The sequence below is a fragment of the Nonomuraea sp. NPDC005730 genome (assembly GCF_040630865.1).
Classification (GTDB): domain Bacteria; phylum Actinomycetota; class Actinomycetes; order Streptosporangiales; family Streptosporangiaceae; genus Nonomuraea.
Map to the genome: position 1 here is coordinate 1 of NZ_JBEXYK010000080.1, position 41,629 is coordinate 41,629.

The following is a 41,629-nucleotide window of genomic DNA, read 5'->3' on the forward strand; positions in this document are numbered from 1 at the left end:
AGGTGGTGTCGATGCCCGCGATCAGCAGCAGCGCGATCGTGCCCGCCACGTGCCCGGCCTCCAGCTTGTGGCCGTACAGCTCGGCCTCGACCAGGTACGTCGTGAGGTCGTCGCGCGGGTGGGCCACGTGGTCGCGGATCTGGTCCAGCAGGTAGTCGAAGAGCCGTCCCATGTTGGCGGTCCGCTGCTCGGGCGGCAGGTTGACGCCTTCGAGGGCGTTCTCGATGAACTCGCGGAAGCGCGGGCCGTCCTCGGGCGGGAAGCCCAGCATGTCGGCGATCACCCGCATCGGGATGTGCTGGGCGTAGTCGCGGGCCGCGTCCACGACGTCCTGGCCCTCCAGGCCGTCGATCAGCTCGTGGCAGAGCGCCCGCGTCGACTCCTCCCGCCTGGCGACCGCCGTCTTGGTGAAGGCGGGCAGCAGCAGCTTGCGCGCGTCGTGGTGGAAGGGCGGGTCGGAGGAGATCGGCGGCGTGCCGCCCACGGGCGCGCTCTCCCGCGGCGGCCGGAAGTTGCTCATGATGATCGAGCGTGAGGAGAACCGCTCGGTGTCGTAGGCGACGGCCGCGACGTCCTCGTAGCGGGTGGGCAGCCAGCCGCCGCCGAACCGGTCGGTGTGCGCGATCGGGCAGCGCCGCCGCAGGTCGTCCTGGATCGGGTACGGGTCGGCGGCCCACTCCGGCTCCAGGTGGGAGAAGTCGGTGGCCCAGTCCGAGACCGGGCCGGTGACGATCTCGCTGCGGGTGCCGATCTCCTCGTCGTCGCCGGGCTCGCCGAAGCCCTTGACGAAGCGCTCGTCCACGCTCATGTCACGCCTCCCCGAGCAGGTCGATCGCCCGCTCCGGGCAGTTGGAGACGGCCAGCCGCGCCGTGCGCTCCTGGCCGGGCGGCACCTCGCCGTCGCGCAGGACCGTTCCGTAACCTTCGTCGTCCTCGCCGAACAGGTCGGGGGCGAGGTCGTAGCAGCGGCCATGTCCCTGGCAGCGCTCGGGGTCGATCTGTACTCTCACGGCGTTCCTTCGTGCGGTGGGGCGGGGGAGAGGGCGGCGACGACGCGGATGAGCAGCCTGGCCCACTCCTCCTCGTCCACCTGGTGGGGGTCCGGGGCGATGAGCGCGCTGCCCATCGCGAGCAGGAGGCAGAAATGGGCGATCGCCTCCGGTGACAGCGCGTGGTCCAGCTCGCCGCCGTCCTGGCCGGCGCGGACCAGGCCGGCCAGCCGGCGGGCGCGCTCGCCGACGTAGTCGCGCATGGGGAGGGCCACGTCCTCGTCGCGGCGGGCGGCGACCAGCGCCTCGACGATGAGGTCGCCGCCGGCGTCCAGGGGGCGGGGGAGCCGGCGGCCGACGGCGACGAGCAGGTCGGCGACCGGCCGATCGGGGTCGTCGGCGAACAGGCCGGCCAGCAGCCGCCGCCCGTGCGCGCCCAGCGCGGCCACGAGCAGGCCGGCCTTGGAACCGAAGTGGGCGTACAGGGCGCCGTTGCTCACCCCGGCGGCGGCGGCGATGTCGGCGACGCGGGTGCCGTCGTAGCCGCGCCTGGCGAAGACGTCCGCGGCGGCGCGCAGCAGGCGTTCCCGCGTCTCGGCGGCGGTGACGCCGGCGATACGTCCCATGGACGAATTAAAAGATCGTTCATTTCATACGTCAAGAGCGGCCCCTCATCCCGTGATCGGTGCCTTCACCACCAGCACCTCCTCTCCCGCCGCGCCGCTCAGCCGGACCGACAGCTCCCACACCCCGGCCATCGGGAACAGCTCGCCCTCGGCCAGATAACGGCCCGGCTGCCGCGGATCGGCGACGATCTCCGGGGTGGCGTGGCCCATGCCGGGCATCACCGTCGACAGCGCCACCGTGTGCGGGTCGCCGGCGGTCACCCGCACCTCGGCCGTGACGCGGCCCGTCGTCGGCCTCGGGATCAGGACCGTGACGGCGTACCGTTCGCCGGTGCTGGTGAGGGTGAGCGGGCCGGGCGCCGAGCCGCGCACGTACAGGAACACCGCCAGGGCCGCCGCGAGCAGGGCGGCGACGGCCAGGATCCGCCTCATCCGAGAGCCTCCGCGACCTCGACGGTAAAGGGCACGGTCACGATCCGGTCGCCGGCCGCGTACTGCGCCCAGGCCAGGTAGCGGCCCGGCGCCGGGAAGCTGAACGTGAAGCGCAGCCGCGGCGCGGGCGCGCCCATCTCGTGCACGTGGCCGAGGAACGCGCCGTCCTGGCTGCGCACGATCAGGTGCCCCGACATGCCCAGCCACTGCCGCGGCGTGACCCCGAGAGCCACCTCGATCGCCGCCGGACGCCCCGCGACCGGCACGGACGGCCGCACCACCGGCGTGCCCCCCGTCGCGGCCGGTACGGGCGGCGGGGCGGCCACCGCGTGCCCGGCGACCCGGAACTCGCCGTCGAGCAGCTGGCCGCCGGAGTCCTCGCGTTCGAGCTCCGCGTAGGCCAGGAACCGGCCCGGCCGGTCGGCGCGCAGCCGGACCTCCAGCCGTCCCGGCGCGGTGCGCAGCGGGTGCAGGTGCCGGAAGTAGGCGCCGTCCTCGCTGGTGACCACCAGGTGGGCGAGCGCCTCGTGGTGCAGGACGAGGTCGTCCACCGGATGCCCGGTCGAGCCGTCGGTGAGGTCGAGGCGCAGCGTGAACTCCTCGCCGGCCGCCGGACGGGCCGGGACGGTCGTCACCCGTCCCCGCGCGAAGGGCCGTCCGAGGGCCGGCGCGCTGACCGCCGGCGCGGCGCCGTCCGGCAGTGGAGGTGGGAGGGAAGGCTCGAACACCACGACCATCGCGGCCACCGTCACCGCGGCCGCCGCGCCCCCGGCCAGCAGCATCGCCGGGGTCCTGCGCGACAGCGCCCCGGTGAGCAGGCCGCCCACCAGCAGCAGCCCGGCGACCAGCAGGCCGCCGTAGATCAGGAACTCGCCCGCGGAGCCGCGGTCCACCAGGACGCGGAACGGCAGCACGGCGACCTGGTCCCCCGCCGTCAGCCTGAGCTCGTGCGGCCCGGTGCGCTCGACCGTGAGCTTGACGTACCGGGGAGTGGCGGACGGCTGCGCGGTGCCCGTCACCTTGTGGCCGTCCTCGACCGAGCGCACCTCCAGGCCGATCGGCGGCCCGGTCGCCGGCTCGTAGGCGATCACACCGATCAGCAGCGGCCCCGGCACCCGCGACGTGCCCTTGATCACGACCGTGAGCTCGGCGCCGGCGATGGTCTGGGCGAAGCGCAGGTCCGCACCGGCCGTGACGTTGTGGGCCGCGGCCGGGGCGGCGCCCGCGAGCAGGAGTACGGCGACGAGACAGAGGACCCGGAGCGGCCGGATCATGCCCGTCCGGCGTCGGCCGCGTCCGCGGGGAGCGCGTTCGGCAGGAACAGCGCCCCGAGCGCCAGGCCGATCAGCCCGGCCACCACCGGCGCGCCGGTCCACAGCTCGGGCACCGCGGGCAGGCCGCCCCCGGCCGCCGAGGCGACCCCGATGTAGAGCGACCAGGTGACGAAGGCCGACAGCCCGGCGAAGGCCCAGTAGGCGCCCCGCCGCGCGCCGGACGGACGCAGCAGGCGGATCAGCACGTCGCTGGCCAGGCCCGCGGCGACGAACGTGAGCAGGGTCGGCGCGTTCTCGAACGCCGTCTGCGCACCCGGCATCAGGACGGCGATCGTGTACATGACGGTCACCGCGCCGAACGGCAGGTTCCAGCGCCGGGCCACCAGCAGCACCGGGGCGAGCAGGACGACGTTGCTGATGACCATGGAGGTGGCCAGATGCTCGGCGCCCGGCCCGTCCACACTGGAGAACGCCTCGACGATGCGCGCGGACCGGTACTGCAGGGCGTCGCCGTACGACAGGAACAGCGAGACCAGCGTGGCCGCGAACGCGAGCCCGGCCAGCGCCGGGAACAGCCGCCGGAGCGAGGGCCGGACGCCCACGTCGGGGGCGTTCCAGGCCGACCGCAGCGGCGTGGTGATGATGAGCAGCATGGTCACGATCAGCCCCAGGTGCGACGGGCTGAACAGGATGTCGACGCTGGTCTCGATGCCGAGCACGGTGTGCCAGGTCATGTCGGCCAGCCCGAAGAGCGCGAACGCCGGGATGGCGACCAGCCCGGCCAGATAACCCTGGGGAACGGCCGCGACTCCCTGCCGGCCGAGCCGCACGTTGCGGAACACCTGCCAGATGATCCAGCCGGACACCGCCGCGAACCCGGAGTAGAACGCCGCGTGCCACGGCGTGAAGAACGTCTCCAGGTCGCTGCGATTGCTGTGCGCCCAGGCGTCGATCATCAGTCCGACGCCGAACCAGACCCCCAGCAGCGCCGTGACGAGATCCGCCCGGAGCGGGACCCATCCGCGCGGCTCCCCAGAGTCCGCAAGTAATCGCCGTACGCCCGCGTTGGCCTCTGCCACTTCGCGTCTCCCTTCTTCCATGATCGAATACTTCCAGAAGCCGCGAGGTGGCGGAAAGCCCAAGATCACCATCACCGAGCGGCCCGGGCCACCGCCCGTGGCCGCCAGTCTCGCCGACGGCCGCCGGATGTGCGCGACGGCCGGGGTCTCACGGAGAAGCCGGGCGCTGCCCGGCCACCACCAGGTGCAGCCCGTGGGGGAGCGGCTCGGTGCGGGCGACGTGCAGCCCAGCGGCCCCCAGCAGGCTCTCGACCTCGGTCAGCGTGCGTTCCTGGCCGCCGCTGAACAGCGTGAGCATCTTCATGTCCAGCGCGACCGCCGACGTGGGCGAGCGGTGCGGGTCGTCGTCGAGGACGGCGTCCACGATCCACAGCTCGGCGCGGCCGTCCATCAGGGCCGCGAGCCGCGCCAGCAGCTTGGCGGCCTGCTCGTCGGGGTAGTTGTGCAGGATGTTGCCCAGCAGGTACAGGCCCGCCCGGGGCAGCGGGTCGGTGAACATGTCGCCCTCGGCCACCGTGATGCCCGCCCGCCCGTCCAGGTGACGGCGGGCCTGGGCGGCCACCTCGGGCAGCTCGAACAGCACGCCGCGCAGCCGCGGGTGGGCCGCCAGGATCGTGGCCAGGACGATGCCGGTGCCGCCGCCGATGTCGGCGACCGCGTCCACGCCGGTCACGTCCTGCTCGGCGAGCGCGCGGGCCACGGTGACGCTGCGGGTGGCCATGAACTCGTTGAACAGGGCGCCGGCCGCGGGCCGGGCGCTCAGCCAGGCGTAGGGGGAGTCCACCTGGTGCAGCTCCAGCGCGGCGGGCTCGCCCCTGGTGATCGTCCGGTGCAGCAGGTCGGCCGAGTCGCGCCACAGCTCCTCGCCCCACATCAGCGCGGCGGGGGCCAGCGAGTCGTCCCGGCCGCTGGTGAGCAGGTCGCCCTCGCCGGTGAGCAGGTAGCGGCCGCGGGCGTCCCGCTCGACCAGCCGCAGGTGCTCCAGCGCCCGCAGCAGGCGGCCCAGCAGCAGCTCGTCGGGACGGCCGGTGCCGCCCGCGGAGATCTCGTCGGCCAGCTCGTGCACGGCGCACGGCCCGGCGGCCAGCAGGTCGAAGACCGACAGCCGCAGGGCGGCGCGGACGGCGGCGTACAGGATGAAGTCGTCGATCAGGCGCAGCACCCGCGCCCGCTCCGGCGTCTCGCTCATGGGTTCCCCTTCCCCGACTCCCAGGCCGGCCGGACGATCATGCTCTCGGCCCGCAGCGGCGCGGGCAGGTAACCGAACCTCACCATGGTGTCCACCACCGACTGCAGCCCCTCGGGCTCCAGCGCGGCGGGGAACGTGCCGAGCGTGATCGTCGGCAGCACCTCACGCGGGATCTTCGTGTACGTGCCCAGCACCCCGGTGACCAGCCTCCGGTCCCGCGCGTCGAGCTGGGCGTGCGCCATGGCCCGCTGGAACCCGGCGACGGCCCGGGGATGCGCGGCCGCGTACGAGGCGGTCGTGGCCCACCCCGCGATCGGCCACCCGGCGGGGACGTTCGCCATGGCGTCGCCCAGCGACCGGCCGCCCTGCCGGCGGTAGGCGGTGATGAACGGCTCGGTCATCCACGCCACGTCCACCGCGTGCGCGGCCAGCGCGGCCGGCATGTCGGGCAGGGGGATCTCCTTGAACGCGACGTCGTCCGCGGGCACCCCGGCCGCCGCGAGCACGGTCTCGGCGCTCAGCGTGCCGACCGAGCGCAGCGTGGCCACCGCGATACTCTTCTTCGCGCCGCCGGAGCGCCGCAGGTCGCGCGGGCTGCTGATCGGGCTGCCGGGCGCCACGAAGAGCTGGAACGCGCCCGGCGCGGCGTGGTAGGCGTCGGCGACCAGCTTCAGCCGCCCCGGCTCACGCCGCTGGTACAGGACCGCCGTCACGTAGTTGACCAGCCCGAACTCCAGGGCGCCGCCCCTCATCCGGTCGATCGCCGGGCCGCCGCCCTGCACGGTCACCGGCTCGGCCGACAACCCCTCGGCCGCGAAGTAGCCGCGGTCGCGGGCGAGGTAGACCAGCGCGCTGTCGGGGATCGGGATGACGCCGATCCTGATCTTCTCCGGCGGCGCGCCCGACCCGGTCGCCCGCGGGCCGCCGGGCGCGGCCCCGCCGCAGGCCGCGACCAGGGCGGCCAGGGCGGCGAGCAGGAACAGCAGCAGGGGACGTAATCGTCTCACGGTTCTCCCTTCGAGGTCCGCCGCCGGCCCTCGCTCCCGCTGGCGGCCTGAACACAGGTCGGAACCAACGTCCTTGAGTGCACCATCGGGAGGCCCGCCTTGCAACGCCCGGTCAGAACGGGATGGCCGCCGTGTCAGAAGCGCGCCCGGCTGTTGACCCCGGGTCCGGAACACCGTCCGGGAGAAATATTCGCCTCGCGCGGAGCGGCCTGGCCTGGCTGATCGTCTTCGAGGGTGTCAACGACATCGGCGTCGCCCGCGCCCCGGCGGCCCCCCGCAACCTGCTGCCCGCCTACGACGTGGGAGACCACCTGCACCTGAACCCGGCGGGGTACAAGGCGCTGGCCGAGGCCGTGCCGGCCGGGCCGCTGCGCCGGCCGGGGTGAGCGTCGTCTTCCGCGGTCCGGACGGATGAGAAGATCGAGAGTGCTCCGAATCGCAGAAGCAGTACTCGCGAGATTACCGGCGCCGCTGCAGGCGCTCGTGCTGAGGCACCGTGAACTGCTGAAGTTCGCGGTGGTCGGCGGAGCGACGTTCGTGGTGGACAACGCGGTGTTCTACGGGCTGAAGCTGACCGTCCTGGAACCGAAGCCGGTGACCGCGAAGATCATCGCGGTGCTCGTGGCGACGATCGTGTCCTACGTGCTCAACCGCGAGTGGTCGTTCCGGCTCAGGGGCGGTCGCGAGCGCCGTCATGAGGCGGGGCTGTTCTTCCTGGTCAGCGGCATCGGTCTGGTGCTCAGCTCGGCGCCGCTGTGGATCTCCCGGTACGTGTTCCGCCTGGAGGTCCCCGACGTGAGCGTGGCGGCCCAGGAGATCGCCGACTTCGTGAGCGCGCAGCTGGTCGGCACGCTGATCGCCATGGTGTTCCGCTTCTGGGCGCTGCGGAAGTGGGTCTTCCCCGACGAGAAGACCCACCCCGTCGGCGTGCGGCCGGCTGCCGTCCCCCGGTACCACGGACGGCGCACCCTGCCGGTGGCCAAGCGCAAGCCCCGCAGGTCCGGCGTCCGGCAGGGTCAGCGATAGGAAGGGTCAGCGGTAGGCGGCGGCCTGGAGGGTGTAGAGGTCGGCGTAGAGGCCGTTGAGCGCCATCAGCGCCTCATGGTCGCCCTGCTCGGTGACCTTGCCGTGGTCGAGGACGTAGATCCGGTCGGCGTACCGCACGCTGGCCAGGCGGTGGGTGATGAGCAGGACGGTGCGGCCCTCGGAGTGGTCGCGGATGCGCTCGAACAGGGCGTGCTCGGCGCGGGCGTCGAGTGCCGCCGTGGGCTCGTCGCAGATGAGCAGGTCGGCGTCGCGGTGGAAGCCCCGGGCCACCGCGATGCGCTGCCACTGGCCGCCGGACAGCTCGCAGCCGTCCTTGAAGCGGCGGTCGAGCAGCGTGCGGTAGCCGTGCGGCAGGCCCGCGACCACCTCGTCGGCGCCGGCGACCGAGGCGGCCGCGACCAGGGCGGGCTCGCCCTTGTCGGTGCCCATGGTGATGTTGTAGCGGGCGGTGAGCGGCCAGCGGGTGTGGTCCTGGGCGATGACGGCCGTGCGCAGGCGCAGGTCGTCGGGGGGCACGTCGGCCAGGTCGACGTCGTCCCATGAGACGGTGCCGGTGTCGGGCTCGTACAGGCCGGACAGGATCTTGGCCAGGGTGGTCTTGCCGGAGCCGTTCTCGCCCACGAACGCGATGACCTCGCCGCGCTTGATCTCGACCGTCACCCCGCGCAGCGCCGGCTGGTCGGCGCCCGGGTAGGTGAACGTCACGTCGTCGGCCACGATGCGCTCGAACCCCTCGGGCACGGCCGCGGAGCGGGAGCCGGGCACGCGGCGCTCGGCGTCGGCGCAGAACTGGAGGAAGTCGGTGAAGTAGAGGCCGTCCTCGTAGAGGCGGTTGGTGGCGTACAGGAGGTTGGCCAGCGAGGACTGGCCGGTCCTGATGGCCAGCACCGCGGTGCCCGCGACCGCGAGCGGGATGGCCGCCACGGCCAGCAGCACGCCCAGCGCGACGTAGACCAGCGCGGTGCCGAGGCCGCCCAGGGCCTCGCCGACCAGGCCGGCCAGGGTCTGGCGCCTGGCCAGGGTGAGCAGCACCTCCTGCTCGGCCCTGGCGACGGCGTCGTACATGCGCAGCAGGAAGCCGCGCATGGTGAACGAGCGCACCTCGGCGGCCGGCTCGCGGTCGGCCAGCAGCTCGGCGATGATCCACTTGCGCCGGCGGGCGGGGATGAGGGAGTACATCGTCGAGTAGCGCATACGGGCGCCGCGCACGGTGGCCCACGCGTCGGGCAGCACGGCCAGCAGCAGCAGCGGCAGCAGCACCGGGTGGAGCACGCCGAGCACACCGGCCGCCGCCGCGATGCCGACGGTCGCGGTGACGACGTTGATGGCCGAGCCGACCACCGCGCTCGCCACGCTGACGCCGCGGATGTTGGCGCGTTCGAGGCTGTCGTGGAACTCCGGGTCGTCGTAGGCGACCAGCTCCACCTGGCTGGTCAGGCCGTAGAGGCGTTCCTCGGTGTGGCGGGAGATCTGCGGGGTCAGGCGTGACTGCGCCCAGCCCGCGCCGGCCTGCACCACAGTGCGCAGCACGGCGGCCGCGCCGACCAGGACGAGGCTGGGCAGGGCGGCCAGCACGCGGTCGGGGGTCGGGCCCTCGCTGAACAGGGCGCTCAGCACGCCGGTGGTGGCCAGCAGGCCGAAGGCGGTGAAGACGCCGCCGAGGAGGTTGAGCGCGATGGTGGCCACGGTGTCGCGGGGGCCGGCCCGCCAGGACATGCGCATCGCCTGGGTCACGAGCGAAGGCAGGCGCCTGGCGATGGTCAGGAAGCCGACCTCGGCCATCTTGTCGTTGTGGGCGTACCAGTCGGAGACGGTGATCTCACCGAGTTCCAGAGGCTCATCGGGCATGCGCTGAGTGTGCGGGCGGGCACCGACGGTTTCCGCCGCTTCGCGCGGCCGAGTGACAGGACGGTGGCCCGTGCGCCACCCGCCTGTCCATGGCCCGCCAGGCAAAGACGCGCGGGCGGCGGCGTGTCCCGGTCGCCCCGGCGGGCGCGGGCACGATTTCATGTCCCCCGGTCACTCCACGTAACCAGAACGACACAGGGGACGGAATGCGAAGAATCACGGGGTTCGCGGTCGCGTGCGCGGTCGCCATGAGCGTCACCCAGCCCGCCTGGGCGGCCCCGCGGGAGGAGGTCCACATCACCCGGTACCTGGGGGAGCAGCGGCTGCCGTACCTGACGCAGTTCGACGGCACCACCGTCGGCGGGGTGTCGGGCATCGACCGCGACCCGCGCACCGGCGCCTGGTACCTGATCTCCGACGACCGCTGGCGCTACGGTCCCGCCCGCTTCTACACCGCCCGGCTGGACATCGACCGGGACTCGGGCGCGTTCACCGGCATCAGCCTGACCGGGGTGACCACGCTGACCAGGCGGGACGGCACCCCCTACCCCGGCTACGGCAAGCGCGGCTCGGCCGACCCCGAGGCCATCAGGTACGACCGCTGGTCCGGCCGCCTGCTGTGGGGCGACGAGGGCGACCGCCCGGACGCCGGCCACCCCGACCTGCCGCTGGCCGCCTCCGGCGTGCGCGCCGCCGACCTCCAGGGCCGGCACCTGGGCGACCTGCGCCTGCCGGGCAACCTGCGCCTGACCACCACCGAGCACGGCCCGCGGCGCAACGCCGGTTTCGAGGGCCTGGCCGTCACCGCCCGCCGGATCACCGCGATGACCGAGGGCCCGCGGTACGAGGACGGCGAGCCGTCCACGGTCGGGCACGGCGCGCCCGCCCGGCTCACCGTGTGGGACCGGCGCGGTGTCCCGCGCGGCCAGTACGTCTACCCCGTCGACGCGCTGCCGGCCGCGCCGGTGCCGCCCACCGGCGAGTCCGACAGCGGGGTCTCGGAGATCCTGCCCATCGACGACCACCGCTACCTGGCCCTGGAGCGCTCCTGGATCGAGGGCGTCGACTACAAGGTCAAGCTGTACGAGATCGACGTGACGGGCGCGACCAACGTGCTCAACCAGGACGACCTGAGCGCGGGGTACCGGCCGGTGAGCAAGCGGCTGGTCTACGACCTGGGCGACTTCCGGCCGCCGGTGCAGAACCTGGAGGCCATGTCGTGGGGGCCGCGCCTGGCCAGTGGGGAGTGCACGCTGGTGATCGGCTCGGACGACAACTTCAGCAGGAACGAGGTCAGCCAGTTCACGGCCTTCGCCGCCACGGGCTGCCCCTGACGCCCCGCCGCCGGTCCGGGACCGCGTAGGCGGGCCCGCCTCGCCGCCGGTCCGGCTCCGCGTGCGCGGGGCCGGGCCCGGACCGAGGGCGGCGGATATATACGAATTGGAATATTTTCCCGGGAAAGCATCATGACTACGCTCGACAGCCATGACTCTCCTGAAGCCCGCACGCCGGGCGGCCGCCGCTCTGGCGCTCGCGCTCGCCGCCGGCTTAACCGCGGCCGTCCCCGCGCACGCGCGCGAGGCGGCCCCGCCGTCCGCCGGCACCGTCCTGCGCGGGCTGGACCTCGACCGTGCCACCGTGCTCGACCTGCAACGCGCCATGGACCGCGGCCGCTTCGACGCGGTGACGCTGACCCGCTTCTACCTGGACCGCATCCGCGCGGTGGACCCGCTGCTGCACGCGGTCGTCCAGACCAACCCCGGCGCGCTGGGCGAGGCCGAGCGCAGCGACCGGCGTCGCCGCCGGGGCGCGCACGGGCCGCTGGAAGGCGTCCCGGTCCTGCTCAAGGACAACATCGACACCGCCGCGCCGCTCCGCACCACCGCCGGTTCGCAGGCGCTGCTCGGCGCCCGGCCGGCCGCGGAGGCGTTCCTCGTCCAGCGGTTGCGTGCGGCCGGCGCGGTGATCCTGGGCAAGGCCAACCTGTCGGAATGGGCGAACTTCCGCTCCAGCCCGTCCTCCAGCGGGTGGAGCGCGATCGGCGGACAGACCAACAACCCCTACGTCCTGGACCGCAACCCCTGCGGGTCGAGCAGCGGCTCGGCGGTCGCCGCCGCCGCCACCCTGGCCGCCGTCACCATCGGCACCGAGACCGACGGCTCGATCGTCTGCCCGGCCGGGATCAACGGCGTGGTCGGCATCAAGCCCACGCTCGGGCTGGTCAGCCGGGCCGGCGTGGTGCCGCTCTCGGCCCGGCAGGACACCGCCGGGCCGATCACCAGGAACCTCACCGACGCCGCCGCCGTGCTCTCGGTCATCCAGGGGCCGGACCCGCGCGACCCCGCGACCGTCCCGGGCGGCGACCGCGACTACCTCAAGGCCCTGCGTCCCGGCGCGCTGAACGGCGCCCGCGTCGGCGTGTGGCGCTCGGTCGCGGGCGACAACCAGGAGGTGCGCGCCGCCCTGGACGCCACCGTCGCCACCCTCCGGGCCCGCGGCGCGACCGTGGTGGACGTCGAGCTGGAGGGCATGGACCAGGCCGGCGAGGCCGAGTTCCCGGCGCTGCTGACCGAGTTCAAGCACGACCTGAACGCCTACCTGGCCGCCACCCCCGGACGGCACCCCGCCGACCTGGCCGGGCTGATCGACTTCAACCGGCGGCACGCCGGGACCGAGCTGCGGTACTTCGGCCAGGAGATCTTCGAGCAGGCCCAGGCCACCACCGGCGACCTGGACGACCCCGCCTACCGCGCCCTCCGCGACAAGGCCACCACGCTGGCCCGCCGCGCGATCGACTCGGCGATGGTCGACGGCCGCCTCGACGCGCTGCTCGCCCCCACCAACCACGCGGCCTGGCTGACCGACCTGACCAAGGGCGACGACTTCACCGGCTTCGTCTCCTCCTCCGCGCCCTCGGCGATCTCCGGCTACCCGGCGGTCACCGTCCCGGCCGGGTACGCCAGGGACGTCCTGCCGCTCGGCGTCACCTTCTTCGGCGGGCGTTTCTCCGAGCCGTCCCTGATCGCCCTCGGATACGCCTTCGAGCAGGCCGCTCAGGTCCGCAAACCGCCGCGGTACCTGCGCACCCTGCCCTGAGCGGCCCGGCGGCGGGCTACGGTAGGGGCGACGGTCACGACGGGAGGGAGGCGAGGTGCGCACCAGGCTGCCCGCCGCGCTGCTTCTCGTCCTGTCATGGCTGCTTCCGGTCACGGGCCACGCCCAGGTCGCCGCCCAGGCCGTCACACAGGTCGTCACACAGGTCACGGCGATCCAGGCGGCGGCCGACCGGCCCGCCGTCGCCAAGCTCGGCTCCACACCGCCGCCGCCTCCGCTCGCGCAGGTCAGGCAGGCGGGGCACGACCAGGCCGGGCCCGGCGGGCAGGCGTCGCCCGCCGCGGCCCCGGCCCGGCTGCTCCACGTCTGGTCGGCCGTCGTACGGCGGCCCGTCCTGCGCGCCGCCGCCGACCGCCCCAGGGGCGCGGCGGCGGCCCGCGCGCCTCCCTCCACGGTGCTCTGAAGATCCCTCTTCCGCACACCTGAGCCTGTGGAGGCCTCATGTCACGTGCGCCCATGTGGCGCGCGCTGGCGGCGTTCGCCGTCATCGCGACCTCGATCATCCTGTCCCTCACCGCCACGCCACGCCTCGGCCTCGACCTGCGCGGCGGTACCCAGCTCGTCTTCGAGGCCAGAGACTCCCCGACGGTCAAGGCCGACTCCTCGGCCACCGACCGCGCCCTCGACGTGCTCCGCCGCCGGGCGGACGCGCTGGGGGTCGTCGATCCCACCCTGGCCCGCTCCGGCGAGAAGCGGATCATCGTCGAGCTGCCCGGCGTGCTCGACCCGAGCAAGGCGGCCGAGGTCATCGGCCGCACCGCCCAGCTCGCCTTCCACCCGGTCACCGGCCCCGGCAAGGCCGGGGACGCCACCGCGCTGCCCGACGAGAGCGGGAGCCCGCTCGCGCTCGGCCCGGTGGCGATCAGCGGCGACGGCGTCAGCGACGCCACCGAGCGCAGCGACCCGCAGCGCGGGCCCGGCTGGTCGGTCACGGTCGACTTCCGCGACGCCGACGCCTGGCAGCGGATGACCGGCGCGGCCGCCTGCCAGCCGGCGGGCGACCCGAAGCGGCGCGTCGCCATCGTGCTCGACAAGAAGATCATCTCTTCGCCGCAGCTCGACCCGTCCGTGCCGTGCGGCGCCGGCATCCCCGGCGGCAACACCGAGATCACCGGGTCCTTCACCCACGAGGAGGCCCGCGACCTGGCCGTGCTGATCAAGGGCGGCGCGCTGCCCGTGCCGCTCGACCTGGTCGAGCAGCGGACGGTCGGCCCCACGCTGGGCGCCGACGCCATCGAGGCCAGCGTCAAGGCCGCGATCGCCGGGCTGGTGCTGACCGCCCTGTTCATCATCGTGATCTACCGCCTGTCCGGCCTGCTCGCCGCCATCGCGCTCACCTGCTACGGCCTGATCTCCTACGCCGCGCTGGTCGCGATGGGCGCGACGTTCACGCTGCCCGGACTGGCCGGGTTCGTGCTGGCCATCGGCATGGCGGTCGACGCCAACGTGCTCGTCTTCGAACGCGCCAGGGAGGAGTACGGCCTGGCTCCGGCCCGCGGGCTCGCCCCGGCCCTGAACCGGGGGTTCAAGAACGCCTGGAGCGCCATCGCCGACTCCAACGTCACCACGCTCATCGCCGCCGCGCTGCTGTTCGGGCTGGCCTCCGGGCCGGTCAAGGGGTTCGGCGTGACGCTGGCGATCGGCGTGCTGGCCTCGCTGGTGTCGGCCATGCTGATCACCCGCGTGCTGACCCAGGCCGTCATCGGCCGGATCGGGCCGCGCCTGTCGGGCCTGGGCTCACCGGGCGCCGTCCGGACGTGGCTGGCCCGCCGGAACCCCCAGCTCATGAAGGCCAGGAAGTTGTGGCTGGCGGTCGCGGGCGGCCTGGTCGTCGCGGCGCTGGCCGGGCTGTTCACCCGCGGCCTGGACTTCGGGGTCGAGTTCACCGGCGGCCGGCTCGTGGAGTTCGGCACCTCCAGGCCGGTCGAGGCCGACACGGCCAGGCGGCTCGTGAGCGAGGCCGGCTACCCGGGCGCGGTCGTGCAGACCGCCGCCGACGGCGTGACCGTGCGCGCCGGGCAGCTCGACCCGGCCAAGGTGCAGGCAGCGCTGGAGGGGCAGGGCGGCGAGGTGAGCAAGGTGCGCGACGAGTTCATCGGCCCCACGCTGGGCGAGGAGCTGCGCCGCAACGCCGTCATCGCGCTCGGCGTGGCCGTGGCGGCGCAGCTGCTCTACCTGGCGGTGCGCTTCTGGTGGACGTTCGGCACGGCGACCGTGCTGGCGCTGCTGGTGGACCTGGCCGTGGTGATCGGGCTGTTCGCCTGGTTCGGCAAGCCGGTGGACGGCGTGTTCCTCGCCGCGATGCTGACCGTGGTCGGCTACTCGGTCAACGACAAGGTGGTGGTGTTCGACCGGGTGCGCGAGTTGTGGGCCGCCCGCCGCACCGCGCCGCTGGCCGAGGCGGTGAACACGGCGATCCTGCAGACCGTGCCGCGGACCGTCAACACCGGGCTAGGCGCGCTGTTCGTGCTGGTCGCGCTGGCCGCCTTCGGCGGCGACTCGCTGCGTGACTTCGCGATCGCGCTGGTCACCGGCATCGTCGTGGGCACGCTGACGTCGTCGTTCGTGGCCGGCCCCGCGGCCATCGGCCTGGCCCGGTACGACCGCCGCCCGGCCCCCCAGCCGCCCGCGCCCAAGGCCGCCCGGCGGCCCCGCGAGGGCTCGGGAGCGGTGTTGTGACCGGCGCCGCGGGCCCGCCTCGCCACGGGCGGGCCCGCGGCGTCGCAGGTCAGAGCCGGGCGAGCCAGTCCAGGAGGATGGCGTTGACCTCGTCCGGGCGTTCCTGCTGGATCCAGTGGCCGCAGTCGTCCAGGAGGCGGGAGGAGACCAGGCCGGGCAGGGTGGTGGGGAAGGCGTCGATCGCGCCGGAGAGCCACCGGGTCGTGGCGTCCTGCGCGCCGCCGACGAACAGCGAGGGCTGGACGATCGGCGCGCCGTCGTGGGGCGCGAGGTCGGCCCAGTCGCGGTCCATGTTGCGGTAGCGGTTCAGCCCGCCGGTCAGGCCGGTGCGCTCGAACTCGGCGGCGTAGAAGTCGAGGTCGGCCTCGCTCAGCCAGCCGGGCAGCGTGCCGTGCGCCGGGAACCGGTCGCGCAGCCTGCCGCCCGGGGCCACGAACAGCGGGTGGGGCGCGTCCTCGCCCGGCATGGTGTCGGCGGACAGGGCCGCGTACGTGCCCGCCAGCCAGCCCCGGACGTCCGGCTCGATCTCGGCCTCGGCCCGGCCGGGCGTCTGGAAGTAGCTGACGTAGAACTCGTCCGTCCCGCCCATGGCGGCGAACGCCTCGGTGGGACGCGGCCCGCCGCGCGGCGTGTACGGCACGCTGAGCATGGCGACCGCGCGGAAGACGTCCGGCCGCAGCAGGGCGCTGTGGGCCGCGATCGAGGCGCCCCAGTCGTGGCCGACGATCATCGCGCTCCGCTCGCCCAGCGCCCGCACCACGGCCACGCCGTCCTCGACCAGCTCGGTCATCCGGTACGCGGCCACGTCCGCCGGCTTGGACGAGCGGCCGTAGCCGCGCACGTCGACCGCCACCGCCCGGTACCCGGCGGCGGCCAGCGCCGGGAGCTGGTGCCGCCAGGAGTACCAGGACTCGGGAAAGCCGTGCACCAGCAGCACCAGCGGCCCCTGCCCCGCCTCCACGAGATGCACGCGGCCGGCGGGGGAGGGCACCAGACGGTGGACGCCCTCGGCGACCGGGGTGGGCTGCGACATTGATCCTCCACGCACATGAGTCCGAACCTGTCACCAGGATCATGCGCGGCCCGTGCCGCCGCCCGCCAACTCCGTTGCCGTTTCGGCAAACCCTGCGCTAAAGGTCGGTGGCGATGATCTTCTCGATGTTCCGCTCGGCCAGCGCCGTGATGGTGACGAACGGGTTCACCGTGGTGTTGCCGGGGATCAGCGAGCCGTCGATGACGTACAGGCCGGGGTGGCCGGTCAGGCGGCCGTAGTTGTCGGTGGCCCTGTTCAGCACCGCGCCGCCGAGCGGGTGGTAGGTGAGGTGGTCGCCCCAGATCTTGTACACGCCGAACAGGTCGGTGCGGTAGATCGTCCCCTCCTTGGCGTTGATCTTGTCGAAGATCGTTTTCGCCATGTCGATGGACGTCTGCTTCCAGGCGGTCTGCCAGCTCAGGTCCACCTTGCCGGTCGCGGCGTTCCAGGAGAACTGGGCGCGGCGCGGGGTGTTGGTGATCGACAGGTAGAACGAGGCGTACGTCTCGATCCCGGTCGGCAGCGGCGCCACCTCGGCGAACGCGCCCCCGGCCGTCCAGTTGTCGATGCCCGCGCACGGGATGGCCGACTGCAGCTTGCCGGTCGGGTCCCACAGGTGGTTGGCCCGGCCGCACATGACGTTGCCGTTGTCGCCCCAGCCCTTGCCGATCTCGTCACCCAGCCCCGGCAGCGCGCCGGTGGCCTTCAGCCTGACCAGCAGCTTGCTCGTGCCGACGCTGCCCGCGGCGAAGAACACCCGGGCGGCCGTGACGGTCTTGGCGGCGGTGACCGAGCCGTCGGTGGCGAGCTGGTCGATCCGGACGGTGTAGCCGCCGCCCGCCGCCGGGGCGACCGAGGTGACCTGGTGCAGCGGCGAGATCGTCACCCTGCCGGTCGCGCGGGCCCGCGCCAGGTAGGTCTTCTGCAGGGACTTCTTGCCGTGGTTGTTGCCGTAGAGGATCTCGCCGGCCAGCGCCGACCGGGTGGCCGTGCCGGCCGCCTCCTGCTTCATGTAGTCCCAGTCGTACACGTCCGGGACGAAGGTGAACGGGAAGCCGGAGCGCTGGGCGTGCTTGCGGCCGACGCGGGCGTACTGGTAGCACGCGGTGGTGTCGAACCAGGCCGGGTCCACCAGGCCGACGCCGAGGCCGGAGTTGGCGCGCGGGTAGTAGACGCCGTACATCTCGTCGGCGTCCACCGACGGGAGCACGGCGGCGAAGTTCTCCCGCCTGGGCGTGACGGCCATGCCGCCGTTGACCAGCGAGCCGCCGCCGACGCCGCGGCCCTGGTAGACCGTGATGCCGGCGAACTCCTCGGCGTCCAGGATGCCGGTGTAGCGGGGGATGTCGCGGTCGATGGGGAAGCCGAGGAAGTAGTTGAGCGGCGCCTTGGTCCTGGTGCGCAGCCAGTACGAGCGATAGTCGGGCTCGCGCGTGTTGCAGAAGATCTTGCCGTCCGAGCCGGGCGTGTCCCAGGCCATGCCCATCTCGATCATGTGCACCTCGACGCCCGCCTGGGCCAGGCGCAGGGCGGCCACCGAGCCGCCGTACCCGGTGCCGATCACCAGGACGGGGACGCGGGCGCCGTCGGCGATCGGCCCGTCGGCGACGGCGGCAGTGGCGGCAGTGGCGGCGGCGGCGCGGCCGGGCAGTGCGGCGGCGCCCAGGAGGGAGGCGGTTCCGGCGATGAAGGTGCGGCGGCTGGTGTTCATGTCACGTGCCCTCGCTCGGTCGGTCTGACGCGGACTCGGTCGGTCTGACGGAGGGTGCCGGGCCGCCGGTCAGCATGCAGGCCGTGTCGAGGCCCAGCACGTGGTTGAGCCGGCCGAAGGCCCACCAGGAACCGATGCTCATGCTCAGTTCCACGATCTCGTTCTGGCTGTAGTGCTCGGTCATCCGGGACCAGAACTCCTCGTCGAGCCCGTGGTGGTCCAGGGCGTAGCGCTCGGCGTACTCGGCGGCGAGCCGGGTGCGCGCGTCGAAGGCGTCCGTGGCGCGCCAGTCCGCGACCGCGTCGGCGAAGCCGTCCTCGACCTTGACGCCGTCGCGCTCGGTGCGCCAGTCGAGGCAGAAGACGCATCCGTTGATCTGCGCGATCCGCAGCCGGGCCGCCTCGAACTCGCGCAGTCCCAGCGTGGTGTGGGCGTAGACGGCCATGGAGAACTTCGAGGCGGCGGTCCCGATGCCGGGGACCAGCTCGCCCCAGACGTACGCGATCGGGTCCTTGCCGCCGGGAACGTCGACGATCATGGGTGCTTCCTTCCGAGCCGGCCGGACGCGGGGCGCAGCGGGACGTCGAGCGCGTCGTACAGGCCGGGCGGGGCGGCGGCGAGCCAGTCGATGGCGTTCACCAGCCGGCCCGCCGCGGTGGCGTTCCCGCCCGCCGAACGGTTGCCGCCCTCGTCGGTGGCCTCGATCGTGACCTCGATCCGCGGGCGGCCCTCGACGATCACCCGGTGGGCGCCGTCGCCGCCGTCCGGGGGGAGCGGCCAGTCGGGGGCGCAGGCGGCGTGCACGCGGGTGACGTGCTCGATCACGATGCGCGGCTCGCCCTCGACGACGCCCTGCACCTCGAACCGCACCGCGCCCTGGGTGCCTGCCTCGAAGACGCCCATGCGGGCGGTGGTGACCGTACGGTCGAGCGCACGCCGCTCGACGACCTCGCGGATCTCCTCCAGGGTGACGCCGAGGGCCCGCGCCATCAGCCGTACCTGGCCGCCCCACACCATGGACGGGACCGTGGGCGCGATCATCGGCGGCTCGTAGTCCATGGGCTGGCCCATGCCGACCATGTACCGGACCGCGTCCGGGCGGTCGTAGCCGGAGTAGTCGAAGATCTCCTGGCAGCGGATGGCGTCCACGACCGAGCCGAGGCCGCTGAGCAGCAGGGGCAGCAGGTCGTTGCCCCAGCCGGGGTCGATGCCGGAGGCGAACAGGGAGCCGCCGCCCTCGGCGACGGCGGCCAGCACCTGCTCCCGCAGCTCGGGCGGTGCGCCGCGGTGGTCGTAGAGGGCGTACAGGGAGGGCGTGACGACGACGGCGCCGGCCCGGACGGCCCGCAGGACGTCGGCCAGGGCGTCGTCGGGACGCAGGTCGCCGGAGGCGGCGTACACGACGGCACGGGGACGCGCGGCCAGGACGGCGGCGGCGTCGTCCGTCGCGGTGACGCCGAGGTCGCGGCCGAGTCCGGCGAGCTCCCCGGCGTCGCGGCCGGCCTTGCCGGGGGAGTGCACGATGACGGCGGCGAGACTGAGGTCGGGATGGGCCTCCACGGCCCTGATGGCGGCGCGGCCGACGTTGCCGGTACCCCACACCACGGTGGACGTCATGGGCGGAGCGTAGCAAGCGCTTGGTTTGGTGTACAGGGCCCCGCGACCGGCCGGCCGCACGGACGTTCTCAGCCCTCGACGGCCTTGATGAACAGGTCTCAGGTGGCGGTCTTGACGAGGTCGGCCTTCCCGGTGGCGGGGTCGACGAGGGCCACGTCGGCGGCCCCCTGCATCGTGACCACGATCCGGCCCCCGCCGAACGCGATCCCCCGGTGCGCCGTGTCGGCGAGGTAGTCGCCCGTGAGCCGGCGGTCCCGCGCCGCGTCCCTCGGGGACAGCAGCAACGACGCCGGGTCGCCGTGGTCGCCGCCCAGGGCCGCCACCCGGCCGTCGGCGGAGGCGGCCAGCTCCGCGTCCCACGGCTCCCGCAGGTCCGTAACCGTGCGGATGGCCTTGAGGCCGAGGTCGTAGAACCGCAGCCGGCCGCATGGCGGCGAGAACACGGCCGGCCCGGTGCCCGGGACGTACACCAGGCCGTCGCCGAAGCCGGCGCAGGGTTCGCCGTCGTCGTCGCGCGGTCGTCGTTGACGTGGGCCATGGTCACCGACCAGCCGAAGCCCTTCATCCGGTTCCCCGGCGGGGTGGGGACGTGGATGACCCGGCCCGCCGACAGGACGTGCACCCGGCCGGTGGTGCCGAGACAGCCGAGGGCGACGTCGTCGCGGCCGTCGCCGTCGAAGTCGCGGGCGCCCCCACCAGCAGTACCACGAGCGGACGGCCCGGGACCGGCATACGACGACCTCCCCTTGTCGATCGCGACATCCTCGCCCGCCCTCCGGCTCCCGGCAACCGGGGGTCGGTCAGGCGGCGTCCAGGGCGATGCCGTAGAGGTGGTCCACCCGGATCCTGATGACCAGGCGGCGGCCCCTGGCCATCTCCTCCAGGAAGGCGGCCTCGTCCGCCGGGTCGGGGAAGCCGCCGGCCATCTCCAGCAGCTCGCGTCCGGTGGCGTCGCCCGGGGTGAGCGACGGCTCGGAGACCTCCGCCCGTCCTTCGGCGACGGCGTACGACAGGATGTCGTCGCCTTGCAGGTGCACCGTCGCCTGCGGGTCGGCGAGCAGGTGGCGCACCTTGATGCGGCCCTCGGCGGAGGAGATGCGCAGGACGCGTCCGGCGGCGTCCCAGCGCAGGGCCATCGAGGCAAGGTGGGGGCGGCCGTCGCGCTTGAGCGTCGCCAGCACGCCGAAGGGCTGGCGGTCGAGGATCCGCAGGAGTTCGTCCTCGGTGAGAGGGCGGGCGCCGGGGCCCTGCCCGGGGCCGTAAGTGTGCTCCGTCATGATGATCGGCTCCGTTTCGCGGTGAGAAGGGGTTCAGAGGGCGGCGGGCTGGTCGATCCGCGGCGCCTCGGCGGACGCGGCGGCGCGGGGACGGCGCAGGACGGCCAGGGCGACCACGACGGCCGTCGCGAGCAGACCGGCCGAGGTGGCGAAGGCCAGGTGGTAGCCGCCGGTCAGCGCCGCCGCCTCGGCCGCCCCGCCGGCGCGCAGCTCCTGCGTACGGGAGGCCGCCAGCGTGGTCAGGACGGCCACGCCCAGCGCCATGCCGATCTGCTGGGTGGTGTTGAACACCCCCGAGGCGAGACCGGCGTCGTCCGCGCGGGCGGCCGACATGCCGAGCGTGGTCAGCGCCGGCAGCGCCAGCCCGCCGCCCGCGATCAGCACCATGACCGGCAGCAGGTCGGTGACGTAGTCGGCGTCCACCGGCACCCGCGTGAGCCAGGCCATCGCGGCCAGCAGCAGCACCAGCCCGGCCAGCAGCACGGCGGGCGCGCCGAAGCGGGCGCTCAGCCGCGCCGACACGAACAGCGACACGCCGCCGATCGCCACGGCCGCCGGGAGCATCGCCAGCCCGGTGGCGAGGGCGCCGTACCCGAGCACCTTCTGCATGTAGAGCGCGACGATGATCTGGAAGGCGAACATCGCCGACAGCGCCAGCATCTGCACGACGTTGGCCCCGGCCACGTTGCGGGAGCGCAGCACGCGCAGCGGCATCAGCGGCGTGCGCGCGGTGGCCTGGCGCAGGAAGAACCCGGCGAGCAGGGCCAGCGACACCGCGCCGAACGCCAGGGTGTGGGTGGCGAGCCAGCCGTGCTCCTCGACCTTGACCACGGTGTAGATGCCCAGCATCAGGCCCGAGGTGACCAGCAGCGCGCCGGTCACGTCGGCGCCCCGCGCGAGGCCGAGGCCCCGGTCGGCGGGCAGCGCGGGCAGCGCCAGCACGATCGTCGCCAGCCCGATCGGCAGGTTGATGAAGAAGATCCAGTGCCAGCTCAGCGCGTCGGTGAGCACGCCGCCGAGCACCTGCCCGATCGACGCGCCGGCCGCGCCGGTGAAGCTGAAGACCGCGATCGCCCTGCCCCGCTCGCGCGGCTCGGTGAACAGGGTCACCAGGATGCCGAGCACGACGGCCGAGGCCATCGCGCTGCCGACGCCCTGCAGGAACCGGGCGGCGATCAGCAGGCCCTCGCTGTTCGCCACGCCGGCCAGCAGGGACGCGCCGGTGAACACCGCGTTCCCGGCCAGGAACATCGTCCTGCGGCCCACGAGGTCGCCGAGCCGTCCGGCGAGCAGCAGCAGCCCGCCGAACGCGAGCAGGTACGCGTTGACCACCCAGCTCAGCCCGGCGGGGGAGAACCCGAGGTCGCGCTGGATGGCGGGCATGGCCACGGTGACGATGCTGCCGTCGAGGATGGTCATCAAGGCGGACGTCGACAACACGGCCAGGGCGGTGTGCCGGGAGGTGAGGGACATGGTCGTCTCCTGTTCAAGGGGCGCAACAGGAGAGACCGTAGCAGATAGTTTCGTTACAGACGATATGTGACGGAACTATTCAGCCGCGCTCCCTGGCCCGCCGGACCGGCTGCGGAGCCTCGGCCGGGGTCTCCAGGTGGCCGGTGACCAGCCGGTTCAGGGCGCGTACCAGCACCTCCCGCTCGTCGCCCGGGATCGAGCCGAGGGCCGCGGCGTGCACGCCGTCCACGATCTCCTGGCTGCGCCGCGCCACCTGCGCGCCCTTCTCGGTCACGGCGATGATCCGGGCCCGCCGGTCGGTGCTCGACGGCCGCCGCTCGGCCAGCCCGGCCTTCTCCAGGGCGTCGACGGTCACCACCATCGTGGTCTTGTCCATGTCGCCGATCTCGGCGAGCTGGATCTGCGTGCGCTCCTCCTCCAGGGCGTGCACGAGCACGCAGTGCATGCGCGCGGTCAGCCCCAGCTCGCCCAGGGCCGCCGCCATCCGGGTGCGCAGCACGTGACTGGTGTGGTCGAGCAGGAACGACAGGTCGTGCTCGGTACGCGAGGGCGCCATCGAAGTCATGTCGTCGAGGCTACCAACTCATCCCGTAGCGGATTATCCGCTGAAGAACGTCCGCCCTGACGGTCTAGCGCAAGTTGATCTCACTAGGTATGTTCGGATCGAAGGAAAGTTTCGTCCATGGAGGCATGGTGGGCAAGAAGTTTCACGTTCTGGCGTTACCGATCGCCGTGGCCGCGCTGGCCGCAGTGGCGTCCCCCGCCCAGGCGGCGACGGGGTACGACCGCTGCCAGGAGGGCAACTACTGCCTGTTCTCCGGTCTCGACGGCACCGGCGACATCGTCCAGCTCCAGGCGAGCACGGCCAACCTGGCGGCCCTCGGCATGGGCGACCGCGCCAAGTCCGACTGGAACCGCACCGACACGCTCATCCATCTCTACTCCGAGGCCGACTACGGCGGCTGCTCGGCCGTCACCGGCCCGCGCGGCAAGGGCAACTTCTACATCACCTTCCGCGACTTCTTCGACTCCGTCCGCTTCGGCGGCCCGAACGGGCCCTCCTGCTCCATCGGCGGCGACGAGCTGACCATCAAGCGCGCCGCGACCACCGACTCCCACGGCTGACCTTCGAACCCTCCGGCCGGCCCCGCGATCCCGCGGCGGCCGGCCGTCGCCGTTCCCGGCCCGGGCGGGTGTCGCGATGATCGTTCCGCCCGTACGCTCCCTTCATGCCGGACGTCGTCCTTCTGATCTTCTACCTGGTGCTGATAGGCGTGCCCGTGACGCTGGCCGGCGGCGCGACCGTCTTCGCCGCCGAGACCGCCCCGCGCGGGCGGCACGGCCGGATGCGCTCGGGCCATCTGGTCGCCGGCGCCTGCGTGGCGTCTGCCGGGCTCACGCTGATGGCGCTGGTGGCCTGGTCGACGCACGAGGACGTGCACTATGACGACTTCGGATCCGCGCTCACCCTGCTGGCGGCCATCATGGGCGCCGCGACGTTCGTCCTCGGGCTCGGGCCCTTCGTCCCCTGGCTGCTGGGCGTGCTCGGGCGGGGCGGCGCCCGGGTTCCGGCGGCCCTGCGGCTCGCGGCCCGGCACCTGGCCGACCGGCGCGCGCGGACGGCCCCCGCGGTGGCCGCGACCATGACCGCCACGGCCTTCACCGTCGCGGTGGCGACCATGGCGGCGGCCGGGAATGCGCAGTCCAGGGCGCAGTACGTCCCGCAGGCGCGGCCGGGGGCGCTCGTCGTGCGGCTCGATCCCGGACGACCGGCGCTGGGGATCGCCGCCGTCCAGCAGGAGCTGCCCGGAACGGACGTCGCCCAGGGCGTGGCGCCGGTCGACCCGTTCAGCCTCACCGTGTGGTCCGCTGACTCCGCGACGTCCTTCAGCACCTACATCGGCGGCCAGGCGCTGCTGCGCTACCTCACGGGGGACCCCTCGTTCCCGTACGACGAGGGCAGGGCCGTGGCGGTCACGTCCGAGCAGGGCCGGCACGACACCGTCACGATCGAGTACCGCGCCCCCCAGGACCCGCCGGGCGAACCGAGAATCTCCAGGACGGTTCCCGCGACCGTCGCCGCCCCGGCCGCCACAGGCGTCGAGGCGGTCTTCCTGCCCGGGGAGCTGGTGCTCGGCATGGGCATCAAGCTGGAGCTGGAGGCGCTGATCGTCGATCCCGCCCTGCACCGGGTCACGGCGGCCGACCGGGACCGCGTCCAGGAGCGGCTGGGCGAGAGCGGGCAGGCGTACCTGGAGGAGGGCTTCCGGCCGTCGCCCTACTGGATGTTCTTCGCGGGGGCGGCCGTACCGGCCGCTCTCGCCGGGGCGCTCGCGGCCACGGTCAGGTCGCGCCGTCCGGACCGCCTCCTGCTCCGGGTCGGTGGTTCTCCGGCCGCGGCGCGCGGCCTCACCGCCTGCCGGGCGGCCCTGGCGGCGGCCTGCGGCGCGGTGCCGGGCGCCGCCGCCGGATGTGTCGCCGGGCTGCTGCCGGCCTGGCCCTTCACGGCCTCGGTGGACTGGGACCCGGTGCCGCGGGTGCCGTTCGAGACGCCGTGGAGCTCGATCGCCCTGGCGGCCGTCGCGCTCCCCGTGCTCGCGGCGGCGGTCGCGCTGCTGCTCAGGCCCGGCCGCCGCCGGTGAGCCGGGCGGTCAGGAGAAGGCGGCTTCCGAGGTCAGGTCGGCGGAGAGTCTCCACAGGCGGGCGGCGGCGTCGGGGTCGAGGGCCCAGGGTTTGACGCCGCCGATCAGCATGTCGTCGCCCGTCGCCGGCTCGGCGAGGTCGCAGTCCTGGCAGTAGGCGCCGCCGTGCCCGTCCAGCAGGGGTGACGTGGCCGCCCAGACCGCCGTCGCGGCGCCCTGTTCCGGGGTCTTGAAGCCGTCGGCCCGGCGTCCACCGGGCGTGATCCAGCCCTGGGCGACCTGCTCCTCGTGGGGGATGCGGCGCTGCAGCGGGGTGAGGATGCTGCCCGGGTGCACGGCGAAGGCGCGCAGGCCGTCGGCCGCGCCGAGGGCGTCGAGATGGACGGCGAACAGGGCGTTGGCCGTCTTGGACTGGCCGTAGGCCGTCCAGTGGTCGTAGCCGTGGCGGAAGTGCAGGTCGTCCCAGCGGATGTCGGAAAGGAAGTGCCCCGAGGAGGAGACCGACACCACCCGGGCCCCGGCGAGCGCCGGGCGCAGCCGGTTGACCAGCGCGAAGTGGCCGAGGTGGTTGATGGCGAGATGCGCCTCCCAGCCGGGGCCGACCGGCCGGTGGGGATGGGCCATGACGCCCGCGTTGCCGATGACGATGTCGAGGGTGCGGCCGGTCTCCAGGAACAGGTCGCCGAAGGCGCGGATGCTGCCGAGGTCGGCCAGGTCCAGCTCGCGCACCTCCGTGCGGGGGAGGTCGCGCAGCGCGTCCTTGGCCACGTCGGGACGGCGGGCGGGCACGACGACGTGGGCTCCCGCCCGTACCAGCGCGCGGGTGGCCGCCAGGCCGAGGCCCGAGTAGCCGCCGGTGATCAGGACGTTCCCGCCGGACAGGTCGATGCCGGCCAGGACGTCGTCGGCCGTGCTGTGCGCGCCGAAACCCGAGCCGATTCTGTGTTGTGTGCGTGCCATGCCCACGACCGTAGAATCTAGACTGCAATCTAGGTCAAACTATGGCGGGGTGCCATGAGCAGGGACGCGGACCGGCTGTCCATCGGGGATGTCGCGCGGGCCACCGGGCTCGGCGTCCACGCCCTGCGCTTCTTCGAGCGGGAGGAGCTGTTCCTGCGGCCGATCCCGCGTACGGCCGGCGGGCAGCGGGCCTACGACCGGGCCGACGTGGAGTGGCTGCTGCTGTGCAACCGGCTGCGGGAGTCCGGCATGCCGATCGCCACCCTGCGGAGGTTCGCCCACCTCGTCCGCTCGGGGCCGGGCAACGAGCCGGAGCGGCTCGCGCTGCTGGAGGAGCACGAGCGGGCCGTCCGCGACCGGATCGCCGACCTGACGGCGAGCCTGGAGATCATCCACGGCAAGGTCGTCACCTACCGCCGGCACGTCCGGGACGGGACCGCGGCCGGGGTCTGGTCGCCGACGCCGCCCCCGTTGCCTTCACCGTAGAGCGGAGGGGGCTGTCCTAGGATCAAGGACCCATGAGCCCGTCGCCCACGCTGTCCGCCACGGAGATCCGCGCCGAACGCCTGCTGCTGCGCAAGGCCCACGACGGGGACCGTGACGGTCTCGTCGAGCTGATGACCGACCCCGAGGTGCGCGAGCACCTGGGCGGCCCGCGGCCGCGGGACGACGTCGAACGTTTCCTCGACGCCGCCGGAACCGCCGCCGCGACGGCCGCCCCGGGCGCCTACGTCATCGCCGACCTCGTCACCGACCGGCTCCTCGGGACGCTGGCGCTCGACCGCCGCGCGGCCGGGCGTCCCGGGCACGTGACCGGCGACGGCGAGGAACTGGAGCTGTCCTACGTGCTGCGCCGCCCGGCGTGGGGGAACGGGCTCGCCCACGAGGCGGCCACGGCCGCGCTGCGCGCCGCGGCGGACGAGCTGCCCGACCAGCCGGTGCTGGTCGTCACCAGGACCGCGCACGAACGATCGCTGAGACTGGCCGCCCGCCTGGGCTTCCGGCAGGTCGCCGGCTTCGAGGAGTTCGGCGCCGAGCAGACCCTCTGCGCCGCCCGCCTGTCCTGGTTCGGGGGCTGACCCTCTTGGCCGGCCTCACCGCCGGCGGGCCGGCTCCTCCGGGGTGAGCAGGAGGGCCATGATGCGGTCGAGCGCGGCCAGGTCGCCGGGGTCCAGGGCCAGCAGGGAACGCGGCGGACGGGCCAGGATGCGCTCGGCCTCCTCGGCGGCGGCCGTCCCCGCCGGGGTCAGCGTGACGATCTTGCTGCGGCGGTCGTCGGGGGAGACGCTGCGGGTCACGTGGCCGCGCCGCTCCAGGTCGTCGACCATCAGGGTGGTGTACGGCTTGTCGGTGGACAGCTCGGCGGTCAGCTCCCGCATGGTCATCGGCCCGGCCAGCAGGCGACGCAGCGCCTTGACCCGGAAGAAGCTCATGCCGAGCGTCTCGGCCACCTCCTTGCGGCGGTCCTCCTGCCGCAGGACGAGGTCGTACATCGCGGCCCAGACGCGGGCCACGGCGTCGTGTCCGGAACTGCCGGGGGTGTCGGTCATCAAGCGTCCGCCGTTCTGTCGGGAGCGTGGGCGAGCCGTTCGGCGGTACGGGTGGCGCTGCGGCGGGCCCAGCCGGTCGTGGTCAGGATACCGAGCAGCAGGATGGCAAGCCCGCACCCGGCGACGATCCACCAGCCGACGTGGCTGGCCCGCGGGAACCCGGCGGCGAACGGGCCGGCCACCGCCGAGGTGACCAGCGAGCCGATGACCGCGACGCCGAGCGACTGGCCGATCTGGCGGCTGGTGGAGGCCACCGCCGCGGCCACGCCGGCCTGGGCGCGCGGCATGCCGGACACGGCGGTGTTGGTGATCGGCGCGTTCAGCATGCCGAACCCCACCCCGAACAGCACGTACGCGGCCATGAGCCGCCAGGTCGGCGTGTCCGCCGCCAGCCCGGTCATGATCAGGCCACTGGCCGCCATGGTGACCCCGGCCACCAGCAACGGGACGCGGGGGCCGGCGTTCCCGACGATCCGGCCCGACAGCGGCGCGCAGAGCACGGTGAGCCCGGCCATGGGCAGCGTGTAGAGGCCGGCGTGCAGGGCGGACAGGCCCAGCACGTCCTGGAGGTAGAGGGTGTTGACGAACAGGAACCCGCCCAGCGCGGCGAAGCCGCACACCGCGATGACCGTGGCCCCGGCGAACGGCGCGCTGCGGAAGAAGCGCAGGTCGATCAGCGGGTCGGTGCGGCGCAGCTCGTACGGCGCGAGGACGGCCAGCGCCAGCGCCGCGACCGCGAAGCAGCCCAGCGTGCGCGGCGATCCCCAGCCGGCCGCCGGCGCCTCGATGAAGCCGTACGTCAGGGTGGCCAGCAGCACGATGACCAGCGCCTGCCCGACCGGGTCCACCCGGCGCGGGCGCGGCGCGCGCGACTCGGGCACGAACAACGCGCACAGCGCGAACGCGGCCAGGCCCACCGGGATGTTGATCCAGAAGATCGCCTGCCAGCCGACCGAGTCCACCAGCGTGCCGCCGACCAGCGGGCCGAGCGCCATGCTGATGCCGATCACGCCGCCCCACACGCCGATCGCCCGCGCCCGCTCGCGCGGCTCGGTGAAGGTGTTCGTGATGATCGACATGGCGACCGGGTTGAGCATGGACCCGCCGACGGCCTGCAGCGCCCGCGCCGCGATCAGCCAGTCGAGGCCCGGCGCGAGCGAGCACATGAGCGAGCCGAGCGTGAACAGCGCCAGCCCCGTCTGGAACGTGCGCCGGCGGCCGACCCGGTCGCCGGTCGAGCCGGCCAGCATGAGCAGGCTCGCCAGCACCACCGTGTAGGCGTCGATGATCCACTGCAGGCCGGACATGGAGGCGTTCAGGTCGCGGCGGATGGCCGGCAGGGCGATGTTCACGATCGTGTTGTCCAGCCCGACGATGAACAGGCTCATGCAGCAGATGGCCAGCACGAGCATCCGCCGGCGGGGGCTGAGCGCGGGGGCGGGGGACAGGGGCGCTCTACTCGTTATAGGCATATAACGATTATATTCGCATAACTAAACACCTGTCACCCGCCCCCTGAACGCCGTACGGCCCCTGGCAGCCCGCAAGGGCGTCCAGGGGCCGTACGGCTGAGTCCAGGAAGGTCGCGGCGGTCACCGCGTACACCGACACCTCCTCCGGCAGCAGCCTCCGCCGCCCAAGTCAGAACCCGCCTGGCCGGCTGACCCGTACGCCATGGACGTTCGGACGGCTGCCCTGACGCGGCGAGCACGGCGATGGCCCCCGCTTTCCATCTGGACACTGCCACTTCGGTCGAGAAATCGGCGCTCGCGTCATCGAAGTCGACAGGACGGAGCCGAAGATCAACCGGCCTGGCGCGTGGTCATGGAGATCTGTGGTGCCCGGCTGTTCCGGACGTCGCGCGCCGCCCCCTCGCCGGGGGCAGTCGACTGTCAGCGCCTTCCCTGCAAGGAGTAGAAAGCGCCCTCCAGGTGCTCGAAATAGTGATCGACGTGGTCCTCCGCGAGTCGTTGCTGATCAGCACGCAGTCGTTGAGGACGGGCAGCGAACCCGCCCGCCGCGACAGGTGTTCGTCGTCGGGGAGACGCACGTCGTACGCGCGGCTGCGGCCCAGCGTCAGCGCCTGCCCGCGGGACACCGCCCATTTCTCGCCGTTGAACGTCACGAGCACCACGCCGGCCGGTTCGCCGGACTTTCCGGGCACCGTGTCGGTCATGTTCCAGCCGCCCTTCGGGCGCGACTGCCGGGCGTCCCGAACGACAGCGATCCGGACGCGATCGGTTAGGCAGATGAGGGGCGCGAGGGTGCGGGGGTGCACTGTCGTGCCGCCGGGACTCCCCGTTCACTTCTGAGCATCTGAGCGGTCGCCAGGGGCGTCCGCGGAAGTGGAGGAGTTCCATGTCAATGCCGAGACGGACGATCACGGCCCTCGTGGTGGTCGCGGCCGGCGGCACCGTCGCGATGTTCGCCGGGGCGGGTCCCGCGGCCGCCGCGCGCGCCACCGCGACCTGCGCGAACAACAACGGCGACGCCGCCGCCATCCAGTCGGTGATCGACAACTCGGCCGCCGGCGACGAGATCGTCATCGACGGGCCGTGCACGATCACCAGCACCATCACGTTGCGCGGCAACCGCACCTACCGCGGCGACAGCCCGTCGACCCTGCTCAAGGAGGCCGACGGCCGCAACCTCGCCGCGGTGCTGGCCTCCGACTCGTGGGCCGGCGACTTCGCCTACACCGGCGAGCCGATCGTCTTACGCGACCTCACGATCGACGGCAACGCGGCCAACAACCCCACGGGCGGCGACGGGGTCGTGATCCGCTCATGGCGCAGCACCGTCGAGGGTCTCTACATCCAGAACGCCAAGGCCAGCGGACTGCGGATCACCAACACCTCGCGTAACGGCACAACGCTGACCAACACCCTGGTCAACGGCACCGTACGCGGGCTCTTCGTGGAGGACTCCGGCCAGCACGGCATCTACGTCCAGGACAGCGGCAACGCCGTGACCGACTGGAACCTCACCGACAACTGGGTCGCGGCCAGCGGCGGCGACGCCATCAAGCTCGAGAACGCCGCCGGCTGGACCGTCGAGCGCAACCACGTCTACGGCGTCGGCGGCACCGGCATCAACGCCGGCCGGCTGTTCGCGAGCAGCGTCAGCGACAACTACGTCGAGGACTTCGCCGTCAACGGCATCGGCGTCACCGTCCAGGGCGACGCCGCGAGCACTCTCACGGGCAACCGCGTCTTCCAGTTCAGCGGCTCCGGTACCACCTACCTGGCCGTCAAGCAGGTCAACTACGGCACCGGCCACGTCGCCGTCACCGGCAACGTCGTACGCGGCAACGGCTCCGGCGTCGGCCTGTCCTACCAGCGTGGCGGCAACCAGCTCACCGTCGCCTCATCGGGCAACGCCGTCAGCGGCGTGACCACCCAGCGGGCCGTCGGCTCCGGCGTCAACCTGACCGCCGGGCTCTGACCGAGACCACCAGAAGGGCATGCCAATGAACCTCTCCCTACGCCGCGCCCTCGCCGCCGGCATCCTCGCCGCCGGGCTCCCGGCCGGGCTCGCCGTCACCGGTGTCGCGCAGGCCGCCGCGAACACGCCCGTGCTGGCCGCGGGCGAGACGCTGGCCGCCGGCCAGCGGCTCGTCTCGCCCGACGGACAGTACGTGCTCGTCATGCAGAACGACGGGAACCTCGTGCTGTACGCCCCCGGCAACCGGGCCGTGTGGGCCACCGGGACGCACGCCGGCGGTTCGGGCGCCGAGATGCAGCGCGACGGCAACCTCGTCGTCTACGCCCCCGGCCATGTGGCCGTCTGGGCCACGGGCACCGGCGGGCGCCTCCACCTTGAGCTGCAGAACGACGGCAACGCCGTGCTGTACACCGACGACGGTCACCTGGCCCGGTGGGCGTCGGCCGACATCGCCGACCGCAACAACACCGGCCAGGTGCGCTACCACGGCTACGTGCTCATGCGCGACAACGGGTGGGCCGACTCCGAGTGGCCGTCTCTGGACCTGCTGTGGACCGGCGAGAGCGGCTGGCGCTGGAACGCCAGCAACAGCACGTCGGGGGCTTACGGAGTTCCGCAGGCGCTGCCCGGCGTCAAGATGGCCACGGCTGGCGCCGACTGGCGGGACAATCCGGCGACCCAGATCAGGTGGGGCCTGAGCTACATCAGAAGCACGTACGGCTCGCCGAGGAACGCGTACACGCAGTGGTCCGCTCGCAACCCGCACTGGTACTAGAGGGACCAGCCATGCGATTTCGACCGCGAGGGGGGCTCAGAAGCGCCGCCACCGCTCTCGTCCTCACGTTGGCCGCGGCCGGTATCGCCCCGCGAGCTCAGGCCGCGACCGACGGGACCCTCTGGTGGCCGGCGGACGGCATCGTCTCGGGCGCCCGCGGGGAGCCGCGTGGCCATCCCAGTACTGGGGCGGCCGCCCGGCCGGGTTCAGCCGGGCCGTCGTCGCCATGTCCCCCACCCGTGACGGCCGGGGATACGCGCTGGTCAGCATGGCGCACGAGATCTACGCCTACGGGAACGCGCAGCACCTGGGCGGCTCGCCATCCGGCATTCCCGGCGAGATCCCCGACGTGAGTTACCGCACGGACGGAACCCCCGGTCACGTGATGATCTCCACCAGGGGCGCGCACTACGCCTACAACACGCCCTGGCTGGGCAACCCCGGCGGAATGACATCGCTCTTCTGACCACAGCCTGACTGGGCCGGTGGCCGGCGTCTCCTCCGCCGGCCACCGGCCCTCACCCTGTCGATGGCACGGTCACGCGCCGCCGTCCGCAGGTACGGATCCGGGTCGGCGCGGGCGGTCAGAACGCGAGCGCCCCCACTGGTACGCCCGCCGCCAGGACCGCCCGGATGACCGGCTCGGCCGCGTCCGGGGCGTCCACCCCGTACAGCTCGATGAGCTGCAGGCCGCCGGCCAGCTTGGCGGCCACCTCGGCGGCGGCGTCCAGCTCGGGGACGGCCACGAACGTGGTGGCGCCGCCGTCGTCCCGATGGCGGACCACGCGGTCGGACTCCGGGTCGGCGCCCTCATGGACGATGACGAAAGCCTCCGACAGAGCCTCGCCGTCCTCGAACCGTGCCTTGTAGGAGGCGATGGCGGTCAGCGACTCGAAGCCGTAGTAGATCGCGCCGACCGGCGCCGAACCGCCCAGGACCCGTCGCGCCTCGGCGTGCCAGAGGGCGCCGAAGCCGCCGCACAGCTCGAACCGGTCGGCGCCCTCGCCGGCCAGCCGGCTCACCAGCGCGGCCATGTCCCCTGGTCCCGGCACGGCTCTGACCCTCGTCCGGCCGTGCTCGTTCTCGATAGCCAGTACGTCGGCGGCCGGGTCCGCCCCGGCGGCCTCGTAAATGATCACTCGGTCCCCGCTCATGCCCCGCTCCCTTCGGTGTCCTGGAAGCAGCCTCGCACCTCGACCAATGTTGAGGTCAATGGCGCCCCTGGACGGCGTGGGAGGTGGCGTACCGGCTCAGCCGGGCCGGCCCCACGTCCAGGCAGTGGTGGGGCGGCTCGATCAGGCCGTCGGTGTAGAGCAGGAGCGTGGATTCGGGAGGCAGCTCGACGACGGCGTCGGCACGGTCGTCGCGGATGCCGGTGCCCAGGAGCAGGCGCGTTGCTCCAGCACAGCAGCCATCCAGCCGGGCGAGTACGACGGTGGCCATGGTGGCCCGGGCCATGCGCGCCACCGCACGGTCGAGCCGGTCGAGGTTCGCGCTCGGCGGCTCCTGCTCGGCGCCGACGTAGGCACGCAGCATGTTGCAGACCTGGGCCATGCCCGCGGCGGCCGCCAGGTCGTGGCCCACCACGTCGCCGATCACCAGCGCGGTCGCGCCGTCGGGCAGGACGAAGGCGTCGTACATCGGGAAAGGCGCCAGGTCGTGCTGCAGGTCGGCAAGACCGTCACCATCCTGGGCCGGACCTCCTGCCGTACACGCGCCTACTGACAACTCCTATGGCCTGCGGTCGCGGGTTCGGCCGTGTGCGCCTGGGGGGTGTGGGAGAGGAAAGGTCGGGAGTCAGGCAAGGAGCACCGAGACAGAGCGGGCTTTCGTCCTCATCCACCATCCAGCGGTCGTGGTGGCGCCGACCCGACGATCTTACGCCGGGGCCGGGGTCGCCGGATATGCCGTCCGAGGGCCGACAGCAGAACGACCTCCAGGCAGATGGTGATCAGCCCGATGACGGCACTGGTGGCTGAGGCGGGCATCATGAACGCCGTGTGGGAGACGAGGATGCCTCCGATCAGCCAGAGGCGATGGCTGTCGGCCCAGTCGCCTGACCGCCGCCAGCGCAGGACCAGCCAGCCGAACGGGATCGCGGTCATCGCCCCGGCGAACAGTCGAAGTGGCGGCGACATCATGTCGCCGAACAGCAGGTCCGGTCCGAGACCGAGCGGTAGCAGCGTGGTAAGGAAGGCCATCGTCAGATACCCCGCGACGATGCCGACCACGACGGGCCGTGGGGCCCGCCGGTCGCTTCGGACCCCGTCCGGCGACCGGCGCCGGGGCAGCACGCGCAGGGCCGGCCAGGCCAGCAGCGCGATCATCAGCAGGTAGGCGACGGTCCATCCCCACGGGGTCTGATTGCCGGGGTCCTCGGTGGCCGAGATGACGACTCTCAGCCCGAGCACACCGGCTACGGCCAATGCGCCGGTGACGATGAACCCGCCGGTGCGCAGATAGCTCTGATCGCGCAGGCGCGGGAAGAGCAGGTTGGTGATCGCGACGGGCAGGAGCACGCTGAGCACGACGTGGACGCCGATCTGTGACTCCCAATAGGTCCAGTTGATGCCGAGGGCGCGCAGGCCCCAGTCGGCGGCGCCGTACATGTGCGGGCTGGTCAGGGCCTGCAGACCGAGTCCGTCCTCGGCTACCTGATAGGCCAGGCCGAGCACCACCAGGCTGGTCCATCCGCCGCCGGCCCGCGCGACCGCCTCGCGGACGAGCAGGACGCCGGCGCCGTACATCACCAGCAACAGCGGCAGGAGCAGCCAGGTGAACGGGACGGCGACCGCTGAGAACGTCAGCTGCGCGCAGAACGTCGTCAGCAGCGCCAAGGTCCACGCGGCACGCACCCGGCCGCGGCCGGGCCGGGAGCGGCCCGGCCGGATGTCCGTGCGCATCGCTTGCTCTGCCCGTACGCGCTGATCACCGGTCATGGGCGTCGGCCAGTCGCTGAATGTCGATCTTGGTCATGGCGTGCAGGGCGGTGAGGACGCGTTCGGCGGCCTCCGGTTCGGCGCCTTGGAGGAGCTCCCGCAGGGCCGTGGGCATGACCTGCCAGGTCACCCCGAAACGATCGACCAGGGAGCCACCCGGCCCCTCTTCGCCGCCATCGGTGAGGCCCGCCCAGAGGGTGTCCACCTCCTCCTGGCCGTCGCACTCCACGAACATCGACAAGGCTCTGGTGAAGGGATACCGGGACCCACCGTTGTGAGCGATGTAACGCTGACCGGCCATTTGGAAGACGACGGTCATGACGCGACCGTCCGCGGTGCGCTCGATGTCGGTGATCCCGGAATCGGCGAACAGTGCAGTGTAGAAGGTGGCCGCGGCTTCGGCTTGGCCGTCGAACCACAGGAAGGTGCTGACGCGCATGGTGCTCTCCTTCAGTGCTTGATGGACCGGTGGGGTGCCGGATCGGCGTAGTCGTCGAGCGCGACGGTGTCGGCCACCGACTCCAGACCTCGGCTGACCAGGCGTTTGGGCAGGTAGCGCACGAGCCGTACGGACTGGTTCCGCAGCCACATCTGTGCCCGCGCGTCCGGCATCAGGCCACCGTCGCCGGCGGTCCGGGCGAAGTGCTGGGCCCGGTCGACGAACTCGCGCATGCCCCTCTCGTACGCGGCATAGGCCACCCGCTGGTCGCCCCCGGCCTTGAACAGTTCACCGGCGAGCACGTAGGCGCCGACCAGGGCGAGGCTGGTGCCGATCCCGGACATGGGAGAGGCGCAGAAGGCGGAGTCCCCCACCAGCACGGTCCGGCGGGTCGACCAGGTGTCGATCTGCACCTGCTCGACCCGGTCGAAGTAGAAGTCGGACGCGTCCCAGATCTGCGGCAGGAAAGCGGGGACCTCCCATCCCGCGTGCTCGAAGGTGCGCGCGACGACTTGCTTCTGCGCGGCGACGTCTCGCCGGTCGAACTCGAGCCCGGGGGCACGGAAGAAGAACCCCGCGAGGGCCCTGCCCGGCTCGGTCAGCGGACGCAGGCCCGCTGTTCTGCCGGCACGGCCGTTACCACCGGGCATGGTGTACATGAGTTGCCAGCCGTCCAGATCCACCTCGGACGTGACGGAGAAGAGCGCGATGAAGGAGCCGAGGTCGCGGATGTAACGGTCCTCGGGGCCGAACGTCAGCCGGCGCACGCTGGAATGGACGCCGTCCGCGCCGACGAGCAGATCGAACCGCCTGGAGACCCCCTTCTCGAATGCCACTGTGATGCCGTCCTCGTCCTGCAGCACGTCGGTGATCGCGTCGTCGAAGACGTACTCGACGTCGTCGCGGATCGCGTCGTGGAGGATCCGGGCCAGGTCGGTGCGCAGGAGCGCCCACTCGGCGACCGGCCCGCCGGACGGCCCGAACACGTCGGTGCCCAGGCTCGCCACCCGCTTGCCGCTTTCGTCGATGAAGGCCATGCCGCGGGCTCCGATGCGAGCGTGGCGGATCTGCGGAACGAGGCCCATGCGTTCGATCACCTGCCGCGCGGTGCCCCGGATGTCGACGGCGTGACCGCCCGTGCGAGGCGCCGGCGCTCGCTCCACCACCGTCGGCCGGAATCCGTACCGGCGTAGCCAGTACGCCAGAGCCGCCCCGGCGATGCCGCCCCCTGACACGAGGATGTCCCTGTTCTTCATTCGCCCTTCCCCACGTTCGTGACTACGGCGTATCTTCGCCTTGTGCGTACACCGTATGGGCGCGGAGATGGCGTGGAGACACGTTTGTGAGCAAAAGTGAACTAGTGCAAGCGACAAAGTGAACTAGTACGCTATACCTGTCATGTCCCCGTCGGACCGGAGGATCACGTGCCATCGACGCAGCGCCCGGAGCCGCCCTACCGGGCGATCGTCGCGGAGATCCGCTCCTGGATCGACGGCGGCGATCTCCGCCCCGGTGACCGAGTGCCGTCCATCCGGGCCATCGCGCAGCGGTGGGGCGTCGCGATCGCGACCGCGACCAAGGTGACGGCCGCTCTGCGCGAGGAGGGCCTCGTCGAGACGAAGGGCGGTTCGGGCACAGTGGTCAGCCCCCAGGCCGGCCGTCGGCCCGCTCGCCCGCAGCACCGCGACACCACGGCCGCGCGACAGGCCGAATCGGCCGACCAGGAGATGCTCCGGACGCGCATCCTCCGCGCCGCCGTCGACCTCGCCGACACCGAGGGGCTGCACGCGCTGTCGATGCGCCGGCTCGCGGCCAAGCTGGAGCTCGGGCCGATGTCCCTGTACCGGCATGTCACCGGGAAGGATGAACTGCTGGTCCAGATGGCCGACATCGTGTTCGGCGACCTCGATCTGCCCGAGCGCGGACCGCAGGGGTGGCGCGCCAAGCTCGAACTGGTCGCCCGTCAGCAATGGCGGCTCTGCCGGCGGCACGTGTGGCTGCCCCATGTCGTCTCGTTCACCCGGCCCGTTCTGGCCCCCAACATGATGGCCCACACCGAGTGGACCCTGCGGGCGCTCGAGGAGCTCCATCTCCCCATGGACGTCCGGTTCCAGGAGACGCTCACCCTGCACGCGCTCGTCCTCACCGTCGGGCTGTCCAAGGCAGCCGAGGCCGAGGCCGAGCGGAACACGGGCATGACCTTGCAGCGCTGGTCGGAAGCCGAGCGCTCGCGCCGGCAGGAGCTCCTCGCCGACGGAAGATTCCCCCTCCTGGCGACGATCTCGGGCGATGCGGCGCCCGATCTGGACGTCTTGTTCGAGTACGGCCTGGCCCGCCATCTGGACGGATTCGCGGCCCTGGTCGGCGACCAGGGCTCCTGGGCACGAGCCCATCTGTGAACGTGTTCAGCCGCCGAGGCGATCGCGGCCGCCGTACGTCCTACTCCGGTCTGGTTGCAGATGAGCACCGCCACCGTCTACGCCCACCGCTTCGACGCGTCCAACGGCGAGGCGACCGGCGTGCTCGGTGGCGCCGAACCGGACGTACCGGGCTACTGGACCTACAGCGTTGAGATCGCGAAAGCGTGGGAGCGGGCGCAGGAGCAGGCCGAAACCCCGCACACGCGCAAGGTCGGCATGCGCGCCGCCATGGTGATGAGCCCCGACCGCGGCGGTGTCGTCGACGTCCTGCTGCGGCTCGCGCGCCTCGGACTCGGCGGCCCGGTCGCGGGAGGCGCGCAGTACGTGTCCTGGATCCATGACCGCGACTTCGAAGGACGCCAGACAGCGGTTATCTGGACGCAGCGAAGATGACAGTGGGACCTGCTCCCGACCTGGGCACTGTCACTTCGATGGGCGTCGAGATACTGGCGCTCGCGTCATCGAAGTTGACAGTAGTCGGCCGAAGATCGTTCTTATGGCCCGCGCGGGGATCATGCGAAGGTCAGATGCCCAGGCTGGGTAAGCCGGAGCATCTTGGCGCCAATGGGCTGGCGAGCTCAGGAGTATCACAGGGTCGAGGAACCGGCGGACAGTCGTTGGCGCTGAAAAGGATCTTGATTGCAGTGAATCGAGGCTGCCCCTGGAGCGAAGCTTCCTTAGCTCGTTGGGTATCGGCGACAACGGGCGGTTCTTTCAGGGCACCGGACTACCCCGTCGTTGTCGATCTTCACTAAGGTGCTGCCACGAGTGCGCCCAGGGTTGTCGCCCACACGGATGTTGGACGCCCTCTGCCCGCTCCGGAGGCCAACGGCAGAGCCACGCGCCGTTGCGCTCGGCGCGACTGCGTGGCCCTTGCAAGATTGAGGTCAGTACTCAGGTGGAAGCTGCAGTGAAGTGTCCTGACATGTCGCGCGCTGCGCGTCTGACCGCCCATAGTGCCGTCTCCACATCCTTGGCCTTATGCAGTGACCGCGCTCTGAGCGAACTCGTGGACACGGCTGTGCCGCTCGGATCCGGCATCGGCGGGAAGTCGGCACTGCTGGAGGTCGCCGGAACGCCGGTCTTCGTGAAGCGGGTGCCTCTCACCGATCTGGAGAGGCAGCCTGAGCATGTCCGGTCCACGGCGAATCTGTTCGATCTGCCTGCCTTTTGTCATTACGGCGTCGGCGCCATCGGCGGGCCGGGCTTCGGGGTCTGGAGGGAGCTCGCCGTGCACACCATGACGACGAACTGGGTGCTCGCGGCGCAATACGAGGGCTTCCCCCTGATGTACCACTGGCGGGTGCTGCCGGACTCGACGCCCCTGCCCGAAGAACTGGCCGACATCGACCGGGCGGTCGCCTATTGGGGCGGCGGATCGCAGGTACGCCGCCGGATCCAGGCTCTTCAGCAGTCCTCGGCGAGCGTCGCGTTGTTCCTGGAGTACATCCCGCAAAACCTGCACCAGTGGCTGGGAGCCCAAGTCGAGGCCGGCGACCAAGCCGCCACCCGAGCCTGCGCCATGGTGGAGAGGGAACTGGCAGCCGGCATCTCGTTCATGAACAGCCGCGGGCTCCTGCACTTCGACGTGCACTTCGAGAACATCCTGACCGACGGCCGGCGCCTCTACTTCGCCGACTACGGCCTCGCCATTTCCTCCGGGTTCGAGCTGTCGCAGGACGAGGTGGACTTCTTCGGCCGGCATCAGACCTACGACCGCTGTTATTCCGCCAAGTATCGGGTGGACTGGCTGGTCACCGCTCTGTACGGACTGCGGAGGGAGGACGGGGAGGGCCGCTACCAGCGGGTGCGCGCCTATGCGGAGGGCGAGCGCCCCACAGGAATCCCGGAGGAGGCCGCGGCGATCATTGCCCGCCACGCGCCGATCGCCGCCGTGATGTCCGACTTCTACCGCACGTTCCAGGGCCAGAGCAGGCAGGCCCCCTACCCGATGGAGACGATTTGCCAGCTTGGCGGGTGATTGACGCGCGTTACAAGTGAGGATCGTTCATCCGTAAGCGCGCCTTGATCCTTCCGGCGCCAACGGCTGTCCGCCCGTTCCTCGACCCCTATCAGGCAGGTTCGAGGCGATCGGCGAGGCGGCGGAGGGTGACCGCGAACCGACCGCGTAGGCGCGGAAGAACCCGCTGGCGCGAGCGTGGCGGGATCATGCGTAAGCGTGCGGGCTCGGCTCGCTGTTCAGCGAGGTAGGCGCGGCCCCATTCCTCATGCATGAAATACACGGAAGCTCCTCAGGGTTCTTCGGGGAATGCGTGGTAGAAGATGAAGATCGGGCGGGTATCCGGCGGAGGCTCGCTCGACTCGACGCGCGCCTGGGTCAGTTCGCGCCACGGCTTCAACACGGCATTGAGCTGGTCGGCGAGCTGCGTGAGCTCATCCTTGGTGAGCCGTAGGTGGCGGCTGCTTCCGAAGGACGCGTGGCGCCAGTCCTCGGGAAGCGTCATATGTGTGCGTTCGAAGTCACGCAGCCGCTCGAACTGGTCGATCACCCACTGTGAAGTCCACGCCTGCAGCGTGGCTCTGGCCTCCGGGGCTTCGAAGTCCCTCACCAAGGCCCACCCGCTCAAAGCTGCCCGCACCCAGCGTTCCCGGCTGTCCCGGGCGAGCTCCGGCACGTCCTCGATCAACCCATGTGGCTGCATTTGACGCAGGTGATAGCTCACCTGGCCGGGGTCGGCGTCCATCCGCCTGGCGAGCTCGCTCACCGTGACCGGGCCGATCCGGAACAGGAGGCTGAAGAGCTTCATCCGGAACCGGCTGGTCATGACCTTGAGCACGTCCACGTCGTCGATCTGCCGCATGGCCACGACGGTAAGTCCAGCAGCTGAAGATGCTCAAGACATCTACTGGATCTTGAAACCGTGGTGGTGGCGGTGCGGACGCTGAAGATCAACTGTCAGTCCCGTACTCGCTTCAGGGATGCCCGGACGGCTGCGCTGGTTTGCCAGGGCCGCATGCCTTCGCCGGCCAGGAGCAGCGCCGCCTCGGGCAGGTCGAGGTCTTCAGCGGTTTCGGTTGAGTGCAGGTGGTGGGGGCGCGTGTCATATTGAGGTCTCACTATCAGGTCAACTGTCAGGAACCGCGCCGAACTCTCAGGTTGGAGGACGCAAGACAGCGGTGTCGTTCGTGGGGGTGTCTTGACGTATCAAATGAATGCTTTTTTAATTCGGGGGAGGGTGCGATTCGCCTCAGATCGACTCCGACCGGTTCATCGACGTCAGGGATGGAGCTGCGAGATGACCGTGGACGACCGCTTCGGCCCGGAGCTGGAAGAGACGCGCAGGAACCGGCTGCGCGGCACCGTCAGCGAGATCGTCACCGATCCGGTCTCCGACTGGGCCACCGACTTCTCCCACGTCGACCCCCAGTGGGCCGCCGACCCGTACCCCATCCAGGACGACCTGCGGCAGCGATGCCCGATCGCGCACACCGACCGGTTCGGCGGGGTGTGGCTGCCCACCCGCTACGAGGACGTCGCGGCCGTCGCCTACGACACCGAGCGGTTCTCCTCCCGGGCCGTCGTCGTCAGCAACGTCAAGCCGCCCAGGGAGCTCGCGCCGGTGGGCGGGGTCCCGCCGATCTCGTCCGACCCGCCCTTCCATCACGACGCCCGCAAGTTACTGCTGCCGGCCTTCACCAAGACGGCGGTCGCCAGGCGCGAGGCGAGCACCAGGGCGCTGTGTCACGAGCTGATCGACGGCCTGGAAGGGCGGGAGGTCGTGGACGCGGCCCGCGAGTACGCCCAGTACATCCCGATGCGGGTGATCGCCGACATGCTGGGCTTCCCGCCCGAGGACGCCGACCGGTTCAGGGGGTTCGTGGAGAACGCCCTGGAAAGCGTGAACGAGCCCACCGAGGTACGGCTGGAGCGCTTCGCCGAGCTGTCGTCCTACCTGGTCGAGCAGATCCACGACCATCTGGCCCACCCGCGCGACGACCTCACGACATACCTGCTCGGCGCCGAGCTCAACGGCGCGAAGCTGGACCCCGTCCACGTCGTCGGGACGATGACGCTGCTGCTGATCGCCGGTATCGACACCACCC

General features: G+C 72.2%; 42 protein-coding genes and 2 pseudogenes. 17 read left to right on the forward strand and 27 right to left on the reverse strand.

The window, feature by feature from the left end; all coding sequences use genetic code 11:
- The 8 genes and pseudogenes from ABZ444_RS46315 to ABZ444_RS46350 all read right to left on the reverse strand — a co-directional run.
- A pseudogene (locus tag ABZ444_RS46315) lies at nucleotides 1–808 on the reverse strand (cytochrome P450); the annotation flags it as partial.
- Between the two features lies 1 nt (nucleotide 809).
- Nucleotides 810–1,010, reverse strand: a complete 201-nt coding sequence (locus tag ABZ444_RS46320; RefSeq protein WP_358010667.1) for a ferredoxin — start codon at nucleotides 1,008–1,010, stop codon at nucleotides 810–812.
- Nucleotides 1,007–1,615 carry a helix-turn-helix domain-containing protein gene (locus tag ABZ444_RS46325; protein ID WP_358010668.1) on the reverse strand — a complete coding sequence of 203 codons (609 nt, stop codon included), beginning with the start codon at nucleotides 1,613–1,615 and terminating at the stop codon, nucleotides 1,007–1,009. Before ABZ444_RS46325 ends, ABZ444_RS46320 begins: the two co-directional genes overlap by 4 nt.
- 45 nt (nucleotides 1,616–1,660) lie before the next feature.
- A complete protein-coding gene (locus ABZ444_RS46330; RefSeq protein ID WP_358010670.1) occupies nucleotides 1,661–2,047 on the reverse strand; it encodes a hypothetical protein in 387 nt (128 codons plus the stop codon).
- Nucleotides 2,044–3,321 (reverse strand): hypothetical protein, encoded by a 1,278-nt coding sequence (locus tag ABZ444_RS46335; RefSeq protein WP_358010671.1) that lies wholly within the window; start codon nucleotides 3,319–3,321, stop codon nucleotides 2,044–2,046. Before ABZ444_RS46335 ends, ABZ444_RS46330 begins: the two co-directional genes overlap by 4 nt.
- Nucleotides 3,318–4,400, reverse strand: a complete 1,083-nt coding sequence (locus tag ABZ444_RS46340) for a hypothetical protein (RefSeq protein ID WP_358010673.1) — start codon at nucleotides 4,398–4,400, stop codon at nucleotides 3,318–3,320. Before ABZ444_RS46340 ends, ABZ444_RS46335 begins: the two co-directional genes overlap by 4 nt.
- 148 nt (nucleotides 4,401–4,548) lie before the next feature.
- On the reverse strand, nucleotides 4,549–5,589 hold the full coding sequence (locus ABZ444_RS46345) for a methyltransferase (protein WP_358010674.1): 1,041 nt from the start codon (nucleotides 5,587–5,589) through the stop codon (nucleotides 4,549–4,551).
- Complete coding sequence (locus tag ABZ444_RS46350) at nucleotides 5,586–6,596, reverse strand: ABC transporter substrate-binding protein (protein ID WP_358010676.1); 1,011 nt, start codon at nucleotides 6,594–6,596, stop codon at nucleotides 5,586–5,588. Before ABZ444_RS46350 ends, ABZ444_RS46345 begins: the two co-directional genes overlap by 4 nt.
- 131 nt (nucleotides 6,597–6,727) lie before the next feature.
- Between ABZ444_RS46350 and ABZ444_RS46355 the strand changes: the two genes are divergently transcribed.
- Both ABZ444_RS46355 and ABZ444_RS46360 read left to right on the forward strand, forming a co-directional pair.
- Complete coding sequence (locus ABZ444_RS46355) at nucleotides 6,728–6,982, forward strand: hypothetical protein (protein ID WP_358010677.1); 255 nt, start codon at nucleotides 6,728–6,730, stop codon at nucleotides 6,980–6,982.
- A 97-nt stretch (nucleotides 6,983–7,079) separates the two neighbouring features.
- Nucleotides 7,080–7,622: a GtrA family protein gene (locus tag ABZ444_RS46360; protein ID WP_358010678.1), complete on the forward strand. Its 543-nt coding sequence runs from the start codon at nucleotides 7,080–7,082 to the stop codon at nucleotides 7,620–7,622.
- A gap of 6 nt (nucleotides 7,623–7,628) precedes the next feature.
- Here ABZ444_RS46360 and ABZ444_RS46365 read toward each other — a convergent pair whose 3' ends face one another.
- Nucleotides 7,629–9,491: an ABC transporter ATP-binding protein gene (locus ABZ444_RS46365; protein WP_358010679.1), complete on the reverse strand. Its 1,863-nt coding sequence runs from the start codon at nucleotides 9,489–9,491 to the stop codon at nucleotides 7,629–7,631.
- 206 nt (nucleotides 9,492–9,697) lie between these two features.
- On the opposite strand from ABZ444_RS46365, the gene ABZ444_RS46370 reads away from it, so the two are divergent.
- The 4 genes from ABZ444_RS46370 (at nucleotide 9,698) to secD (ending at nucleotide 15,284) form a co-directional block, all read left to right on the forward strand.
- Nucleotides 9,698–10,825: an esterase-like activity of phytase family protein gene (locus ABZ444_RS46370; RefSeq protein ID WP_358010680.1), complete on the forward strand. Its 1,128-nt coding sequence runs from the start codon at nucleotides 9,698–9,700 to the stop codon at nucleotides 10,823–10,825.
- 151 nt (nucleotides 10,826–10,976) lie between these two features.
- Entirely contained in the window at nucleotides 10,977–12,587 is a 1,611-nt protein-coding gene (locus ABZ444_RS46375) for an amidase (protein ID WP_358010681.1), read from the forward strand.
- Nucleotides 12,588–12,642: 55 nt separating this feature from the next.
- Entirely contained in the window at nucleotides 12,643–13,008 is a 366-nt protein-coding gene (locus ABZ444_RS46380) for a hypothetical protein (RefSeq protein ID WP_358010682.1), read from the forward strand.
- Between the two features lie 38 nt (nucleotides 13,009–13,046).
- Nucleotides 13,047–15,284, forward strand: coding sequence for a protein translocase subunit SecD (secD, locus tag ABZ444_RS46385; RefSeq protein ID WP_358010683.1), 2,238 nt, complete (start codon nucleotides 13,047–13,049; stop codon nucleotides 15,282–15,284).
- Nucleotides 15,285–15,333: 49 nt separating this feature from the next.
- Here secD and ABZ444_RS46390 read toward each other — a convergent pair whose 3' ends face one another.
- From ABZ444_RS46390 to ABZ444_RS46425, 8 genes are all read right to left on the reverse strand, one after another.
- Nucleotides 15,334–16,317: an alpha/beta hydrolase gene (locus ABZ444_RS46390; protein ID WP_358010684.1), complete on the reverse strand. Its 984-nt coding sequence runs from the start codon at nucleotides 16,315–16,317 to the stop codon at nucleotides 15,334–15,336.
- A 97-nt stretch (nucleotides 16,318–16,414) separates the two neighbouring features.
- Nucleotides 16,415–18,028 carry a GMC oxidoreductase gene (locus ABZ444_RS46395; protein WP_358010685.1) on the reverse strand — a complete coding sequence of 538 codons (1,614 nt, stop codon included), beginning with the start codon at nucleotides 18,026–18,028 and terminating at the stop codon, nucleotides 16,415–16,417.
- A gap of 1 nt (nucleotide 18,029) precedes the next feature.
- Nucleotides 18,030–18,566: a carboxymuconolactone decarboxylase family protein gene (locus ABZ444_RS46400; protein WP_352325308.1), complete on the reverse strand. Its 537-nt coding sequence runs from the start codon at nucleotides 18,564–18,566 to the stop codon at nucleotides 18,030–18,032.
- Nucleotides 18,563–19,645, reverse strand: a complete 1,083-nt coding sequence (locus tag ABZ444_RS46405) for a dihydrodipicolinate reductase (protein WP_358010687.1) — start codon at nucleotides 19,643–19,645, stop codon at nucleotides 18,563–18,565. Before ABZ444_RS46405 ends, ABZ444_RS46400 begins: the two co-directional genes overlap by 4 nt.
- Before the next feature lie 98 nt (nucleotides 19,646–19,743).
- Complete coding sequence (locus tag ABZ444_RS46410; RefSeq protein ID WP_358010688.1) at nucleotides 19,744–20,088, reverse strand: hypothetical protein; 345 nt, start codon at nucleotides 20,086–20,088, stop codon at nucleotides 19,744–19,746.
- A gap of 357 nt (nucleotides 20,089–20,445) precedes the next feature.
- Nucleotides 20,446–20,922, reverse strand: coding sequence for a TIGR03618 family F420-dependent PPOX class oxidoreductase (locus tag ABZ444_RS46415; protein WP_358010689.1), 477 nt, complete (start codon nucleotides 20,920–20,922; stop codon nucleotides 20,446–20,448).
- Nucleotides 20,923–20,955: 33 nt separating this feature from the next.
- Nucleotides 20,956–22,395 (reverse strand): DHA2 family efflux MFS transporter permease subunit, encoded by a 1,440-nt coding sequence (locus ABZ444_RS46420; RefSeq protein ID WP_358010690.1) that lies wholly within the window; start codon nucleotides 22,393–22,395, stop codon nucleotides 20,956–20,958.
- A gap of 79 nt (nucleotides 22,396–22,474) precedes the next feature.
- Entirely contained in the window at nucleotides 22,475–22,960 is a 486-nt protein-coding gene (locus ABZ444_RS46425; RefSeq protein WP_358010691.1) for a MarR family winged helix-turn-helix transcriptional regulator, read from the reverse strand.
- Nucleotides 22,961–23,085: 125 nt separating this feature from the next.
- Here ABZ444_RS46425 and ABZ444_RS46430 point away from each other — a divergent pair, with 125 nt between their 5' ends.
- Together ABZ444_RS46430 and ABZ444_RS46435 are read left to right on the forward strand one after the other, a co-directional pair.
- Nucleotides 23,086–23,520, forward strand: coding sequence for a peptidase inhibitor family I36 protein (locus ABZ444_RS46430; RefSeq protein WP_357988445.1), 435 nt, complete (start codon nucleotides 23,086–23,088; stop codon nucleotides 23,518–23,520).
- Nucleotides 23,521–23,624: 104 nt separating this feature from the next.
- Nucleotides 23,625–25,037, forward strand: coding sequence for a hypothetical protein (locus ABZ444_RS46435; RefSeq protein WP_358010693.1), 1,413 nt, complete (start codon nucleotides 23,625–23,627; stop codon nucleotides 25,035–25,037).
- 9 nt (nucleotides 25,038–25,046) lie between these two features.
- On the opposite strand, the gene ABZ444_RS46440 is transcribed toward ABZ444_RS46435, so the two are convergent.
- Nucleotides 25,047–25,997: an SDR family NAD(P)-dependent oxidoreductase gene (locus ABZ444_RS46440; RefSeq protein WP_358010694.1), complete on the reverse strand. Its 951-nt coding sequence runs from the start codon at nucleotides 25,995–25,997 to the stop codon at nucleotides 25,047–25,049.
- A 54-nt stretch (nucleotides 25,998–26,051) separates the two neighbouring features.
- On the opposite strand from ABZ444_RS46440, the gene ABZ444_RS46445 reads away from it, so the two are divergent.
- Together ABZ444_RS46445 and ABZ444_RS46450 are read left to right on the forward strand one after the other, a co-directional pair.
- The gene (locus ABZ444_RS46445) at nucleotides 26,052–26,483 is read left to right on the forward strand and encodes a MerR family transcriptional regulator (RefSeq protein ID WP_358010695.1); all 432 of its coding nucleotides are present in this window, start codon (nucleotides 26,052–26,054) and stop codon (nucleotides 26,481–26,483) included.
- Between the two features lie 32 nt (nucleotides 26,484–26,515).
- Nucleotides 26,516–27,076 carry a GNAT family N-acetyltransferase gene (locus ABZ444_RS46450; protein WP_358010696.1) on the forward strand — a complete coding sequence of 187 codons (561 nt, stop codon included), beginning with the start codon at nucleotides 26,516–26,518 and terminating at the stop codon, nucleotides 27,074–27,076.
- A gap of 15 nt (nucleotides 27,077–27,091) precedes the next feature.
- Here ABZ444_RS46450 and ABZ444_RS46455 read toward each other — a convergent pair whose 3' ends face one another.
- The 3 genes from ABZ444_RS46455 to ABZ444_RS46465 form a co-directional block, all read right to left on the reverse strand.
- A complete protein-coding gene (locus ABZ444_RS46455) occupies nucleotides 27,092–27,547 on the reverse strand; it encodes a MarR family transcriptional regulator (protein WP_358010697.1) in 456 nt (151 codons plus the stop codon).
- Nucleotides 27,547–29,019 (reverse strand): MFS transporter, encoded by a 1,473-nt coding sequence (locus ABZ444_RS46460; RefSeq protein ID WP_358010699.1) that lies wholly within the window; start codon nucleotides 29,017–29,019, stop codon nucleotides 27,547–27,549. The genes ABZ444_RS46455 and ABZ444_RS46460 overlap by 1 nt, the downstream gene beginning before the upstream one ends.
- A gap of 350 nt (nucleotides 29,020–29,369) precedes the next feature.
- Complete coding sequence (locus ABZ444_RS46465; RefSeq protein WP_358010701.1) at nucleotides 29,370–29,723, reverse strand: hypothetical protein; 354 nt, start codon at nucleotides 29,721–29,723, stop codon at nucleotides 29,370–29,372.
- Nucleotides 29,724–29,905: 182 nt separating this feature from the next.
- On the opposite strand from ABZ444_RS46465, the gene ABZ444_RS46470 reads away from it, so the two are divergent.
- The 3 genes from ABZ444_RS46470 (at nucleotide 29,906) to ABZ444_RS46480 (ending at nucleotide 32,232) form a co-directional block, all read left to right on the forward strand.
- Entirely contained in the window at nucleotides 29,906–30,991 is a 1,086-nt protein-coding gene (locus ABZ444_RS46470; protein WP_358010702.1) for a right-handed parallel beta-helix repeat-containing protein, read from the forward strand.
- A 25-nt stretch (nucleotides 30,992–31,016) separates the two neighbouring features.
- Entirely contained in the window at nucleotides 31,017–31,766 is a 750-nt protein-coding gene (locus ABZ444_RS46475) for a hypothetical protein (protein WP_358010704.1), read from the forward strand.
- 226 nt (nucleotides 31,767–31,992) lie between these two features.
- Nucleotides 31,993–32,232, forward strand: a complete 240-nt coding sequence (locus tag ABZ444_RS46480) for a hypothetical protein (RefSeq protein ID WP_358010706.1) — start codon at nucleotides 31,993–31,995, stop codon at nucleotides 32,230–32,232.
- 118 nt (nucleotides 32,233–32,350) lie between these two features.
- On the opposite strand, the gene ABZ444_RS46485 is transcribed toward ABZ444_RS46480, so the two are convergent.
- The 5 genes from ABZ444_RS46485 to ABZ444_RS46505 all read right to left on the reverse strand — a co-directional run bounded on the left by ABZ444_RS46485 (nucleotide 32,351) and on the right by ABZ444_RS46505 (nucleotide 36,400).
- Nucleotides 32,351–32,920, reverse strand: coding sequence for a DUF6506 family protein (locus tag ABZ444_RS46485; RefSeq protein WP_358010707.1), 570 nt, complete (start codon nucleotides 32,918–32,920; stop codon nucleotides 32,351–32,353).
- 55 nt (nucleotides 32,921–32,975) lie between these two features.
- The gene (locus tag ABZ444_RS46490; protein WP_358010708.1) at nucleotides 32,976–33,407 is read right to left on the reverse strand and encodes a PP2C family protein-serine/threonine phosphatase; all 432 of its coding nucleotides are present in this window, start codon (nucleotides 33,405–33,407) and stop codon (nucleotides 32,976–32,978) included.
- A 194-nt stretch (nucleotides 33,408–33,601) separates the two neighbouring features.
- On the reverse strand, nucleotides 33,602–34,669 hold the full coding sequence (locus ABZ444_RS46495) for a hypothetical protein (protein WP_358010709.1): 1,068 nt from the start codon (nucleotides 34,667–34,669) through the stop codon (nucleotides 33,602–33,604).
- Nucleotides 34,670–34,694: 25 nt separating this feature from the next.
- Nucleotides 34,695–35,144, reverse strand: a complete 450-nt coding sequence (locus ABZ444_RS46500; RefSeq protein ID WP_358010711.1) for a VOC family protein — start codon at nucleotides 35,142–35,144, stop codon at nucleotides 34,695–34,697.
- Nucleotides 35,145–35,155: 11 nt separating this feature from the next.
- Nucleotides 35,156–36,400, reverse strand: a complete 1,245-nt coding sequence (locus ABZ444_RS46505; RefSeq protein ID WP_358010712.1) for an FAD-dependent monooxygenase — start codon at nucleotides 36,398–36,400, stop codon at nucleotides 35,156–35,158.
- A 168-nt stretch (nucleotides 36,401–36,568) separates the two neighbouring features.
- Here ABZ444_RS46505 and ABZ444_RS46510 point away from each other — a divergent pair, with 168 nt between their 5' ends.
- From ABZ444_RS46510 to ABZ444_RS46520, 3 genes are all read left to right on the forward strand, one after another.
- Complete coding sequence (locus ABZ444_RS46510) at nucleotides 36,569–37,543, forward strand: GntR family transcriptional regulator (protein ID WP_358010714.1); 975 nt, start codon at nucleotides 36,569–36,571, stop codon at nucleotides 37,541–37,543.
- 60 nt (nucleotides 37,544–37,603) lie between these two features.
- On the forward strand, nucleotides 37,604–37,957 hold the full coding sequence (locus tag ABZ444_RS46515; RefSeq protein WP_358010715.1) for a hypothetical protein: 354 nt from the start codon (nucleotides 37,604–37,606) through the stop codon (nucleotides 37,955–37,957).
- A gap of 616 nt (nucleotides 37,958–38,573) precedes the next feature.
- Nucleotides 38,574–39,545, forward strand: coding sequence for a serine/threonine-protein kinase (locus ABZ444_RS46520; protein WP_358010717.1), 972 nt, complete (start codon nucleotides 38,574–38,576; stop codon nucleotides 39,543–39,545).
- Between the two features lie 271 nt (nucleotides 39,546–39,816).
- Here the strand turns inward: ABZ444_RS46520 and ABZ444_RS46525 are convergent, their stop codons facing one another.
- Nucleotides 39,817–40,386: a helix-turn-helix domain-containing protein gene (locus ABZ444_RS46525; RefSeq protein ID WP_358010718.1), complete on the reverse strand. Its 570-nt coding sequence runs from the start codon at nucleotides 40,384–40,386 to the stop codon at nucleotides 39,817–39,819.
- Between the two features lie 435 nt (nucleotides 40,387–40,821).
- Between ABZ444_RS46525 and ABZ444_RS46530 the strand changes: the two are divergent.
- Nucleotides 40,822–41,629 (forward strand): annotated as a pseudogene (locus ABZ444_RS46530) (cytochrome P450); the annotation flags it as partial.

Coding starts and splice junctions, on each gene's coding strand:
- ABZ444_RS46325 (WP_358010668.1), bottom strand. CDS start 1,615: ATGGGACGTATCGCCGGCGTCACCGCCGCCGAGACGCGGGAACGCCTG.
- ABZ444_RS46330 (WP_358010670.1), bottom strand. CDS start 2,047: ATGAGGCGGATCCTGGCCGTCGCCGCCCTGCTCGCGGCGGCCCTGGCG.
- ABZ444_RS46335 (WP_358010671.1), bottom strand. CDS start 3,321: ATGATCCGGCCGCTCCGGGTCCTCTGTCTCGTCGCCGTACTCCTGCTC.
- ABZ444_RS46345 (WP_358010674.1), bottom strand. CDS start 5,589: ATGAGCGAGACGCCGGAGCGGGCGCGGGTGCTGCGCCTGATCGACGAC.
- ABZ444_RS46365 (WP_358010679.1), bottom strand. CDS start 9,491: ATGCCCGATGAGCCTCTGGAACTCGGTGAGATCACCGTCTCCGACTGG.
- ABZ444_RS46370 (WP_358010680.1), top strand. CDS start 9,698: ATGCGAAGAATCACGGGGTTCGCGGTCGCGTGCGCGGTCGCCATGAGC.
- ABZ444_RS46375 (WP_358010681.1), top strand. CDS start 10,977: ATGACTCTCCTGAAGCCCGCACGCCGGGCGGCCGCCGCTCTGGCGCTC.
- secD (WP_358010683.1), top strand. CDS start 13,047: ATGTCACGTGCGCCCATGTGGCGCGCGCTGGCGGCGTTCGCCGTCATC.
- ABZ444_RS46390 (WP_358010684.1), bottom strand. CDS start 16,317: ATGTCGCAGCCCACCCCGGTCGCCGAGGGCGTCCACCGTCTGGTGCCC.
- ABZ444_RS46395 (WP_358010685.1), bottom strand. CDS start 18,028: ATGAACACCAGCCGCCGCACCTTCATCGCCGGAACCGCCTCCCTCCTG.
- ABZ444_RS46400 (WP_352325308.1), bottom strand. CDS start 18,566: ATGATCGTCGACGTTCCCGGCGGCAAGGACCCGATCGCGTACGTCTGG.
- ABZ444_RS46405 (WP_358010687.1), bottom strand. CDS start 19,645: ATGACGTCCACCGTGGTGTGGGGTACCGGCAACGTCGGCCGCGCCGCC.
- ABZ444_RS46415 (WP_358010689.1), bottom strand. CDS start 20,922: ATGACGGAGCACACTTACGGCCCCGGGCAGGGCCCCGGCGCCCGCCCT.
- ABZ444_RS46420 (WP_358010690.1), bottom strand. CDS start 22,395: ATGTCCCTCACCTCCCGGCACACCGCCCTGGCCGTGTTGTCGACGTCC.
- ABZ444_RS46425 (WP_358010691.1), bottom strand. CDS start 22,960: ATGACTTCGATGGCGCCCTCGCGTACCGAGCACGACCTGTCGTTCCTG.
- ABZ444_RS46430 (WP_357988445.1), top strand. CDS start 23,086: ATGGTGGGCAAGAAGTTTCACGTTCTGGCGTTACCGATCGCCGTGGCC.
- ABZ444_RS46435 (WP_358010693.1), top strand. CDS start 23,625: ATGCCGGACGTCGTCCTTCTGATCTTCTACCTGGTGCTGATAGGCGTG.
- ABZ444_RS46440 (WP_358010694.1), bottom strand. CDS start 25,997: ATGGCACGCACACAACACAGAATCGGCTCGGGTTTCGGCGCGCACAGC.
- ABZ444_RS46445 (WP_358010695.1), top strand. CDS start 26,052: ATGAGCAGGGACGCGGACCGGCTGTCCATCGGGGATGTCGCGCGGGCC.
- ABZ444_RS46450 (WP_358010696.1), top strand. CDS start 26,516: ATGAGCCCGTCGCCCACGCTGTCCGCCACGGAGATCCGCGCCGAACGC.
- ABZ444_RS46455 (WP_358010697.1), bottom strand. CDS start 27,547: ATGACCGACACCCCCGGCAGTTCCGGACACGACGCCGTGGCCCGCGTC.
- ABZ444_RS46460 (WP_358010699.1), bottom strand. CDS start 29,019: ATGCCTATAACGAGTAGAGCGCCCCTGTCCCCCGCCCCCGCGCTCAGC.
- ABZ444_RS46465 (WP_358010701.1), bottom strand. CDS start 29,723: ATGACCGACACGGTGCCCGGAAAGTCCGGCGAACCGGCCGGCGTGGTG.
- ABZ444_RS46470 (WP_358010702.1), top strand. CDS start 29,906: ATGTCAATGCCGAGACGGACGATCACGGCCCTCGTGGTGGTCGCGGCC.
- ABZ444_RS46475 (WP_358010704.1), top strand. CDS start 31,017: ATGAACCTCTCCCTACGCCGCGCCCTCGCCGCCGGCATCCTCGCCGCC.
- ABZ444_RS46480 (WP_358010706.1), top strand. CDS start 31,993: ATGTCCCCCACCCGTGACGGCCGGGGATACGCGCTGGTCAGCATGGCG.
- ABZ444_RS46485 (WP_358010707.1), bottom strand. CDS start 32,920: ATGAGCGGGGACCGAGTGATCATTTACGAGGCCGCCGGGGCGGACCCG.
- ABZ444_RS46490 (WP_358010708.1), bottom strand. CDS start 33,407: ATGTACGACGCCTTCGTCCTGCCCGACGGCGCGACCGCGCTGGTGATC.
- ABZ444_RS46495 (WP_358010709.1), bottom strand. CDS start 34,669: ATGCGCACGGACATCCGGCCGGGCCGCTCCCGGCCCGGCCGCGGCCGG.
- ABZ444_RS46500 (WP_358010711.1), bottom strand. CDS start 35,144: ATGCGCGTCAGCACCTTCCTGTGGTTCGACGGCCAAGCCGAAGCCGCG.
- ABZ444_RS46505 (WP_358010712.1), bottom strand. CDS start 36,400: ATGAAGAACAGGGACATCCTCGTGTCAGGGGGCGGCATCGCCGGGGCG.
- ABZ444_RS46515 (WP_358010715.1), top strand. CDS start 37,604: ATGAGCACCGCCACCGTCTACGCCCACCGCTTCGACGCGTCCAACGGC.
- ABZ444_RS46525 (WP_358010718.1), bottom strand. CDS start 40,386: ATGCGGCAGATCGACGACGTGGACGTGCTCAAGGTCATGACCAGCCGG.